At 70.4% G+C, this 57,671-nt stretch carries 47 protein-coding genes and 2 pseudogenes (1 of these 49 running past the window's edge); 27 read left to right on the forward strand and 22 right to left on the reverse strand.

What is annotated here, in order from left to right; translation table 11 throughout:
- From ACFO0C_RS06900 to ACFO0C_RS06910, 3 genes and pseudogenes are all read left to right on the forward strand, one after another.
- Positions 1–1,433: pseudogene (locus ACFO0C_RS06900) on the forward strand (FtsX-like permease family protein); the annotation flags it as partial.
- A complete protein-coding gene (locus ACFO0C_RS06905; RefSeq protein WP_378065696.1) occupies positions 1,430–4,426 on the forward strand; it encodes an FtsX-like permease family protein in 2,997 nt (998 codons plus the stop codon). The pseudogene ACFO0C_RS06900 and the gene ACFO0C_RS06905, both read left to right, overlap by 4 nt.
- A gap of 648 nt (positions 4,427–5,074) precedes the next feature.
- On the forward strand, positions 5,075–5,728 hold the full coding sequence (locus ACFO0C_RS06910) for an ABC transporter ATP-binding protein (protein ID WP_378065697.1): 654 nt from the start codon (positions 5,075–5,077) through the stop codon (positions 5,726–5,728).
- A 251-nt stretch (positions 5,729–5,979) separates the two neighbouring features.
- Here ACFO0C_RS06910 and ACFO0C_RS06915 read toward each other — a convergent pair whose 3' ends face one another.
- Positions 5,980–6,822 carry an ABC transporter ATP-binding protein gene (locus ACFO0C_RS06915; protein ID WP_378065698.1) on the reverse strand — a complete coding sequence of 281 codons (843 nt, stop codon included), beginning with the start codon at positions 6,820–6,822 and terminating at the stop codon, positions 5,980–5,982.
- A gap of 67 nt (positions 6,823–6,889) precedes the next feature.
- Here ACFO0C_RS06915 and ACFO0C_RS06920 point away from each other — a divergent pair, with 67 nt between their 5' ends.
- Genes ACFO0C_RS06920 through ACFO0C_RS06930 form a run of 3 tightly spaced genes read left to right on the forward strand, consistent with a single transcriptional unit; the run spans position 6,890 to position 10,850 of the window.
- Positions 6,890–7,828: a ribose-phosphate diphosphokinase gene (locus ACFO0C_RS06920; RefSeq protein ID WP_378065699.1), complete on the forward strand. Its 939-nt coding sequence runs from the start codon at positions 6,890–6,892 to the stop codon at positions 7,826–7,828.
- A 58-nt stretch (positions 7,829–7,886) separates the two neighbouring features.
- Entirely contained in the window at positions 7,887–9,908 is a 2,022-nt protein-coding gene (locus ACFO0C_RS06925) for a hybrid sensor histidine kinase/response regulator (protein ID WP_378065700.1), read from the forward strand.
- 51 nt (positions 9,909–9,959) lie between these two features.
- On the forward strand, positions 9,960–10,850 hold the full coding sequence (locus ACFO0C_RS06930) for a protein kinase domain-containing protein (protein WP_378065701.1): 891 nt from the start codon (positions 9,960–9,962) through the stop codon (positions 10,848–10,850).
- A 29-nt stretch (positions 10,851–10,879) separates the two neighbouring features.
- Here the strand turns inward: ACFO0C_RS06930 and ACFO0C_RS06935 are convergent, their stop codons facing one another.
- Together ACFO0C_RS06935 and ACFO0C_RS06940 are read right to left on the reverse strand one after the other, a co-directional pair.
- Positions 10,880–11,161: a PLDc N-terminal domain-containing protein gene (locus ACFO0C_RS06935; protein ID WP_378065702.1), complete on the reverse strand. Its 282-nt coding sequence runs from the start codon at positions 11,159–11,161 to the stop codon at positions 10,880–10,882.
- Positions 11,162–11,259: 98 nt separating this feature from the next.
- On the reverse strand, positions 11,260–12,033 hold the full coding sequence (locus ACFO0C_RS06940; protein WP_378065703.1) for an SGNH/GDSL hydrolase family protein: 774 nt from the start codon (positions 12,031–12,033) through the stop codon (positions 11,260–11,262).
- A gap of 252 nt (positions 12,034–12,285) precedes the next feature.
- Between ACFO0C_RS06940 and ACFO0C_RS06945 the strand changes: the two genes are divergently transcribed.
- The gene (locus ACFO0C_RS06945; protein ID WP_378065704.1) at positions 12,286–12,660 is read left to right on the forward strand and encodes a hypothetical protein; all 375 of its coding nucleotides are present in this window, start codon (positions 12,286–12,288) and stop codon (positions 12,658–12,660) included.
- Positions 12,661–12,793: 133 nt separating this feature from the next.
- On the opposite strand, the gene ACFO0C_RS06950 is transcribed toward ACFO0C_RS06945, so the two are convergent.
- A complete protein-coding gene (locus tag ACFO0C_RS06950) occupies positions 12,794–13,813 on the reverse strand; it encodes a LacI family DNA-binding transcriptional regulator (RefSeq protein ID WP_378065705.1) in 1,020 nt (339 codons plus the stop codon).
- A gap of 150 nt (positions 13,814–13,963) precedes the next feature.
- Between ACFO0C_RS06950 and ACFO0C_RS06955 the strand changes: the two genes are divergently transcribed.
- The 5 genes from ACFO0C_RS06955 to ACFO0C_RS06975 are packed head-to-tail and all read left to right on the forward strand — an operon-like array spanning position 13,964 to position 20,980.
- A complete protein-coding gene (locus tag ACFO0C_RS06955) occupies positions 13,964–15,922 on the forward strand; it encodes a beta-galactosidase (RefSeq protein ID WP_378066074.1) in 1,959 nt (652 codons plus the stop codon).
- Positions 15,919–16,782, forward strand: a complete 864-nt coding sequence (locus ACFO0C_RS06960) for a carbohydrate ABC transporter permease (protein WP_378065706.1) — start codon at positions 15,919–15,921, stop codon at positions 16,780–16,782. The genes ACFO0C_RS06955 and ACFO0C_RS06960 overlap by 4 nt, the downstream gene beginning before the upstream one ends.
- Positions 16,779–17,603: a carbohydrate ABC transporter permease gene (locus ACFO0C_RS06965; protein WP_378065707.1), complete on the forward strand. Its 825-nt coding sequence runs from the start codon at positions 16,779–16,781 to the stop codon at positions 17,601–17,603. Before ACFO0C_RS06960 ends, ACFO0C_RS06965 begins: the two co-directional genes overlap by 4 nt.
- Positions 17,604–17,627: 24 nt before the next feature.
- On the forward strand, positions 17,628–18,947 hold the full coding sequence (locus ACFO0C_RS06970; RefSeq protein WP_378065708.1) for an ABC transporter substrate-binding protein: 1,320 nt from the start codon (positions 17,628–17,630) through the stop codon (positions 18,945–18,947).
- Entirely contained in the window at positions 18,944–20,980 is a 2,037-nt protein-coding gene (locus ACFO0C_RS06975) for an alpha-galactosidase (RefSeq protein ID WP_378065709.1), read from the forward strand. Before ACFO0C_RS06970 ends, ACFO0C_RS06975 begins: the two co-directional genes overlap by 4 nt.
- 29 nt (positions 20,981–21,009) lie before the next feature.
- Here ACFO0C_RS06975 and ACFO0C_RS06980 read toward each other — a convergent pair whose 3' ends face one another.
- Genes ACFO0C_RS06980 through ACFO0C_RS06990 form a run of 3 tightly spaced genes read right to left on the reverse strand, consistent with a single transcriptional unit; the run spans position 21,010 to position 24,108 of the window.
- Positions 21,010–21,714 carry a ferredoxin reductase gene (locus ACFO0C_RS06980; protein WP_378065710.1) on the reverse strand — a complete coding sequence of 235 codons (705 nt, stop codon included), beginning with the start codon at positions 21,712–21,714 and terminating at the stop codon, positions 21,010–21,012.
- 8 nt (positions 21,715–21,722) lie between these two features.
- Complete coding sequence (locus ACFO0C_RS06985) at positions 21,723–22,322, reverse strand: sulfite oxidase-like oxidoreductase (protein WP_378065711.1); 600 nt, start codon at positions 22,320–22,322, stop codon at positions 21,723–21,725.
- A 46-nt stretch (positions 22,323–22,368) separates the two neighbouring features.
- On the reverse strand, positions 22,369–24,108 hold the full coding sequence (locus tag ACFO0C_RS06990; protein ID WP_378065712.1) for a S8 family peptidase: 1,740 nt from the start codon (positions 24,106–24,108) through the stop codon (positions 22,369–22,371).
- 123 nt (positions 24,109–24,231) lie between these two features.
- On the opposite strand from ACFO0C_RS06990, the gene ACFO0C_RS06995 reads away from it, so the two are divergent.
- The 8 genes from ACFO0C_RS06995 to ACFO0C_RS07030 all read left to right on the forward strand — a co-directional run bounded on the left by ACFO0C_RS06995 (position 24,232) and on the right by ACFO0C_RS07030 (position 29,971).
- Positions 24,232–24,666, forward strand: coding sequence for a nitroreductase family deazaflavin-dependent oxidoreductase (locus tag ACFO0C_RS06995; RefSeq protein WP_378065713.1), 435 nt, complete (start codon positions 24,232–24,234; stop codon positions 24,664–24,666).
- 325 nt (positions 24,667–24,991) lie between these two features.
- Entirely contained in the window at positions 24,992–25,462 is a 471-nt protein-coding gene (locus ACFO0C_RS07000) for a helix-turn-helix domain-containing protein (protein ID WP_378065714.1), read from the forward strand.
- 9 nt (positions 25,463–25,471) lie between these two features.
- Positions 25,472–26,038, forward strand: a complete 567-nt coding sequence (locus ACFO0C_RS07005; RefSeq protein WP_378065715.1) for a PIN domain-containing protein — start codon at positions 25,472–25,474, stop codon at positions 26,036–26,038.
- Between the two features lie 155 nt (positions 26,039–26,193).
- Positions 26,194–26,490 (forward strand): hypothetical protein, encoded by a 297-nt coding sequence (locus tag ACFO0C_RS07010; RefSeq protein ID WP_378065716.1) that lies wholly within the window; start codon positions 26,194–26,196, stop codon positions 26,488–26,490.
- A gap of 265 nt (positions 26,491–26,755) precedes the next feature.
- On the forward strand, positions 26,756–27,277 hold the full coding sequence (locus ACFO0C_RS07015) for a hypothetical protein (RefSeq protein ID WP_378066075.1): 522 nt from the start codon (positions 26,756–26,758) through the stop codon (positions 27,275–27,277).
- A gap of 88 nt (positions 27,278–27,365) precedes the next feature.
- Complete coding sequence (locus ACFO0C_RS07020) at positions 27,366–27,836, forward strand: hypothetical protein (protein WP_378065717.1); 471 nt, start codon at positions 27,366–27,368, stop codon at positions 27,834–27,836.
- A 9-nt stretch (positions 27,837–27,845) separates the two neighbouring features.
- Positions 27,846–29,060, forward strand: coding sequence for an MAB_1171c family putative transporter (locus tag ACFO0C_RS07025; protein ID WP_378065718.1), 1,215 nt, complete (start codon positions 27,846–27,848; stop codon positions 29,058–29,060).
- On the forward strand, positions 29,057–29,971 hold the full coding sequence (locus ACFO0C_RS07030) for an oxygenase MpaB family protein (protein WP_378065719.1): 915 nt from the start codon (positions 29,057–29,059) through the stop codon (positions 29,969–29,971). Before ACFO0C_RS07025 ends, ACFO0C_RS07030 begins: the two co-directional genes overlap by 4 nt.
- Before the next feature lie 69 nt (positions 29,972–30,040).
- Here the strand turns inward: ACFO0C_RS07030 and ACFO0C_RS07035 are convergent, their stop codons facing one another.
- The 5 genes from ACFO0C_RS07035 to ACFO0C_RS07055 all read right to left on the reverse strand — a co-directional run bounded on the left by ACFO0C_RS07035 (position 30,041) and on the right by ACFO0C_RS07055 (position 34,331).
- Positions 30,041–31,246: an adenylosuccinate synthetase gene (locus tag ACFO0C_RS07035; protein ID WP_378065720.1), complete on the reverse strand. Its 1,206-nt coding sequence runs from the start codon at positions 31,244–31,246 to the stop codon at positions 30,041–30,043.
- Entirely contained in the window at positions 31,243–32,199 is a 957-nt protein-coding gene (locus ACFO0C_RS07040) for a hypothetical protein (protein ID WP_378065721.1), read from the reverse strand. Before ACFO0C_RS07040 ends, ACFO0C_RS07035 begins: the two co-directional genes overlap by 4 nt.
- A gap of 10 nt (positions 32,200–32,209) precedes the next feature.
- Positions 32,210–33,109, reverse strand: coding sequence for a hypothetical protein (locus ACFO0C_RS07045; RefSeq protein ID WP_378065722.1), 900 nt, complete (start codon positions 33,107–33,109; stop codon positions 32,210–32,212).
- A complete protein-coding gene (locus ACFO0C_RS07050) occupies positions 33,106–33,885 on the reverse strand; it encodes an NUDIX hydrolase (protein ID WP_378065723.1) in 780 nt (259 codons plus the stop codon). The genes ACFO0C_RS07045 and ACFO0C_RS07050 overlap by 4 nt, the downstream gene beginning before the upstream one ends.
- A 155-nt stretch (positions 33,886–34,040) precedes the next feature.
- Positions 34,041–34,331 (reverse strand): DUF1540 domain-containing protein, encoded by a 291-nt coding sequence (locus ACFO0C_RS07055; RefSeq protein WP_378065724.1) that lies wholly within the window; start codon positions 34,329–34,331, stop codon positions 34,041–34,043.
- Positions 34,332–34,737: 406 nt separating this feature from the next.
- Between ACFO0C_RS07055 and ACFO0C_RS07060 the strand changes: the two genes are divergently transcribed.
- Positions 34,738–37,017 carry an IPT/TIG domain-containing protein gene (locus ACFO0C_RS07060; protein WP_378065725.1) on the forward strand — a complete coding sequence of 760 codons (2,280 nt, stop codon included), beginning with the start codon at positions 34,738–34,740 and terminating at the stop codon, positions 37,015–37,017.
- A 235-nt stretch (positions 37,018–37,252) separates the two neighbouring features.
- The gene (locus tag ACFO0C_RS07065) at positions 37,253–39,541 is read left to right on the forward strand and encodes an IPT/TIG domain-containing protein (protein ID WP_378065726.1); all 2,289 of its coding nucleotides are present in this window, start codon (positions 37,253–37,255) and stop codon (positions 39,539–39,541) included.
- Positions 39,542–39,652: 111 nt separating this feature from the next.
- Here ACFO0C_RS07065 and ACFO0C_RS07070 read toward each other — a convergent pair whose 3' ends face one another.
- A complete protein-coding gene (locus tag ACFO0C_RS07070) occupies positions 39,653–40,402 on the reverse strand; it encodes a hypothetical protein (protein ID WP_378065727.1) in 750 nt (249 codons plus the stop codon).
- 508 nt (positions 40,403–40,910) lie between these two features.
- On the opposite strand from ACFO0C_RS07070, the gene ACFO0C_RS07075 reads away from it, so the two are divergent.
- Complete coding sequence (locus ACFO0C_RS07075) at positions 40,911–42,524, forward strand: IPT/TIG domain-containing protein (protein ID WP_378065728.1); 1,614 nt, start codon at positions 40,911–40,913, stop codon at positions 42,522–42,524.
- A gap of 73 nt (positions 42,525–42,597) precedes the next feature.
- On the opposite strand, the gene ACFO0C_RS07080 is transcribed toward ACFO0C_RS07075, so the two are convergent.
- Positions 42,598–43,323, reverse strand: coding sequence for a hypothetical protein (locus ACFO0C_RS07080; RefSeq protein ID WP_378065729.1), 726 nt, complete (start codon positions 43,321–43,323; stop codon positions 42,598–42,600).
- 263 nt (positions 43,324–43,586) lie between these two features.
- Between ACFO0C_RS07080 and ACFO0C_RS07085 the strand changes: the two genes are divergently transcribed.
- Positions 43,587–45,479, forward strand: a complete 1,893-nt coding sequence (locus ACFO0C_RS07085; protein ID WP_378065730.1) for a S8 family peptidase — start codon at positions 43,587–43,589, stop codon at positions 45,477–45,479.
- A 66-nt stretch (positions 45,480–45,545) separates the two neighbouring features.
- Here ACFO0C_RS07085 and ACFO0C_RS07090 read toward each other — a convergent pair whose 3' ends face one another.
- The gene (locus ACFO0C_RS07090) at positions 45,546–46,280 is read right to left on the reverse strand and encodes a hypothetical protein (RefSeq protein ID WP_378065731.1); all 735 of its coding nucleotides are present in this window, start codon (positions 46,278–46,280) and stop codon (positions 45,546–45,548) included.
- 383 nt (positions 46,281–46,663) lie between these two features.
- Here ACFO0C_RS07090 and ACFO0C_RS07095 point away from each other — a divergent pair, with 383 nt between their 5' ends.
- On the forward strand, positions 46,664–46,906 hold the full coding sequence (locus ACFO0C_RS07095) for a hypothetical protein (RefSeq protein ID WP_378065732.1): 243 nt from the start codon (positions 46,664–46,666) through the stop codon (positions 46,904–46,906).
- A gap of 20 nt (positions 46,907–46,926) precedes the next feature.
- Here the strand turns inward: ACFO0C_RS07095 and ACFO0C_RS07100 are convergent, their stop codons facing one another.
- From ACFO0C_RS07100 to ACFO0C_RS07120, 5 genes are read right to left on the reverse strand one after another with little or no spacing between them, the layout of a single operon-like run.
- Positions 46,927–47,688, reverse strand: coding sequence for a class I SAM-dependent methyltransferase (locus ACFO0C_RS07100; protein WP_378065733.1), 762 nt, complete (start codon positions 47,686–47,688; stop codon positions 46,927–46,929).
- Between the two features lie 32 nt (positions 47,689–47,720).
- Positions 47,721–48,902 (reverse strand): VWA domain-containing protein, encoded by a 1,182-nt coding sequence (locus tag ACFO0C_RS07105; RefSeq protein ID WP_378065734.1) that lies wholly within the window; start codon positions 48,900–48,902, stop codon positions 47,721–47,723.
- On the reverse strand, positions 48,899–51,136 hold the full coding sequence (locus ACFO0C_RS07110) for a DUF5682 family protein (RefSeq protein ID WP_378065735.1): 2,238 nt from the start codon (positions 51,134–51,136) through the stop codon (positions 48,899–48,901). The genes ACFO0C_RS07105 and ACFO0C_RS07110 overlap by 4 nt, the downstream gene beginning before the upstream one ends.
- Positions 51,129–52,223 carry an ATP-binding protein gene (locus ACFO0C_RS07115; protein ID WP_378065736.1) on the reverse strand — a complete coding sequence of 365 codons (1,095 nt, stop codon included), beginning with the start codon at positions 52,221–52,223 and terminating at the stop codon, positions 51,129–51,131. The genes ACFO0C_RS07110 and ACFO0C_RS07115 overlap by 8 nt, the downstream gene beginning before the upstream one ends.
- A complete protein-coding gene (locus ACFO0C_RS07120; protein WP_378065737.1) occupies positions 52,220–55,141 on the reverse strand; it encodes a DUF5691 domain-containing protein in 2,922 nt (973 codons plus the stop codon). The genes ACFO0C_RS07115 and ACFO0C_RS07120 overlap by 4 nt, the downstream gene beginning before the upstream one ends.
- Before the next feature lie 61 nt (positions 55,142–55,202).
- Between ACFO0C_RS07120 and ACFO0C_RS07125 the strand changes: the two genes are divergently transcribed.
- Entirely contained in the window at positions 55,203–55,847 is a 645-nt protein-coding gene (locus tag ACFO0C_RS07125; protein ID WP_378065738.1) for an NAD-dependent epimerase/dehydratase family protein, read from the forward strand.
- Between the two features lie 21 nt (positions 55,848–55,868).
- Here the strand turns inward: ACFO0C_RS07125 and ACFO0C_RS07130 are convergent.
- A pseudogene (locus ACFO0C_RS07130) lies at positions 55,869–56,672 on the reverse strand (EamA family transporter); the annotation flags it as partial.
- Positions 56,673–56,747: 75 nt separating this feature from the next.
- Here ACFO0C_RS07130 and ACFO0C_RS07135 point away from each other — a divergent pair.
- Entirely contained in the window at positions 56,748–57,239 is a 492-nt protein-coding gene (locus ACFO0C_RS07135) for a MarR family winged helix-turn-helix transcriptional regulator (protein WP_378065739.1), read from the forward strand.
- Here the strand turns inward: ACFO0C_RS07135 and ACFO0C_RS07140 are convergent.
- Positions 57,210–57,671: the 3' portion of a glutathione S-transferase family protein gene (locus ACFO0C_RS07140; protein WP_378065740.1), read on the reverse strand. Its footprint extends 555 nt past the window's final position; only the last 462 of its 1,017 coding nucleotides appear in the window; its start codon lies beyond the right edge, outside the window — the gene reads right to left on this strand; the stop codon is at positions 57,210–57,212. The two genes, ACFO0C_RS07135 and ACFO0C_RS07140, sit on opposite strands and share 30 nt — an antisense overlap.

Below are 57,671 nucleotides of genomic sequence, written 5' to 3' on the forward strand. Positions count from 1 at the left end.
CCCGGGTGCTGACCGTCGGCGCCACCAACCGGACCGCCCTGCTGACCGCGGTCCGCGGCGCCGACCCGGAGGGCCGCGAGGCGATGGCCGTGGTGCGCAACCGGACCGACACCGCCCAGATCCTCGAGGTGGACACCGCACGGCTCGGCGCGGTCGCCGCCTGGCGCTCCGAGTACGGCCCGGTCACCACCCTCCCCGAAGCCGTGACCGCCTCCTCGCTGACCCCGCTGCCGCTGGTCACCGGCGACCGGCTGACCCTGACCGCGCGCCGCGAGGGCGACGCCGCCGTGGCGCTCACCCTCCACCTGCAGCACGAGGCGACCGGGCAGCCGGTGAAGGTGGCGTTCGGCACGCTGCGTGCCGGCGACCAGAGCCTCACCGCGCCGGTGACCGGCTGCACGGCGGCACCCGGCTGCCGGCTGGTCCGCTGGGAACTGACCGGCCCGCCCCGCCCGGACGGCGGGACACGGCCGGCCCCGGCCGGAGCCGCGGTCGTCCTGCGCGGGCTCGGCCAGGGCGGGGCAATTCTCGACGAGGCCGCGCTCGGCGACATCACCCGCTGGCGGGTCGGCACCACGGGGGCCGGCATCGACCTGGTCGCGACCGGTGGGACGCTGCGGCTGTCGGCCGACGACAACGCCACCGAGGTCGACCGGGTCGGCACCGAGGTGTGGGCGACCGACCGGCTGCTGCCGCTGCCGGCCCTGCTGGCCGGGCCGGTTCCGGACCGGTGGCGGGACGACGAGGCACTTCTGGTGGGGTACGGGGAGCTGGCGCCCGTACAGGTGATGGGTCAGGTGTCCGCACTGCCCGCCGTCGGCGGCTCCGGCCTGGTCGTCGACCTGGACAGCACCCGCCGCCTGGCAGCCGGAGCCGACCCCGGTGGTCAGTTCCAGGTGTGGCTCGCGCCGGACGCCCGGCCAGGCATCGTCGAGGCGCTCACCGCGGCCGGCCTGACCGTCACCGACGACACCGACGTGGCCCGTCTCGCCGACCGCCTCGGCACCCAGGGCCCGGCCGTCCTCGTCCGTTTCGAGCTGCTCGCCGGTGTCGCCGCCCTGCTGCTCGCGGCCGCCGCCGTCGCGGTCGCGGCCACCGTGGACCGTCGCTCGCTCGCCGAGCAGCTGGCCGCGCTGCGACTCCAGGGCCTGCCCCGCCGGGTCGCCGTGAGCACCGGCTGGGCCGGCACCGCGGCCCTGATCCTGGCCGGGCTCTCCGGCGGCGTGCTGGCCGCGCTGCTGGCCGTCGACGTGACCGGCCGGACGGTTCCGCCCTTCACCGACGGCTGGGCGGTGCTGGCGCCGCCCGGCCCGCTCGACCCGGTGGCGACGGTCCTGGCCGTGGCCACGGCGCTGGCGGTGCTCGGCCTGACCGGCCGGATCGCCCTGCAACCACTGACCAGAAGCCTGCGTGACCGGGAGGCCCGCCGATGATCTCCCTGGTCCTGGCGATGGTGTGGAACCGGCGCGGCCAGGCCGTCACCCTGGCCCTGCTGGCGATGCTCGCGGTCGCCTCGGCGGTCGCCGCCCCGGCCTACCTGATCGCGGCCGAGCGGGCCGTCGCCGAGGGCCAGATCGCCACCGCGCCGACCAGCGAGCTCACCCTGGTCGCTCGCCGCACCTCGGACAGCCTGCAGGAGGCGTCCTTCAGCGCCGGGATCAAGTTCCCCGACGTGGGCCGGGTGCTGCTGCTCGGGCTCGGCGGGTTCACCTACTACCACTCCGCCGAGGTGCCGACCGTCGGTCTCGAGGTGTCCAACGACTTCCCGACCCGGTTCGTCTTCCGGCAAGATCTCTGCGCTCATGTACGGGTGACCGCCGGCCGCTGCCTGGTCGGCGAGGGTGACGTGCTCATCGGCGAGGAGACCGCCCGCCGGCGCGAGCTGACCGCCGGTGACACGATCACGCTGACCGCCGCCCGGATGAACGGGCTGGTCCGCCCGCCGACCTGGGATCCCGACGGCGCGCCCAAGAAACTGACCGTGGCCGGGATCTACCGGGCCGTCGACCCCACTTCGGCGTACTGGGGACTCCACGGCTACTTCGTCTCCGGCGACGGCGTAAGCGCGGGCGAACCGGCCTTCACCACCGCCGGGACGCTCGACACGATGCAACGGACCACCACCTCGATGGCCATCGACGGCATCGCCCAGCCCGGCACCCTCGACGTCGACCGGCTCGACCAGCTGCGCGCCGACATGGACCGGCTGGACGCCACGGCCGCCGAGCTGGAGGACTCGCTCCAGTTCGACAGCGGGATCCCGCACCTGCTCGACCGGATCGACGAGGGCCGGGCCGCCGCCCGCCTGCTGGTCCCGGTGCTGGCCGTACCACTCGTGCTCCTCGCCTGCTTCACCATCTACCTGACCGTCGGCTACGGCGCCGAGGGACGGCAGAGCGAGCTCGCCGTGGTGGCGCTGCGCGGTTCCCGCTGGTGGACGCGATGGTGGCTGGCCACCGGCGAGAGCCTGGTCGCGGTGCTGGCCGGGGCCGTCGCCGGATGCCTGGCCGGGCAGCTGCTGGTCAACGGTGTGGCCGCGGTCCTGTTCCCCGGCGTCGGGACGGCGCCGGCCCTCACCTCCCTGCGGTTCGCGCCGCTGGCCGCGGCGGCCGCCCTCGTCGCCGCGGTGGCGGCCCAGCGGCGACAGCTGATCAGCCCGGTCTCCCGGCTGCTGCGCCGGACCCCGCCCGCCGACCGTCGCCGCCTTGCCGCCGCCGAAGCCGTCGTCGCGGTGCTGGCCGTCGCCGCCGGAGTGCAGTACTTCGTCTCCGACACCCCGCTCATCGGAGTCGGGCTGTTCGCTCCCGCGCTGATCGTGCTCGCGCTGGCCCTGCTCGCGGCCCGCCTGCTGCTGCCGCTGGTCAACCGGTACGCGGTCCGGGCCCTCGGCCGAGGCCGCGTCGGTGTCGCGCTCGCCGGGCTCCAACTGTCCCGCCGCCCCGGCGCAGGCCGGCTGTTCGCCCTGCTCGTCGCCTCCGTCGCCGTCGCCGGATACGCCGCCTGCACCGTCGACACCGCCGCCCGCGGCCGTGACGTCGAGGCATCACTGGGCACCGGCGCCGACCGGGTTCTCGTCGTCCAGTCCGTCACCCGGAACGACCTGCTCACCAAGGTCCGTGCCGTCGACCGGGACGGCCGGTTCGCGATGGCCGCCGTCCGCATCCCCGGCGGCTCCACGACACCCCCCGGCCTGGCCGTGGACACCCGGGCCCTGGCCGCGGTCCCCGCATGGGCGAGCGGCGCCCCGGCCCGGGCCAGCCTGAGCCGGACGCTCCACCCCGAGCAACCGCCACCACCGGTCGTCCTCGCCGACGAGGACGTCGCCATCGAGATCACCGCCACCACGACCGGGGTCATGCAGCTGGCGGTCTCGCTCTCGGCGATGGACGGGCCCGGCGTGCAGATCCTGGAGCTCGGCGACCTGAAACCCGGCACCCACACCTACCGCGAGAACGTGGTGATCTGCGAGAACGGGTGCCGGCTCAATGCCGTCCGGATCTCCGGCACCGGCACCACCGTCGCGGCCACCGGGGAGGTGGTGATCCGCGGCATCCGGACCGCCACGCCCGCGCCACTCACCGACCCGGCCCGCTGGCGTGCCACCCCGGCGGCCCGGCTGTCCGCGGCACCCGACGGTCTGCGGGCCGAGCTCCAGGTCACCGGGGCGGTCGCCGACACCGCCTGGATCCAGCCGGTCAGCACGCCCTATCCGCTGCCCGTCGCGTACGCCGGCAGTCCGCCCGCCTCCGGGACGATCGTCGACTCCGGTGCCACCACCATCCCGGTCACCGCCGCCGTTCCGCTGCCGGCGGTTCCCGCACTCGGCCGCCAGGGCGTCATCGTCGACCTCGAATACAGCGACCTGATCTCGGTCACCCCGAAACTCGTACCGCAACCCGAGGTGTGGCTGAACGCGCAGGCACCCGCCGACATCGTCGAGCGGCTCGCCGAGCAGGGTCTGCAGGTCGTCTCCGAGACGTCGTCGGCCCAGGTCAAGGCCGGACTCGACCGGCAGGGGCCGGCCGTCGGACTCTGGTTCCATCTGCTCGCCGCGATCCTCGCCGGGCTCCTCGGCGCGGGGGCACTCGCCCTCACCGTCGCCGTGGACCGGGCCCGCCGTACCGAGGACCTCACGGCACTGCGCACACAAGGGTTACGGCCGCGTCCGGCCGGGCTGGCGACCCTCTGGACCTATCCGGTGCTGGTCGTCATCGCGACCACTGTCGGCCTGCTGATCTCGGCGGCGGCGTGGCGGCTCACCGGGTGGGCGTTGCCGCTGGCCGGGCTCACACCACCGGACCTGCCGCTACCGTCCTGGCCCCGGCCGGCGGCGTTGCTGGCGGCGGCCGGGGCGGTCCTCGCGGTCCAGTTCCTGGTGGCCTGGTTCAGTGGCCGCGACCTACGCCGCAGGATCGAGCCCCGATGACCGCCCCAATCCGCCCACCGTCCGGCCTCGCCGTTCGCCGTTCACTGTTCGCCGTCCGACTCACCGTCGGCTGTCCGCCGCCTGACCTTGCTGTTCGCCGTCCGACCCGCCGTCTGACCCGCCGTCCGACCCGCCGTCTGACCCGCCGTCCGCCGCCCGGCCTCGCCGTTCGCCGTCCGCTGTCCGCCGCCTGGCCTTGCTGTTCGCCGTCCGGCTCGCCGCTTGTCGTCCGGCCCGCCGCTTGTCGTCCGGCCCGCCGTCCGCCGCCTGGCCTCGCCGCCAGCCGTCTGGCCTCGCCGCTCGTCGGCCGGCCCGCCGCTCGTCGGCCGGCCTTGCTGTTCGCCGTCCGGCTCGCCGCTTGTCGTCCGGCTCGCCGCTTGTCGTCCGGCCCGCCGCCCGGCCCCGCCGCCCGCGGCTTGCCGCCCGCCACCTTGCCCGCCGCTTGTGGCCGTCGTCCGGTTCGGCGTCCCGTTCGGTGCCGGTCGACAGATCTTGCGCGAGTGACCACCGATTCCGGTGGCAAACCGGCCAAGATCGCCGGTGCGGGGTGCGGGGTGCGGGGTGCGGGGTGCGGGGTGCGGGGTGCTGACGAGTGGGCGGTCCGGGTGAGCGATGTGGGTGGAAGATGTTGACGATGAGGAGGGCGGGATGGGGACGCTGACGGTCGAAGGTGCCGATTTCGGGTATGGCGACGCCGTCCCCGTGCTGACCGGTGTCACCGTGACCGCCCGGCCCGGCGAGCTGCTCGCGGTCACCGGTACCTCCGGCGCGGGCAAGACCACGCTGCTCAACGCCATGGCGGGCCTGATCCGCCCGCGCGCGGGGGCGATAGCGGTCGACGGGGCGGCATTGTCCGGCCGGGATCACGCGGTCTCGCTCGGCGTGGTGCTGATCCCGCAGGACAACGGCCTCGCGGCGATCCTGACCGCGGCCGAGAACGTGTCGGTTGCGGTTATCGCCACCGGGGGTACGCCCGCTGACGCCCGGCGGCGTACCGCGGACTCCCTGGAGGTGCTCGGCCTCTCCGGCCAGGCGAACCAGCTGATCGACGAACTCTCCGGCGGCCAGCAGCAGCGCACTGCCCTGGCCCGCGGCCTCGCCCTCCGTGGTGACATCGTGCTGGCCGACGAGGTGACCAGCGAACTCGACGCCGCCAACCGGCAGCGCGTCCTCGATCTGCTGCGCGCCGAGGCGACCCGGGGCGCGGCCGTCGTCTTCGCGACTCACGACCCGGAGGCGGCCGCTGCCTGCGACCGTGAACTCCACCTCGCCGACGGCGCGGCGACCTGGCCCCGCCCCTGATCGACCCGCTCCCACGGCGCCAGCAGCTCGAACCACGACGTCGCGGTCCGATTCGGACCGCAACGTCACCACGCGTGTGAGGTTGCGGTGTCGGGTGACGGGTGTGGCCCGGTTCGGACCGTAACGTCGGCACGTATGCGAGGCTGCGGCGTTGCGTGTCGAAGTGTGGTTGGGGTGGGCCCGCCGGGGGGCCGGTGTGCCACGCGAGTGGGGGCGGGACGCGGTCGGCCGTACCCCTGAAGGGTGAAGCGTCAGGCCGGGGTCTCGTGACCGGACGGGACCAGGGTGACCTCGCCGTCGATGTGCGCGACCGTGAACAGTGTCCCCGGTGGGTAGGAGCCCAGCACCTCCGGCGGTAGCTGGACCGTCCCGTCTCCGGCGACCACCGCGAAGTCCTGGCCGTCGCGGCCCTCGGCGCCGACCCGCCCGTCGCGGATGGTGACGGCCCGGCCGAGGCGGGCGCCGACCTCGTTGTCGTGGGTGACGACGACGATGGTGGTCTGGCGCTCGGTGTTGACCGTCTCCAGCGCGTCGAGGACCTCGTCGCGGCCGGCGGTGTCGAGGCGGCTGGTCGGTTCGTCGACGAGGAGCAGGCCGGGGCCGGTGGCGATGCCGACGGCGAGGGCGGCGCGCTGGCGGCCGCCGGGAGTGAGGTCGTCGAGCTTGCGGCGGCCCTGGCCGGGGAGCCCGACCAGGTCGAGGATGCGGTCGGGGTCGTCGAGCTCGATGCCCCGGGTGTGCGCGGCGCGGCGCTGGGCGAGCCAGATGTTGCGGTGCAGGGTCGCGTAGGGGAGCAGGTTGCGGGAGGCGCCCTGGAGGACCACGCCGATCTCGGTGCCGCGGAGCCGGGAGATCTCGCCGTCGGAGAGTTTGCCCATGTCGTAGGTGCCGATGTTGATGCGGCCGGCGGATGGGCGCATCAGGCCGGAGAGCAGGGCGATCAGAGTGGATTTTCCGGAGCCGGACGGGCCGACGAGGGCGAGCGTCTCACCGGGCGCGATGGACAGGTCGACGCCGGCCAGGGCGACCACGTCACCGGCCTCGGCGCGGTAGATGTGGACGACACGGCGGCAAGCTACGGCGAGCCCGTTCATGGTTGCCAAGCTAACCGAGGACGGACCACCGTTTCGACCCCGCCGGTGGGCCTTTTATCCTCGGGCCGTGCGCGACATCGCCGTTTTCACCGGATCTGCCCATCCTGACCTCGCTAAGGAGATCTGCGAGCACCTCGGTGTACCGCTGCTGCCCACCCGGATCGACCGTTTCGCCAACGACTGTATCGAGGTCCAGCTGCAGGGCAACTGCCGTGAGCGGGACGTCTTCCTGATTCAGCCGCTGGTCCCCCCGACCCAGGAGCATCTCGCCGAACTGCTTTTCATGCTGGACGCGGCACGGGGCGCGTCGGCTGCCCGGATCACCGTGGTGCTGCCGCACTACGCCTACGCCCGTAGTGACAAGAAGGACGCCCCGCGTATCTCGATCGGGGGACGTCTGGTCGCCGACCTGCTCACCACCGCCGGCGCCGACCGGGTGCTGGCCATGACCCTGCACTCGCCGCAGGTGCACGGCTTCTTCAGCATCCCGGTGGACCACCTGCACGCGCTGCGCGAGCTGGCCCACCACTTCCGTGGCTACGACCTGAGCAACACCGTGGTGGTCTCGCCGGACCTGGGCAACGCCAAGGAGGCCGCGGCTTTCGCCCGGATGCTGGGGATCGAGGTGGCGGCCGGCGCGAAGCAGCGGTTCGCCGACGACAAGGTGGTGATCAGCTCGGTGATCGGTGAGGTCGCCGACCGGGACGTGATCGTGCTGGACGACGAGATCGCCAAGGGCAGCACGGTGTTCGAGCTGCTGGCGCGGCTGCGCGAGCGCAACGTGCGCAGTGTCCGGGTGGCGTGTACGCACGGCCTGTTCACCAACGACGCGGTGCGGCGGCTGTCCGCGGAGAAGGAGATCGAGGAGATCGTCTGCACCAACACGGTGCCGATTCCGAAGCAGAAGTCCACCGACAAGCTGACCGTCATCTCGGTGGCACCGGCGCTGGCCGAGGCGATGCGGCGGATACACAACGGCGAGTCGGTGAGTGCGCTGTTCGCCTGATTCTGGCAAATCGGCCTCACGGGCCTCACGAAACGCGAATCATTACCGCATGGGTGTCATGGCTTACCCCCTCCGGTACGCGCTGGCCGATCTCGCCCTCGCACTCAGCCGAGCGGCGTCGGATCCGGCTGAGGTTCGGTCCACGGCCGCCCGCGCCGCCGCCGACATGATCGGTGACGGCGCGGGCGTGCAACTGCTCCGCGACGACGGGCATTACGAGGAGATCTCGTACCACCATCTCGACAACGAACGTTCGGCCCCGCTGGCCCGGGACCTCTCCCGGGCCGGCCAGACCCCGGACGACGAGTACTCGACCACCCTGGCGGCGAGCCGTCGCCCGATAGTGCTGGCGGGTGAGGCCGCGGCTGCTCTCGCCGCCCCCGAGCTGACGGTTTCGGCGGCCGTCCTGAGCCCGGTGATCGTCGACAACACGTACGCCGGATATCTGATTCTGACCAGGCACACCCCGGACGCCTTCTACTCCACCCCCGAGGTGGAACTGGCCCGGGACATCGCCGGGGAGCTGTCCCTGGCGGTCAGTTCGGCCCGTGCCCAGGAGCGGCTGCGCAACGCCGAGGAGCGGTACCGCCGGGTGCTGGAGACGATCCCGGAAGGGGTGCTCCAGCTGGACCCGAACGGGGTGGCCAACTACGCGAACGAGCCGATCGGCGTGGTCCTGGGTATGCCCCGGGCCGAGCTGATCGGGGTGTCGCTGCGCGGCTTCCTCGACAACGTCGGCCAGAAGGAACTGGACCGGCGGATCAACGAGTGCAAGACGGGCCGGTCCACGGTCGGGGCGACCCGGCTGATGCGGGCGGACGGGTCGCGGCGCAGCGTACGGATCAGCATGATGCCGGTCCAGGACGAGCACCACGAGTTCGCCGGCGTCCTCTGCATGATCACCGACACCACCGACCACATCGACGCCCGCGGCCTGAAGCGGCAGCTCGACCACCTGCGCCGGCTGGACAGCCTGGGTCATCTGATCGGCGGCCTGTCGCACGACTTCAACAACCTGATGACCGTGGTGGCCGGTTCGGCCGACATGATCCTGGGCACCGCCGAGGAGGGCAGCTCGCACCACCAGCTGGCCAAGGACATCCTGGACGCGGTGGGCACCGGCCGTACCCTCACCCACCAGCTGCTGGCGTTCGGCCGCAGCGAGGGGCACCGGCCCGAGGTGATCCCGATCCCGGACCTGCTCACCGACGTGCAGGCGCTGTTCAGCCGTACGCTCGGCGAGCGCATCGGCCTGGACCTGGCGTTCGGCCCGGACGTCTGGCCGGTGAAGGCCGAGCGCGGCCCGCTGGAACAGGCCCTGGTCAATCTGGCGGCGAACGCCCGCGACGCGATGCTGCACGGCGGCATGGTGCGGGTGACCGCGACCAACGAGACCGTGGAACCGGGCCAGCTGGCCGAGGGCGCGCCGACCGGCAAGCTGGTGCACCTGGTGGTCACCGACACCGGCACCGGCATGGACGACGAGGTGCGCCGGCGCGCGCTGGAGCCGTTCTTCACCACCCGGCCGACGGCGGCCGGCCTGGGGCTGGCCACGACCGCCGGGATCGTGCACAACCTGGGCGGCCACATCGAGCTGGAGTCGAAGCCCCGGATCGGCACGACCGTCCACATCTACCTGCCGGCGGCCGAGCAGAAGACCGGACCGGCGGGGGAGCGGCAGCAGAAGACCGCGGTGATCGGCCGGGTGCTGATCGTCGAGGACCAGCCGGACGTGGCGCAGCTGGTGCGCCGGCTGATCGAGCCGGCCGGTTACGAGATCGCGGTCGCCACCGACGCGCTGATGGCGGTCACCCAGGTCGCCTCGGGCGCCCGGCCGGACCTGCTGATCACCGACGTGGTGATGCCGACGATGACCGGGCCGGAACTGGCCGGGGCGCTGCGTACCCACCAGCCGGATCTGCCGGTGCTGTACATGTCCGGTTACACGGCGGCCTCGCTCGGCCCGCAGCTGCATCTGGACGACAACAGCATGCTGCTGGAGAAACCGTTCACCCGGTCGACGCTGCTGGGGGCGATCAGGTCGCTCTGCGGTCCGCAGCCACCGGTGTCGCAGGGCTGAACGACAGCCGCGACGGCGAAGTGACGGCGGGCCTGGGACTCCACCCGAAGGGTGCGATTCCAGGCCCTGCTCCGGCAGCCCCGCCTGGTCACCCGGTTCGTCCAGGAACGGACCATCCTGTTGATGCTGCGGCACCCCAACGTGGTCCGGGTCCGTGACCTGTTCAGCGTCGGGGAGACGCTCGGCCTGGTGATGGACCTGGTCGACGGCGGCAACCTGCGCGACCACCTGCACCGCGGCGGCACCGTCGCACCCGGCGAGGCGGCCCGGCTCGGCGCCCAGATCGCCGCCGCCCTGGCCGAGGCCCCCGGTGCCATGATCGCCTCCGGCGTCGCAACGACCGCCTGGCATCTGGGTCGTGCAGGCGGCGATTCCACTCCGGACCCCATGATCATCGTGGCACCGAGCGTCCCGGAGCTCACCGCGGCCCGAGGCGCTTCGCGCCCTCCGGTCGACCACCAGGCGAAACACTCCCGCAAACCGGTGCGAGCGGTTGCCATTCCCACCGCGGATGTACGGTCGACGCGCTCTGCCGCGGCCAGGAGGGCCACCCGGTCCCCCGTACCGGAGGCGAAGCCCCACGGCCCGTGGCAGTGCTCCCAGAACTTCGTCATCGACCTGCCCGGCCACAGCGCCCTCGGCCCGCGTCCCTGCCACTCGGTGGGCCGGGAGGTCCGTTTCCAGGGTTCCCTGACCGGCCCCGCCGGAGGCCGTGCCCGCATCGAGGTGACCTTGCGGGACAGTCGCACCGGCCGCACCGTCGCCGGCCCCGCCACCTGTGAAGACCTGAACTTCACCAGGCACGCGGTCACCCGCGGGTGCGGCCCGGCCGGAGCCAGCCCACGCCGGGGCCGCACCTACACCGTCGTCATGTCGGTCCGTTACGTCCGCGACGGCAGGATCACCACCAACACCACGAGGGGCATCCCGTTCACGTGGTGACACCCTCCGCATCGCCCTGCCGGGTCGGCCTAGCGGTTGCGCAGGGACTCGGCGAGCCGGGCGAGGAACTCCGGGTCGTCGTCCGGGCCCGCCGGGGCGGCCGTGGCCGGGTCCGGTGCGACGGCCCGGGCGGTGCGGCCGGAGCGGAACCAGGTGACCGGCCCGAGGATCGGGCACATCAGGATGAGCACCACCCAGGCGCCGCGCGGGAACGACTGCAGCCGGGACCGTTCGGTGAGCAGGCAGTCGATCAGTGCCACCACGGCGAGCGCGACGACGACGAGGAAGAGCAGCGTGTTCAGGCGGGCCATGACGACTACGGTGGCAACCGTGGGCGGCGGTGCCGGTCCGCCCACGGTGCCGATGGGTTGCTTCAGCCGCCCGGCTCCGCGGCCGGAGGGTTGACCGGTCAGGAGGCCGAGCCGGTCAGGGCCGGGAGATATCCGCTGGTGTAACCGCTGCCGTTCGGGTGGTAGGAGTTCTGCGGCGGGATGATGGTGAGGCCGTTGATCCAGGTTCGCGAGGAGCAGACGCCGTGACCGGTGAACTCGTCGCGGACGTCGGAGAAGACGAAGCCGGCCGCCTCGGCACGCTGTTTGATCATCTCGTTGAGGACCCGGGCGCCGTCGTTTATCGAGCGGCGCTTGGCGGTGCTCATCTCGCAGAGCACCGACGAGGTGTCGAAGATCAGTGGGTAGCCGAGGACCACCACCCGGGCGTCGGGGGCCTTCGCCCGGATGGCGGCGTACGTGGCGTCCAGTTTGGCCGGGAGGGTGTTGGCGACGTACGTCTTGCCCTCGTTGACCTTGTTGGCGCAGGCCGAGTCACTGGACGTCAGGCAGGTGACGATGGTCGGCGCGAACCCGGCGTCGTTGCCGCCGATCGTGATGCTGATCAGGTCGGCCCCCGCGTTCATGGCCGGTATCTGGCTGCCGCGGACGTCATCGGTGGTGGCGCCGCTGCAGGCGAGGAACTGGAAGGACGCGGGACTGTTGGCCGCTGCCCATTTCGGCCCGTAGGCGTTGTTGCTGCGCAGGCAGGTGCCGGACTGTCCGGACGCGCCGACACCTGAGGAGTAGGAGTCGCCGAGGGCGACGTAGTCGATGCTGCTCGCCGCCTGGGCGGGTGCGGCGAGGACGAGGCTCAGGACGGACGAAGTGACGAGAACACTGGCGATTCTCATCGATGGCCTCCGATGCTCCACGTGGGGATCCGGGGACCGAAGCGCTTCGGTTACCGCACAGTAGGCCGAGCGTCCGAGAAAAGGAATCCGGTGAAATTCCTGTTAAGAAGTAGTAACATGCATCGATGTGACCTGGGAGTATCACACAAGGTCATGTTTCATGTACGCGAGTCGGCGCCGCTGTCCGGAACCGGTCAGGCGCGTCAAGCGGATCTTCAGCGTGCTTCCAGGGATGCGAGCTAGCGTCGGATCATGCACGAGAGCCGGGCCCGCCGATTGGTCGAGACACTGCGGGCGCGCAATGTGTTCGCCCATCTGAAACTGCCGAGTGCCGGTCGCTCCGGCTATGCCGTCCGGATCATGCTGCCCGACGGCCGCGAGGCGCTCTGGGGTGACGACGGCAGCGCGGCCCTCAAGGCGCAGGTCATGCGGGACGGCGTGCTCGTCGGTTTCGTCGACTCCATTCCGGGCTCCGAGGACTTCACCGACGACCAGGCCGTCGAGGCCATCGCGACGGCAGACTACGACCGCCCGATCGGCCGCTCCGAGCCCCCACGGGTTCACCGCCCCGTCCCGCCACCGCCGCCCCCGAGTCTGACCCAGCGCTTCCGCGGCATGCGGAGCTGATCCCGGCCCGCCGGTCAGGCGGAGTCGCGGGGCAGCTGGAGTCGCGGGGCAGGCGGAGTCTCGGCTCGGGCGGAGTCGCGGGGCAGGTGGAGTCGCGGCTCGGGCGGAGTCGCGGGTCAGGCGGAGTCGCGGGTCAGGCGGAGTCGCGGATCACCAGCGGCGTGGGCAGGAGCTGGCCGCCCGGATCCGGGTGCTCGCCGCGCAGCTGGCGCAGGATCAGCTGCGCCGCGCAGGAACCGATCTCCTTGGCCGGCTGGTGGACCGTGGTGAGCTGCGGCTGGCAGCGGACCGCCCACGTGCTGTCGTCGAAGCCGACGACGCCGACGTCGCCGGGGACGCTGCGCCCGGCCTCGCGCAGTGACTCCAGGGCGCCGGCCGCTATGGCGTCGGAAGCCGCGAAGACGCCGTCGATGGTCGGGTCGCGCTCGAGCAGGTCGCGCATGCCCTTGACGCCGGAGCCGTAGTCGTAGTGCGGCACGTCGGCGACCAGGCCCTCGTCGAAGAGCGGCCCGAGGGCGGCGCGGAAACCGGCCAGGCGGTCTATGCCGGAGTCGCGGTCCAGGGCGGCGGCGATCATGCCGATCCGGCGGCGGCCGCTGGTGACCAGATGATCGGTGATGGCACGGGCCGAGCCGACGTTGTCTATCCCGACGAAGGGGATGTTCTGATCGAGGTCGGGCGGGTGGCCGACGAATGCGGCCGGCAGTGCCAGGTCGCTGATGACCCGGATGATCGGATCTTTGGTCCGAGCCGAGACGACGATGGCGCCGTCGACGAAACCGCCGCTCAGGTAGCGGGAGACGCGCTCGGTGTCGCGGGCCGACTCGACGACGAGGCTCACCATCTGGTGGTCGGCGAGCGACAGGGCGGCGTTGGCGCCGAGCATGATCGAGCCGATGTTGGGGTCGTCGAGGAAGAGCGAATGCGGCTCCAGCGCGACGAACGCGACCGCCTGTGACCTGCGCATCTTCAGCGCCCGGGCGGCATTGTTGGGCACATAGCCGAGGTCGCTCATCGCGGTCTCGATGGCCGCTCGTGCCTCGGCGGAGACATATCCACCGTTCAGCACGCGGCTCACGGTGCCCCGGGACACGCCGGCCGCGGCCGCGATGTCGTGCACCGTGGCGCGTTTCTGAGGCTGAGGCCGGGACATGTGGTCAACAGTAGCCGCCGGGCTCTTGACCTCGTCGCAGGCCAGCCCTACTGTGTGCACGTTCACACATCCGTAACCGCCGTTTAGGCTCACGGAAATGTGTGCACGTGCACACATTCCTTGACCAGGAGTTCTATGAAAAGCGTGCGCATGCCGGTCCCGGGCGTCAGCCTGGGCTGCGACTACAACCCCGAACAGTGGTCGCCGGACGTCTGGCGCGAGGATGCCGCCCTGATGCGGCGGGCCGGGGTCGACCTGGTCGCCGTCAACATCTTCGGCTGGTCCAACCTCGAGCCGAGCCCGGGCGAGTACCGGTTCGACGACCTCGACGAGGTCATCGAGCTGCTGCACGCACACGGCATCAAGATCAACCTGGGCACCGGCACCTCGTCCCCGCCACCGTGGCTGAGCAGCCGCTACCCGGAGACGCTGCCGGTCGCCGCGGACGGCACGGCCCGCTTCCCGGGTGGCCGGCAGGCCTGGTGCCCGAGCTCGACGGTCTTCCGGGACCGCGCGCTCGACCTGGTCGGACGGGTCGCCCGCCGGTACGGCAACCACCCGGCCCTGGCGCTCTGGCACGTCTCCAACGAGCTGGGCTGTCACAACGCGCTCTGCTACTGCGAGGCCAGCACCGACGCGTTCCGGTCCTGGCTGCGTGCCCGATACCGCAAGATCGAGACGCTGAACGAGGCGTGGGGCACGTCCTTCTGGAGTCAGCGCTACTCCGACTGGTCGGAGATCCAGACGCCCCGGCTCGCGCTCTCGCTGCGCAATCCGGCCCAGCTGGTCGACTTCCAGCGGTTCAGCTCCGACGAACTGCTCGGCTACTACCGCGCCGAGGCGGATCTGCTGCGGAAGCACTCGACGGTCCCGGTCACCACGAACTTCATGGTCACCGCCCACATCCGCAACCTGGACTACTGGTCCTGGGCGCCGGAGATGGACGTGATCGCCAACGACCACTACCTGGACCACCGCCTGGGCGACCCGGTGGCCGAGCTGTCCTTCGCCGCCGACCTGACCCGAGGCCTGGCCGGTGGCCGCCCGTGGATGCTGATGGAGCAGGCGGCCGGCGCGGTCAACTGGCAGCCGCACAACGTCACCAAGGCGCCCGGCGAGATGATCCGCAACTCGCTGACGCACGTCGCCCGTGGCGCCGACTCGGTGTGCTTCTTCCAGTGGCGTGCCTCGGCCCAGGGCGCCGAGAAGTTCCACTCGGCGCTGCTGCCGCACGCCGGCACCGACACGGTCGCCTGGCGTGAGGTGCTGAAACTGTCGGAGACGCTGGACCGGATCGGCGAGGTGGCCGGCACCGAGGTCGAATCCGACGTCGCCCTGCTCTTCAGCTGGGAGTCGTGGTGGTCGTCCGAGGGGGAGGCCCGGCCGTCGCAGGCGGTCACCTACCTCGACCAGGTGCACTCGGCCCACGGGACGCTGCGGGAGCTGGGGGTGACCACCGACGTGGTCGCTCCGGGCGCGGATCTCAGCCGCTACAAGCTGGTCGTGGTGCCCGGTCTCTACATGATCAGTGACACCGACGCGCAGGCGATCACCGATTACGTGTCCGGCGGCGGCCGGCTGGTGGTCACCTACTTCAGCGGGATCGTCGACGAGCGGGACCGGATCCGGCTCGGCGGTTACCCGGGGGCGTTCCGGGACGTGCTCGGGGTGCTGGCCGAGGAGTTCGGCCCGCTGCTGCCCGGGGCCGAGGTGGCACTGAGCAACGGTGCGACCGGGACGCTCTGGACCGAGCGGCTGCGCACCACGACCGCGTCGGTGGTAGCGACCTTCCAGGACGGCCCGATGGCCGGAATTCCGGCGATAACCCGGAATCAGCACGGCGCGGGAACAGCTTGGTACGTCGCCACAAAAACCGATATGTCCGAAATACTTCGCGAAGCCGCTGACGTCGTGTCCGATAAATCGGGCAAAACGGAGATCGTGCGGCGCCGCGGTGACGGCCGCAGCTACCTCTTCGTCATCAACCACGGCACGGAACCCGTCGACCATCCCACCCGAGGCTGCGACCTGGTCACCGGGGAAAGGGTCGATGGCGTGCTGACAGTCCAGGGCGGCGGCGTCGCGGTCGTCCGGGAGGAGGACTCATGAGGGGCAAATGGAAGGCGCTGACCTTCTTCATCCTCCCCTTCGCCCTGCTGTTCGCAGCGTTCTACCTGGCCCCGATCCTGTACGCGATCAAGCAGTCGCTGTACAAGGTCGAGCGCCAGGGCACGTTCGGCAAGGCCACGGAGGTGTTCGGCGGCCTCGCCCAGTATCAGCGGGTCTTCTCCGACGGCCCGTTCTGGGAGTCGATCGGCCGGGTGCTGCTGTTCGGTGTCGTGCAGGTTCCGGTCATGCTCGGCCTGGCCCTGGTCTTCGCCCTGCTGCTGGACTCCGGCCTGGTCAAGGGGCGGCGCTTCTTCCGGCTGGCGTTCTTCGTGCCGTACGCCGTACCCGGTGTGGTCGCCGCGATCATGTGGGGCTTCCTCTACTCCCCGAACCTGTCCCCGTTCACCGCGGTCACCAGCAACTTCGACCTGCTCTCGGCCGACCTCGTGCTCTGGGCCATGGCGAACGTGGTGACCTGGGTCTACGTCGGCTACAACATGCTGATCATCTACTCCTCGCTGCTGGCCATCCCGCAGGAGGTCTACGAGGCAGCGAAGATCGACGGCGCCGGGGCGATCCGTACCGCCTGGTCCATCAAGATCCCGCTGGTGATGCCGGCGATCGTGCTGACCACCGTCTTCTCGATCATCGGCACCCTGCAGCTGCTCGCCGAGCCGGCCGTGTTCCGCAGCTTCAGTTCCGCGGTGACCAGCACGTACACACCGAACCTGACCGTCTATTCGACGTCGGCCATCCCGAACTTCAACCTGGCCGCGGCGTTCTCCGTGGTTCTGGCCCTGGCGACGTGCGTCCTGTCCTTCGCCTTCCTGAAGGTGACCCAGCGAGGAGGGGACAAGTGAAGCGCCTGGCGCCGATGGCCGTCATGGGGGCGGCGACGCTCTACTTCCTGACTCCCATCTGGTGGCTGCTGGTCGCGGCCTCCAAGAGCCGGAGTCAGTTCACCAACACGGACCCGCTGTGGTTCGCCGACTTCTCGCTCGGCGACAACATGAGCGAGCTGTTCGCCTACCGCGACGGTGTCTTCCTGCGCTGGATGCTGAACAGCGTCGTCTACACCGGCGGTGCCGCGCTGCTCGGCACGCTGCTGGCCGCCATGTGTGGATATGCCCTGGCCAAGTACCGTTTCCCGGGCCGGGAGGCGATCTTCAACATCGTTCTCAGCGGGGTACTTGTGCCGGCCACGGCCCTCGCCCTACCGTTGTTCCTGATCTTCAGCCAGTTCGAGGCGACGAACACCTTCTGGTCGGTCTTCCTGCCCAGCCTGGTGAACCCGTTCGGTGTCTACCTGGCCCGGATCTACGCCACCGCGAGTGTCCCGGACGAGCTCCTCGAAGCCGCCCGCCTGGACGGCTCGGGCGAGATCCGTACGTTCTTCACGATCTCCACCAAGCTGATGTTCCCGGCCCTGGTGACGATCTTCCTCTTCCACTTCGTGGCCGTCTGGAACAACTTCCTGCTCCCGCTGATCATGCTCGGCGAGGAGAAGCTGTTCCCGGTCACGCTCGGCCTCTACTCCTGGAACACCCAGGTGAACCAGATCCCCGAGCTGCGGATGCTCGTGCTCACCGGCGCTCTCGTCTCGATCGTCCCGCTGGTGATCGCTTTCCTGCTCCTGCAGCGCTTCTGGCGCAACGGCCTCGGCTCCGGCGCCATCAAGTAATCCCTCCCAAAGAAAAGGATCATCATGCGAGCAGCACTCGGCCTCGTGTTGGTTTCCGCACTGGCACTCGGCGCCTGTTCCTCGGGCGGCGACTCCGAGGAGACCACGACCGGAGCGGCGGCGTGTGCCCCGTCCTCCGGCCCGGTCACCCTCACCTACACCACCTGGATCCCCGGGATCGAGAACGTGGTGAAGCTCTGGAACGACAAGAACCCGAACATCCAGGTCAAGGTCCAGACCGGCCCGAACGGCAACGGCGGCACCTACGCCAACTTCTTCAACCAGCTCAAGGCCGGCAACGCCCCCGACCTGGGCCACATCGAGTACGACGCGCTGCCCAGCTTCCGCGTCCAGGACGGCCTGACCAACCTGGCCGACTGCGCCGAGGTCACCGCGGCCAAGGACCAGTTCGTCGACTGGACCTGGGGCCAGGTCAGCTTCGGTGAGCAGAACGCGGTCTACGGCATCCCGCAGGACACCGGCCCCATGGCGCTGTTCTACCGCAAGGACCTGTTCGAGAAGAACAACATCCCGGTCCCGACGACCTGGGAGGAGTACGCGGCGGCGGCCGAGAAGGTGAAGGCCGCGGGCGGCTACATCACCAACTTCTCGCAGAGCGACATCAGCCAGTTCGCGGGTCTGTCGTGGCAGGCCGGCGGCCGCTGGTTCGCCAACGACGGCAGCAAGTGGACCGTCAACCTGCAGGACGAGAACACCACCAAGGTCGCCAACTACTGGCAGGACCTGATCAGCAAGAAGCTCGTCTCGGCCGTTCCGCCGTGGACCACCGAGTGGGACAACGCCTACAACACCGGCCAGGCGTGGACCTGGGTCTCCGCGGTGTGGGGCGCCAACTCCATCAAGTCCGGCGCGCCGGACACCTCCGGCAAGTGGGCGGTCGCCCCGATGCCGCAGTGGACCGCCGGTGGCACCGTCGCCGGTAACTGGGGTGGCTCGTCCACCGCTGTCTTCAAGGGCTCGAAGCACCCGTACGAGGCCGCGAAGTTCGCTCTCTGGCTGAACACCTCGGAGGAGGCGCTGACCGCGCTCAACAAGGAGGCGCAGCTCTACCCGGCGACCAAGGCCGGCGCGGCGCTCCCGGCGCTGTCCGAGGGAGTCGAGTTCTACGGCGGCCAGAAGATCTACGATGTCTTCGCGACGGCCTCCACCCAGGTCTCGCCCGACTTCGTCTGGGGACCGACCATGACCAGCACCTACGCCACCGCTTCGGACGGCTTCAAGGGCGTCGTCTCCGGCACCGGCACGCTGCTCGACGCGCTCAAGACCACCCAGACCAAGACCATCGCGGACCTGAAGGCCCAGTCCATCCCGGTCGCCGAGTGACCGTGTTCCACCTGCGCGCCGCGGGTGTCAGCCTCGTGCTCGACACCCGCGGCACCGCCGCGTCAGTCCTCCACTGGGGGTCTGACCTGGGCGAATTCGCCTTCTCGGAGGATGCTTTCACGCCGGCGGTGCCACCGAGCTCGATCGACGTACCCCTGCGGTTGTCGTTGTTGCCCTCCCTCGCCGAGGGATGGAGCGGGCGTCCGGCGATCGAGACCGGTCACGGTTTCCGGACCGTCGAAACCCAAGTTCAAGATCAAATCTTGCGGATACGGTCGTCGAGCCCCGATGCCACGCAAGAGGTCGTCACGGAGCTGGAGCTGACCACGCAGGGCGTCCTGCGGGTGCGGCACCGGTTCACCAACCGTGGCGACGACGAGTTCGTCCTGCCGAACCTGGACGTGCTCCTGCCGATCCCGGCCGAGGCGACCGAGCTGCTCGACTTCACCGGCCTCTGGTCGCACGAGCGCAGCCCGCAACGCGCCCCGCTCCGGCACGGCGTCTGGAGCCGGGAGAGCCGCCACGGCCGCCCCGGCCACGACGACGCGTTCCTGATGGTCGCCGGCACGCCCGGTCTCGGCTTCCGGTCCGGCCGGGTGTGGGCCGTCCACCTGGCCTGGAGCGGTGACAAGCGGGTCTGGGCCGAACGCTCCGCCCTCGGCTACAGCGTCCTCGGTGCGGGCGAACTGCTGGCCCCCGGCGAGATCCGTCTCGCGCCCGGCGAGTCGTACGAGACGCCGTGGCTGGTCGCGGTCTTCTCGGACACCGGCCTCGACGGGCTCTCCGACCGCCTGCACCCCTGGATCCGCAGCACGTCCACGCTGCGAAAACCGCGCCCGGTCGTGTTGAACACCTGGGAGGCCGTCTACTTCGACCACGACCTGGCCGTCCTCAACGAACTGGCCGACGCGGCCGCCGAGGTCGGCGTGGAACGGTTCGTCCTGGACGACGGCTGGTTCACCGGCCGCCGCGACGACAGACGGGCCCTCGGCGACTGGTTCGTCGACGACACCGTCTGGCCCGACGGCCTGCACCCGCTGATCTCCCGCGTCCACGAGCGCGGCATGGAGTTCGGCCTGTGGGTCGAACCGGAGATGATCAGCCCCGACTCCGTCCTGGCCCGGGAACACCCCGACTGGATCCTCGGCGGAACCATCGGCCCGACCTGGCGCTGGCAGCGGGTCCTCGACGTCGAGAAGGCCTACCACTACCTGCTCGACCGCCTGACCGCCCTGCTCACCGAGTACCCGATCGCGTTCCTCAAGTGGGACCACAACCGGGACCTGCTCACCCCGGGCGTCGCGCACCGGCAGACCCGCGCCCTCTACCGGCTGCTCGCCGCCCTCAAGGAGGCGTTCCCGCACGTCGAGATCGAGAGCTGCGCCTCCGGCGGGGCCCGCATCGACCTGGGCATCCTCCCGCTCGTCGACCGGTTCTGGACGTCCGACACCAACGACCCGCTGGACCGGCAGTCGATCCAGCGCTGGACCGGTCTCCTGATCCCGCCGGAATACCTCGGCGGTCATCTCGGTGACGGGGTCGCGCACGTCACCGGCCGTACCTCGGCCCTGGGTTTCCGCCTGGCCACAGCCCTGTTCGGCAGCGCCGGCATCGAGTGGAACCTGACCGGGGCGTCGCCCGCCGAGAAGGCCGACATCGCCGCGTGGATCGCCGAACACCAGCGCCTGCGCCCGCTGCTGCACTCGGGCCGCGTGGTCCGTGCCGATTCGCCCGACCCGGCGCACCTGGTGCACGGGGTGGTCGCCCAGGACCGCAGCCACGCGGTGTACGCCCTGGTCACCCTGGGCACGCCGGCCGCGGCCCTGCCCCCGCCGATCCGGTTCCCGGGTCTGGACCCGGACCGCCTCTACACGGTCCGCCCGATCGGCGTCCCGCCCCGCACGATGCAGGACGCCCCACCCCCATGGCTGGCCGCCGGCGCGGTCACGCTCCCCGGACGGGTCCTCTCCGAGCTGGGCCTGCCGGCCCCGCTGCTGACCCCCGAACAGGCCCTCCTGCTCGAACTCGCCTGACTCCTGACCCGCCAGCCGTCGCCGGCGGGTCAGGAGCCGCCGAAGCGTTCGGTGCGGATGCGTTTCGGGTCGTGGCCCAGGGCGACCAGGATGTCGGCGGCCACCTCGACGAACGAGGTCGGGCCGCAGACGAAACAGTCCGGTTCGAAGTCGGGCGGCCAGCCGTGCGTGTTCAGGGTGGCGACCGAGATGCGCGCCGGGGGCTCCGGCCACCCGTCGGGAACCGCGCGCGTGTAGACGAACCGCACGTCGAGGCCCTGGTCCGACAGGGCACGGCGACGGAGTTCGTCCGCGTAGAGAACGTCGCCCGGAGTCCGTACCGAATAGATCAACCGGAAGGGCTGGCGGCCCGCCGCCAGACCGCGGGCCCGGATCATCGCCATCAGCGGCACTATCCCGGACCCGCCCGCCACCAGCGTCACCGGAGCCGTCGACTCGGCACGCCAGACGAACCAGCCGCCGACCGGCCCGCGGACCTCGATCTGGTCGCCGGCCTCGACGACGTCGGCGAGATAGGGCGACACCTCACCGTCCTCGAGGCGCTGCACGCTGATCTCGACCGGACCCGGCCCGGCCGACGCGATCGAATAGCTGCGCTGGGCCTGATAGCCGTCCTCGGCCGTCAGGCGGATGTCGATGTGCTGACCCGGAAGGTGACCCGGCCAGTCCGGGATGTCCAGCGCCAGGGTGCGGGCCGAACCCGTCTCCCACCGCGCCGACCGGACCGTGGCCACCCGCCAGGTCAGTCGCCGTGATACCGCTGCTCGCGCCACGGGTCCCCATACATGTGATAGCCGGCGTCCTCCCAGAACCCGGGCTCGTCCTCGTGCATCATCCGCAGCCCGTCCACCCATTTCGCGGACTTCCAGAAGTACAGATGCGGGATGAGGAGACGGGCCGGGCCGCCGTGCTCCGGGTGCAGGGGCTCGCCGTCGTACTCGTAGGCGATCCACGCCTTGCCGTCGAGCAGGTCCTCGAGTGGGACGTTCGTCGTGTAGCCGCCGTAGCTGTGCGCCATCACGAAGTCGCCGGCGGTCTCCACGTCCTCGAAGAGGGTGTCGAGGGCGACACCCTTCCACGAGGTGCCGAGCTTGGACCACTTGGTGACGCAGTGGATGTCGACCGTGATCTCCTCGGCCGGCAGGGCGGTGAACTCCGCCCAGTCCCACGTGTGCTTCTCACCGATCTCGGTGACGATCGTGAACTTCCACCGGTCCTGCGGGATCCGTGGGGTCGGGCCGGCGGAGAGGACCGGGAAGTCGTGCGCAAGGTACTGACCGGGCGGCAGAGCGGGCGACGGCTCTCGCCGCCGCCCGCCGAAACCCCGGGAGATGATGCTCATGAGGTACGAGTAAACCCCACCCGGGTGACCGCCGTGTGTCGGAAGGTCAGAGCTTGACCGTGCCGCTGGTCACGCCCTCGACCGCCTTGGTGCCGGCCACCACGACGCGGTAGGTGCCACCGGCCAGACCGGTGATCTTGGTGCTGGACTTGACCGAGTAGGACTTGACGTTCTTCCAGCCGCTGCCGGACTTCCGCTGCAGGGCCATCTTCTGCCCGGAGGCGCCACCGGCCTTCACCGTGATCGTGCCGCGCGCCGTCTTCTTGGCCGACACGGTCGCCCGGACCCGGTAGCCGACGCTCTCCGACACCGACTCGACGGTGTCGGTCTCCCGCACGGTCAGCCGCACCTGGTATCCGGCCTTCGCGACATGCTCGATGACGTACGCGCCGTCCTCGTCGGTCTCGTCGTCCTCGCACTGCCACTGTCCGCCGGTGACCGCGACGCACGCCTCGACGGCCGCGCTGCCCAGGCCCTCCCCATCGGCCGTGACGAGGAACTCGGTGGCGTTCTCGCTGCCGAACGGCACGGTCCGGCCCTCGTCGGCGGTGATCTCCGGGGTGATGCGCTCCTCGCCACCGCCGCCCTCGCCGACCGCCTCGATCGCGGCCGCGGCGTCGATCCGGCCCCAGCCGTAGTCCTCGTCGAAGCCGTCGGCACCGAGGTCGACGGCCGAACGCTCCAGCGCGTTCTGGATGTCGTCCGGGCCGAGGTCCGGCGAGTACCCCTTGAGCAGCGCGGCCACCGCGGCGACGTGCGGCGCCGCCATCGAGGTGCCGCTGAGCTCGGCGTACTCGCTGCCGTCATCGGTCAGGTCGGCCGGATAGGTGCTGAGGATGTCGCTGCCGGGCGCCGCCACGTCGACGTAGTCGCCCTGGTTGGAGTACTCGGCGACCTCGTCGTCGGAGTCGGTCGCGGCGACCGCGATGACCCCGTCGTAGGCGGCCGGGTAGCTGACCGGGCTGCCCTCCTCGCGCTCGTTGCCGGCGGCCGCGACGACGGTGACGCCGTTCTCGATCGCGTAGGCGACGGCGGCCTCCTCCGCGTCGGTCGACTCGCTCGCGCCGAGCGACATGTTGATCACCTGGGCGCCGTTGTCGACGGCCCAGACGATGCCCTCGGCGGTGTCCGAGCTCCAGCCGCTGCCGTCCGCGTCGAGCACCTTGACCGGCAGGACCTTGGCGTCCGGGGCGAAACCGGCGATGCCCTCGCCGTTGCCGGCGACCGCGGCGACGGTGCCGGCCACGTGGGTGCCGTGCCCGTTGCCGTCGGAGTCGCCGCCCTCGGTGTCGTCGATCGCGTCGTATCCGGTCAGGACGTTGCCGGCGAGGTCCGGGTGGTCACCGTCCACACCGGTGTCGATGACCGCGACCACCACGTCGGCGCCGGTGCTCTGCTCCCACGCGTCCGGGGTGCTGATCTTGTCGAGGTCCCACTGGTACTCGCGGTAGGTGTCGTCACCCTCCGGCATCCCGAGGGCGTGCACCTTGTGGTCGACCTCGACGCTGACCGTGCCGGTGGTCTTGCGGGCGGCCGAGATGATCCGCTCGGCCGACACCTTGTCGGTGGCCACCTTGACCGAGAAGACCGGGCGGCCGGTCGCGTCCAGGGAGGTCGTCACGATCCGGACCGGCTGGGTCGCGGAGACGGTCGCCGGGAGGGCGAGGCCGTACGAGACCGGGCTGAACGCCTGGCTCCCGGCGGGCAGCGCGAACGCGCCCAGTGCTGCGGCGGTGACCGCCGCGATTCCACCAGCAAGTACGTTCCGCCGCGCCGTCTTCCGCATCTGGTAGCACCCTTCGGTAGGTGGGCCTACCCATCCGTGGCCGGCCCTGGCGATAAAGGTGCGGGTGATGAAGTGCGTTCCGGGGTCCGGTCGGGTGCGGTTGGGGTGCGTAGGATCGGAATCATGCCGTTGACAGGTGAGTACGCCCCCAGCACTTCGGACTGGGCGCGCAATCAGGCAGAGAAGTACGAGGCCACCGGCGGTGCCGAGGCCAACGACATCATGGGAAAGCCGATCATCGTGCTGACCTCGGTCGGCGCGAAGAGCGGCCTGCTGCGCAAGACCGCATTGATGCGCGTCGAGCACGGCGGCGAGTATGCGGTCGTCGGTTCGCTCGGTGGCGCCCCGAAGAACCCGGTCTGGGTCCACAACCTGCGGAAGAATCCGCTGGTCGAGCTCCAGGACGGTGAGGTGAAGCAGGACTACACTGCCCGCGAGCTCTCCGGCGAGGAGCGGGAGCAGTGGTGGGAGCGGGCTGCGGCCGCTTTCCCGCAGTACAACGAGTACACGAAGAAGACCGACCGTCTCATCCCGGTCTTCCTGCTGACCCGCACCTGATCCAGGCGACCGAGTCCCGCAGATTCCATGCCTTGTCGACCTGCGGATCCTCGCAGGTCGACTGAGGCATCGCACGTACCGGCAGATCGCCGGAGGCTCTGTCCGGCTTGAGTTCGAGCGCCCGATCGGGGGCCAGCAGGCCGCCGTCAGCGCTCACGCCGAACTTCGACTGGCGCGTGAGCTGGTCAAACGTCCCGGCAATGGTTACCGGTGACGATGGCCGGGTGGTTTCCGCCGCCAGTGCCGCCCTCCCGGCTATCGGGCGCTGGGCTTCGTCAGACCGTAGCGGGTTTTCGTATTTTTCGAATAGCGGTAGGCTGGCTTCATGTCGAGCACCCTGCGTGAACGGACCGTTCTGCCCCCTGAAAACCCCGCCGACCTGGTGCGCTTCGCGCGCGGTCTGGCCGAGGCTCAGGCTCCCGCCCGAGCGAAGCTGGTGGGCCCGGACGGTTCGCAGCTCGACATCCCGGCCGAACTCTACGAACTGCTGCGTGACGTCGTCGGCGCCCTGTCCCAGGGCATGGCCATCTCGATCGCCCCGCATAACACCATGCTGACCACCCAGGAAGCCGCTGACCTGCTCAACATCTCACGACCCACGCTGGTCCGTCTGCTCACCGACGGCGAGATCCCGCACAGCCTGCGCGGCCGGCATCGACGAGTTCTACTGCGTGACATCCTCGACTACTCCGAACGTACCCGCACCGAACGCCGCCGCGCCCTTGACCAGATGGCAGCCGACGCCGAGGGCGACGACCTGTACGAGATCACACTCGACCCGCCGCCATCGAGGTGACAGCCGGTCATGGTGGCGTTCCCCGCGTTCCTTGACACGTGCGTGCTCTACCCCGCCTACCTGTGCGACACGCTGCTTCGTCTCGCCGAAGCCTCCGTGTACCGGCCAATCTGGTCGGCCGATGTCTTCGTCGAACTGCGTCGCAACCTAATCGCCCGCGGGTTGCCGCCGGATCGGGTCGATCGGCGGCTCGGCCAGATGCGCCGGTCATTCCCCGATGCCCTGGTCACCGGGTACGAGTCAATTGTCGACGGTATGACGAACCATCCCAAGGACCGGCACGTTCTGGCTGCCGCTGTACGCGCCCACGCCGAAGTCATCGTCGCCTTCAACCTCAGCGACTTCCCTGAGCCCGCCCTCAAGCCCTATGACGTCGCCGCCATCCACCCCGACGACTTCTTACTTGACCAACTCGATCTCTACCCCGGCTTGACCATGGACGTGCTCCGTCACCAAGTCACGTCCTACCAACGAGCGCCGAACACCGTGCCGGAGGTCCTCGTCCTTCTGCAGCGCACCGGCGTGCCCAGATTCGCGGCTGAAGTGCGACGCCATCTTGGTCCGCTGGGCTGGTAGCGCAGGCGTCCGAGGCGGCTGAAGGCGAATACAGATCAGGCCAACGTGCTGCCCGAATACGAGGATGGCCGGATCACGACCATGACCGGACCGCTGGAGGACGAGGCATACGGAGCCGAGGAAGGCTTCGTCGAGACATGGAGGAGGAACCGCGCATGACCCGGCTCACCATCGAGCGAGTGCACCGCTTGTCGAGCCGCCCTTGGCTGTTCGTCACCGGGCACCTGGAGGGTGACGCTTTACGCATCGGCGATGAACTCACGGTCCTGGACGGTGGCGCACCTTCCGGTCGTGCGGTGGTGAGGTCCATCGAACTGCATGTCGCGCCGTTCAAGACCACGGTTGCCGTCGATGTAGATGTCGGTGGCTCTGTTCGGGAAGGTGCGGTACTGGCCCGGACGCACGGCCACGATGGCCCGGAGCCGGATACGAATCAGAGATCCGGCCGGTGAACCAGTGCACCCCGGACTGGTGGGGTGAAACCCGTCGACCGCTCATGCCGCATGGCGCGGGCCGGCCCCCGTGAACCGGCCCGCGCCATGCGGATTGAACACTGAACCTGCAAACGCCTGTTTAGTGAAGTGATGCTCCTCTAAACAGACGTTTCTGCGCATGGGGGAGCATACCTCCGCCCTGAGTAAGGGTGTCAACTATGCTTGTGAATGTGTTGCGGAGGGCGGCGATGGTGTGCGGCGCCGGCGCGGGAGGGGGCAGGTAATGGTCTCGGATGGGCCGGGTGAGCACGATCTACCGCCGCTCGACACGCTCGCTGCCAGGCTGGAGTACCTGTTCGACCACATCCGGCCGACGCCGCAGGAGCTCGGCGACGGCGACGAGCCGGGCCGGAGATACACCAACAAGGAGATCGCTGACAAGATCAACATCTTGTCGGTGCGGACCGGTGTCTCGATCAGTGCCGCCTACATCGGCGAGCTGCGTCGCGGTGTGGCCAGCGATCCCCGTACCTCTCATGTACGCGCTCTCGCGCGGGCGTTCGATGTCAATACCGGATATTTCGTGGAGGACGACGCCGCGAGCCGGGTGATGGAGCAGATCGCCCTCCTGAGTGAGCTTCGCCGCATCGATGTCAAACAGGTCGCGCTGCGCCAGATCCTCACCGACACCGGCTTGTCCGCCACCGACACCCAACTCGTGGAGCAGATGGTTCTCCGGCTGCGCGAGGCGACCGAGTCGACGGCCCGTGAGGAAGCGGGAACGCCGCCGCGCGGTCTCGTCTAGAGATGGCGGCGGTATGCAGGACGGGGGCTACGGCGTGCCTGATGATCAATTGCGGCGACGGTGTGAGCAGCTCGTTGCCGAGATCGACGTGCCTGAGCCGTTCGACATCCATGAGCTGTGCCGGGTCCTCGGTGACGAGCGCCAGGGCCGTCCCATCGTGCTGATCCCGATCGCGCTGCCGGCCCGGACGGTGTGCGGGATGTATGTGCCGACCGGGAAATTCGACGCGATCTTCTACGAGCAGGACACGTCACCCCTGCACCAGATGCTGATCATCGGGCACGAGATCGGTCACCTGCTCGCCGGCCACCGGGCCTCCGCACCGCTCGACCCGGACACGTTCCGGCTGTTGCTGCCGGACCTGGACCCACGACTGGTGCAGCGTTTCCTCGGCCGCAGCAACTACGACGCGGCCGAGGAGCGCGAGGCGGAGATGATCGGCTCGTTGCTGCTGCGCCGTGCCCGTCGTGGCGGTGAGGAGCGGACCGTGCCCTTCGACGACCGCCAGGCGGCGCTGCACCAGCGGCTGCGGCTGGCGCTCGAAGATCCCACCAGCTGAAGGCCTTCGGTGGATACGGTCCTTTATGTAGCGTGCGCGGTCACCGGCTGGCTGACCTTCGGGTACATTCTGCGCCTGCAGCGCCTTCGTCCCAGCCCGGCCCGTCGCGCGGTCACGGTGACCTTCGGGGCGTTCGCCGTCGGCATCACGCTCGCCATCCCGCCGCTGGCGGCCGCAGTCGACGGCCTGACCGGCATGCCCAACCTGGCGAAAGTCTTCTCCCACGGCTGCGTGATGGCCATCGTCGTCGGCTCCGAGAGCTGGCTCCTGTTCCTCGCGCTACCGCCGGAACAGGCGGCCCGGCGGACCCTTCGATGGATCCTGGCCACCGCCGGGGCATACCTGGCGATGCTGGGATTGTTCGGCTACACCCTGCTCGGCGAGTCGCCGGTGCAGCTGACCGTGGAGTACGCCCGTAATCCGGCGGTGACCGCCTACCTGCTGTTCTTCCTGGTGGTCGGCTTCTTCGCGTCCTTCATCGACATCGCTCGCCTCTGCTGGCAGTACGCCAGGGCATGCGGCCGCACCTGGCTACGGCGAGGGCTGCGCACCACGGCTGTCGGTGCGGTCTTCGCTCTGCTCTATGCCCTCGACAAGGTCATCTACCTGTTGGCGTACTGGTCCGGATCGCGGCCGGCGGGCGAGCGCCAGATCGCCGCGGTTCTGGTGACCCTCAGCGCGTTGCTCATGTCGATCGGCCTGACCATGCCGGCGTGGGGCCCTCGGCTACCACGCTGGAGCGACCTGCGCTCCTACCGGCGTCTCGCGCCGCTGTGGCACGACCTCGTCACCGAGTTGCCGTATGTCGAGCTCGATCCGACACTGCGCCGCTCCCGGACCGCGATCCGCGACATCGACTACGCCCTGATCCGGCGACTGGCCGAGATCCGGGACGCACGCCTCGCGTTGCGACCTTTCATGGATGCCCGGGTGACCGCCGTCGCCGAGCATCACGCCGACCTGGCCGGCCTGACCGGCGAGGCCCGCCAGGCCGCCGTCGAAGCTGCCCAGCTGGCATACGCCGTCCGCATGCACCGCGCGGGGAACGTCGCCGACAACCCGCAGCTGGCCGACACTCTGCACCTGCCCGGCGACGGCTACGGCGGCGAAGTCGCCTGGCTGGTGGAGGTCGCCGGTGCCTACGCCAAGTCGGAGGTGGTGGTCCGCACTCTCGCCTCCGTCATGATGTCCGCCATCCCCGACCCCGGGAGAAACCGTCGATGACCGCCCGATACGACAACCTCGTCCGGACCCGTTCGCTGGACCCGGAGCACGACTACCTGTCCATCTACCAGACGATGTTGCGGTACGAGTTCCCGTGGGACATGAAACTCGGCCTGAACCTGGCGTTCAACAGGTCCTTCTCGCTGCCGGAGATCGCCGCCGTGCACACCGCGACCGGCGAGCTGACCGAGCGCACCCAGAAGCGCATCGACGACACCGGCCTGCTGATGTACGAGATGGTGCTCAACGGCTTCGACCAGTTCCGCGGCCGTGAGGCGCTGCGGCGGATCAACCAGATCCACCGGCCCTACGGCATCTCCAACGACCACTATCTGTACGTGCTGGCCTGTCTCGTGATCATTCCGATCCGATGGCTGGACCAGTACGCCTGGCGGCGGCCCTGCTGCCACGAGCGCCGCGCCACCTACCTGTTCTACCGGGAGCTGGGCCAGCGCATGGCCATCACCGACATCCCCGGCTCGTACGACGAGATCGAGGCCTGGTTCGACGCCTACGACGCCACTCACCTGCAGCCCAATGACGACGCCGCGGCCATCGAACGCGCCACCCGCCAGCTGATGCTCAAACGCATCCCACCCATGCTCGCCCCGCTGGGGAACACGCTCGTCAGTGCCATGTACGACGACCGGCTCAGGGCCGCGACCCGGGTGACCACGGCGGCGTGGCCGGTTCGCGCCGGACTGCACGCCGGGCTCCGGGCGAGAGCCCTCCTCCTGCGCCGGTTCGGTAAACCCAGGGCCACCGCGATGTTCAGCGACGGGCTCAAGGCCACGACCTATCCCGACGGCTACGAGATCGGCAAGCTCGGCCCGGCGCCGGACGACGCGCCCGGTCGCCCGGCCCCGGACACCGTCTCGCCCGACTCCCGTTCCGCGAGTGACAGCCGCTGAGCGCGTCGACTCGGTCTGGGCGGTGTCGCACGGCCGAGGTGAAGTCGCACCGCACTGAGGGCGCGGTGCCTAGCGGAGCTTCTTGTCCGAGGAGAGCGGTCCCCACGACTCCAGCATCACCGGAGCGCCCAGGCGGGCCGAGATCGCGTCGCACCAGTCGGCCGGCCGTGTCATCCGGCCGGGGCGGGCCGCGGCCAGGCGGGCACCCAGGGCCTCCTGGTGTTCCAGGTCGCGGAACGGGCCCGGCTCGATCCGGTCCCAGATCTCGTAGCCGGCCCGGTGGGAGCCGACCCGGTAGGAGTCGACGATCCGCAGGCCGGGGCAGCGTTCCGGGACGTCCAGGTGGGTGATCGCCAGGGCGTCGACACCGCCGGCGACCTCCACGGCATACCGGTGGGCGACCGCGTCGAAGTGGCCGGTCCGGAACGGGCCCTGCCACGGGTCACGGCCGTTGTGCCGCTCGGGCAGGTCCAGCTCGTCCGACTCGGTGACGAACGGCCCGGCACCGTGCCGGGTGGTGTAGGTGCGGACCACGCCGAGCCTGGTCAGCGACGGGCAGAGGGCCAGCGCGTTGTCGAACGTCGTCGTCGACCACGTCGTGTGCGGATGCCAGCCCCGCCACTCGTCCAGCAGCACACCCTGCGCGCCCTCGAACACGCACCGGCCCTCGGCGAGGATCCGGTCGGTGTGCTCGGAGCCGACGATCCGCACCGTCTCCCCGAAAGCGGTGAACGCGTCCACGACGTCGTCGACCGGGACGCCGCAGTCACCCAGAACGTCCCTCACCGCCGCGAGCCGTTGCCGCAGCCGCGACGGCGAGAGCACGTCCCCCACCCGGGGAGCATCGGGATGCCGTTCGGCGTACGCCATCGTCTCGCCCACGCCCATGCCGCACGAACCGTGCCGTTCCGCGCCTCGCCCGGCCTCCCGCCGCCGGTTCGCGGCGCGATGCCACGGAGTGGCGAGCAGAGCGTCCGCATCCACTGTGAGCAGGTGATACGGATCGCCGAGCGCCGCCGCCTCGCCCGCCAGCGCCAGCGGATCGACCACCATGAACCGGGTCAGATGGGTCGGCACGCCCCGCAGCGTGCCCGACCCGAACTGGGCGAACGTGTGATGCCGCCCGTCCTCGGTGATCACGTTGTGCGCGGCCTGCGCACCCCCGTTGAAACGCAGGACGGCTCGCACGTCGCCGAGGGAGCACAGGTGGTCGACGACGGTGCCCTTGCCCGCGTCGCCGTACCCGAGGTCGACGACCGCGACGTGCCCGGTCACAGCCGCTGGTTCCCACCCGGGCCGCCGGCGATCTCCAGCGCCGAGCGCACCACCGCGGTCCGCTGCAACGGCGCCAGCGCCCGGCCCACCGAACCGCCCGCCCGCGACCCGACGTCGGTCAGGTCCGCGATGCCCTCGTCCAGGTCGATCGCGTCCTCGCCGAGGCCGACCGTCAGCGCGATCGTCTCGCACACCGCGTCCAGGTCGTCGAGCTCCAGCACGTTCTGACCGAGCAGCTTGCGCCAGCGCGACAGCACCTCCTTGTCGCCGCTGTGGTGCGCCGCCGTCGGCAGGATGTAGTAGACCTCGTACTTGCGCTTCAGCTCGGTCAGGATGTCCTCGGTCGTGATCGGCTCCGGCAGGTCGTCACCGATCACCGCCTTCACCTCGCGCGGCTTCACCCGGGGGTACGGCATCTCGTCCCCGATGATGAACAGGTAGCCCTTCCGTCCCCGGTTCACCATCGAGTCGATGATCGTGTGCCGGGCCATGAAGTAGAACGCCAGCTCGTACGACTCGTGTTTCTGGCCTCCGCCGCCGCCCTCCAGGACGAACCGCACCAGGTCCTCGTCCATCCGGTTGTCCGACTCGAACTGACCGATCTGCAGCGGCGCCCGGTCACACGTGGCGTCCCCGACCGCACCGAACATGATCTGTGGATCGACCGCGTAGTTCTTCCGGGTCAGCAGGCCCAGCAGCTGCGGCAGTTTCGTCTGCAGCACCCGAGGCACACTGCCCATCGAACCCGTCACGTCGAACAGCACCGCGATCGGCGTGCTGAACGGGTGCTCCCCGCTGTCCCGGCTCTCCCGCATGAACACCCCGTGCGGGTCCAGGTCGGGGTGGACCGTCCGCGCACCGGAGTCGCTGTAGTCGAACGTGCTCTTCCCGGACGCCGCACGGTAGCTCGCCGCCGCCGTGTAGACATCGGTGGACCAGTGTCCGCTTCCCATGATCTGCTCCTCAGTTCCGGTACTGCGATCCGATGATGTCGTCGAGTTCGCCCAACAGGGCCCAGGCGTCCTGCGGCCGCATCCGCGGCGCGTCATAGGTGCATCCGGCGGCGAACCGCCGCAGCGAGACGGGCATCCGCGGCCCCATGAGCCGTGTCATCAGCACCGTCGCCATGTAGATGTCGGTGGCGGATCCAGCGGTCCGGTCGTGCAGCACCTCCGGCGGATAGTGGTCCTCCCTCGCCTTCACTATCGCCGCAGGTCGATGTCCCGCATAGCACCAGTCGACGAGAACCAGTCCGCGCCGGCCCGGATGGATCAGCACGTGCTCCGGCAGGACCGCCCCGTGGATCACTCCGGCCCGATGTGCCCAGCCGAGCGCGATCAGTAGCCGGCGCCAGATCCAGGCCGCTTCCCGTACCCCCAGATCGCCTTTGATCTCGGCCAGGCTGCCCATGCCGCGCTGGCGCTCCAGAACGTTGACCCACCGCCTGCGCCGCTGCGCGTCCTCGTGGATGTAGGTCTCGACCAGGCGCGGCGCGTAGGGCCGGAACCTCGGGTCGCCGTCGGCCCACAGCTTGCGCAGCGCGGTCGCCTCGGCCTCCATCAGGTCGTTGTCCGCGGGGGAGCGCGGGACCTTCAGCAGGCGGTCGCCCTCGGCGAAGAGCTCGGCGACGTCGCCGCTGCCCCAGGGCTCCCGCCTCTCACCGCGTCGCTCATAGAGCGCCGAGAGCTTCGCGAAGGCGTCGGTCGCGGTCGCGCGCCGTTGCGCGCCCACCGTGTCCGGGTGGATCAACTTCGCCCATCTGCGGTACGCCCGACCCGCGCCGTTCTCGGTGCCGGCCAGATCCTGGAAACTCCGTGCGGCGACGATCTTCGTGACCGCCTCCTCGAACGTCATGGTGGTCATCGCACCCCGTCCTCCCTGGTCGGCCGTAGCAGAGCCGGGTGCAGCAGGCGGGCGTCACCGGCCCGGTAGAGCTTCGCCCTGGGCCCGCCCCGCTCACCGCCCTTGCTCGTCGTGCCGCCGGTGCTCTCCACGAACCCCGGGACCGACAGCACCTTGCGGTGGAAGTTGCCCGCGTGCAGCTCCTCGCCCCACACCGCGGTGTAGACCTGCCGCAGCTCGCCGATCGTGAACTCGGGGCCCACGAACGCGGTCGCCAGCGGCGTGTACTCCAGCTTCGACCGGGCCCGCTCCAGGCCGTCGGCGAGCACCTCGTCGTGGTCGAAGGCGAGATCCTTGGCGTCGTCGACCGGCACCCAGTAGGCGCGGGCGGCGTCACTGCCGGCCGTCGGCTCGGGAAGACTCGGCGCGAACGCCAGGTAGGCGACGGAGACGACGCGCATCCGGGGGTCGCGGCCGGGATTCCCATACGTCTTGAGCTGCTCGAGATGGACCCGGTCCAGGTCGCCCTCCCGGTGGCCTTCCTGGCCACCTTCCCGGTCGCCCGGTGTCAGGCCGGTCTCCTCTGCCAGCTCCCGCAACGCCGCGTCGTGGAGCGGTTCGTCGCGGGCGAAGCCACCCGGGAGGGCCCGCCGCCCGGCGAAGGGCTGCGCGCCACGCTCGACCAGGAGCACACAGAGCCGGCCGTCGCGGATGGTCAGCGCCACCACATCCACGGTCACCGCGACCGCCGGGTAGGCCCGCGGGTCATACCCCGCGAGGTAGGTCGCCTCATCCATCGCCGCGCCGTCCTTCTCGGTTTGAGTGTTTCTCAATCTGAGTCTTACTCGATCTGAGATGAACCTAGCGCAGGGGTCGCCCGCTGTCAACCGGGAAGTCCGGACGCAAAAATCCCGCCCCCATTTGCGGGGGCGGGATTAATGGCCGGAAACGGTCAGGCGTGCTGGTAGGTGAGGCAGTCCGCCTTGTCGGCGGAAGCCCCCACGGTAATAGCGGGAGCCTGACACTCGAGATCCTTGTTGTACGTACAGTCGGACCGCTTGCAGGCGCCCACCTGAGCGGTGGCGACACCCATCCCACCGGAGAGCCCGGCACCCGCGAACGTGTCACAGGCCGAGTTCATCTCACTGATAGTGATGGCGAACGCCGTGCAGCCGTCGTGGTTGTACCCACAGTCGGTGACGGTGCAGGTCTGCACGCGGGGCATGCCCATCATCTGAGTCACGACACATCTCCTTCGGCCGCCAGGTAGCTGCAACTCGCCTCGAATATAACCATTAATTCGAGCCCATACACTTTTCTGGCGGCGCATTCTGAGAAATCAAGAATGCTAAGGCAAGGCTTACTTTCGTCGATTTAGGTAAGGCATGCCTGAGTCTTGTGCTATTTCCTGACGGCATGGCCGGGCGTGGCTCGGTCTTGCCGTGGGTGCCTTGCCTGAGGGTAGTGGAGTTGGCGCAGCCGCACTCTGCGGTTGATAAGTCCGACATATGAGTATGTTTCGTTCTCTGGGTTACTGAACCGCTACGAATCGTTACGCTTCCGGCGAGACGGCCCGCGACGGTTCATCCGGACGCCTGGGCCCAGCAATCCAGCGACGCGGTCCATGGGGACCCGTAGGAGGACCTCGCATGCGCAAGTCCAAGTCACGCTCGAAAGCCCGGCTGGCGGCGTCCGCCGGGTTGACTACCGGAGCGGTAGGTGCCGCCCTGCTGGTGGCTCCGGCGGCGGCGTTCGCTGCCGTTTCGGTGACCCCTCCGGTGGCGGCCCCCGGTGACTCCGTCACCATCGTCGACACCGACGCCACCTTTGTCACCGGCTCGACAACCGCGGCGTCCCGGGTACAGATCCTCACCTCGCCCGGTACCACCACCCCCGTCTGCGCCTCGGCGATCGCGACGGCGTCGACCACGATCCTGGCCACAGATCAGACACAGACGAGCTCGAGCAACACCACCAAGTCGGTAACGTTCAAGCTTCCCGCCGGTGTCACCGCGGGCACCAACGGGCAGGTCAAGAAGTACGTCGCCTGCGTCTACGACTATGCGGCCGGCACCACGGCCCGGCAGGGTAACCAGAACGGTTACACGATCAACGTGGGTACACCCACCACGCTGAACCCGCCGATCGGCTTCACCGGTGGTGGCAACGTCGTCAACATCACGGCGACGACGAACGTGTTCACCAACGTGTCCACCATCGGCGCACAGTTCTCGTCGGCCGGTGAGTGTCCGACCACCTATGGTGCGCCGGTCGCCAACCTGGCCACCACGGTCAACAAGACAGGTGACAACGCCGCGAACCTGACGGTGCCGGCGGGTGTGGTGACGACTGCCAACCCGACCAAGTACGCCGTGTGCTTCTACAACGGTGCCGCCAGTAGCTCCGCGCTGATCACCGGTGGCCAGTACACCGCCAGCCAGCTGGCGCTGAGCCAGAACATCGGTCCCTGGCAGGGCGGTAACGGCCTGAACATCACCTCGCAGAACGAGTTCCTGGCCGGCATCGACGACCCGGGCGTCCTCGTCCGGACCGCGGCCTGCCCGAACACCTACGCGGCCGCCAACGTCGCCAACGCTAACAAGATCATCGCTGCCGACAAGGTCCGCAAGCTGTCGACCACGCGTCTCGCAGTCACCGTCCCGCAGGTCTACGACGACCAGAGTGCCGCCACCACCGCGTTCGCCGTCAACCCGGTCCGCGACTGGAACATCTGCGTCTACACCGGAACCACGGACACGGTGTCGACCCTGGTTGCCGGCACGCCGTACAAGGTGACGACGATCCAGACCTCGACCGGAATCACCCCGAAGGCTGGCCCGGCCCTGGGCGGCAGCATGGTCACGGTGACCGGCACCGCCTTCCCGACCGAGCCCGGCGCTCTCACCGCCACGCTCGGTGGTGTGCCGCTGGTCGACATCACGCCGTTGAGCGCTACCGCGTTCACCGCGAGGACCACGCGCCGTGCGCCGGCCAACAACGTCTCGCTGGTGGTCACCACGGCCAGCGGCTCGCACACCCTGAGCAACGCGTTCTCCTACAACAGTGCTCTGCTGGTCGGCCCCAACACGGCGCCCAACAACCGCGCTGTCGAGGTCGTCGTCAACGGTGTCGGGTTCGAGAACGCCCCGTTCACCAACACGCTGTCGAGCGGTGCGCACATCTTCCTCGTCAAGGGCAGCTACAACTCCGCCGACATCGGTTCCACCACCCGGGCGAACTCGCCGGTCGCGGACTGCAGCAACGTGCTGGTGCTCAGCGACACCGAGCTGATCTGCAAGCTGGACCTGACCAGTCGGCTGGACGCTGCCGGCGCGGCAGTTCTCGCGGCGACGCCGACCGCCGGCAACGCCGTCGTCACGGCTGCCGGCAGCCGTGTGATCACCGGTACCGCCTTCGCTTCCACGGACATCGGTAAGGCTGTCATCGACCCCGTCGACAGCGACTCGAAGATTCCGGCCGGGACGGTGATTACCGACGTGGTCAGTGCCACCAAGGCGGTCATGTCGAACGCCGCCACGGGAGTGGCGACCGCTTCCACCGTGACGCTCGCGTCGCCGATCACGCAGACCGCTACGGCGACGACCTCCAACGGGTCGACGGCGCTTTCCGCAATTTCGCCGGCGCTCACCAGTGCCGATGTCGGAAAGTTCATCATCGGCGCCGGCATCCCGGCGGGGCGCAGCATCGCCACCCAGAGCGGTGCAACCGGCACGCTGAACGACGGCACCTCGGTGACGAGCGGTGGGGCACACCCGGTGATCCTGTCCGGCACCAAGATCCCGGTTCCGGACGGCGCCTACAACCTGCAGTACGTGAGCAACGCCGCGGTCAACGCTGTGGTCACCGACCCCGCCTATGTGCAGAGTCAGGTCTCCAGCACCTCGACCTTTACCGTTGCGTCTTTCTGACGCCCGAATAGCAATACAAAGCGGTGGCTCGGAGCGCATGCTCCGGGCCGCCGCGTGTTCATTTTTGGGCATTTCAAAAGGTTCTGTCTGACATATAAGTATGTTCGCTACTTTGCCAAATCGAATACCCACTAATAGGTACGCTTCCGGCGAGACGGCCCGCGACGGTTCATCCGGACGCCTGGGCCCAGCAATCCAGCGACGCGGTCCATGGGGACCCGTAGGAGGACCTCGCATGCGCAAGTCCAAGTCACGCTCGAAAGCCCGGCTGGCGGCGTCCGCCGGGTTGACTACCGGAGCGGTAGGTGCCGCCCTGCTGGTGGCTCCGGCGGCGGCGTTCGCCGCCGTCACGGTGACCCCTCCGGTGGTAGCCCCCGGTGACTCCGTCACCATCGTCGACACCGACGCCACCTTCGCCAACGGCACGAACACCACAGCGGCCCGGGTACAGATCCTCACTTCGCCCGGAACTACTACCCCGGTCTGTGCGGCGACAATCTCGACGGCGTCAGCCACCATTCTGGCGACCGATCAGACACAATCCGCTTCCAGCAGTTCCGCGAAGTCGGTGACGTTCAAACTGCCCGCCGGTGCTACCGCGGGAACCAACGGGCAGGCCAAGAAGTACGTCGCCTGTGTTTATGACTACGCCGGTGGCACCACGGCCCGGCAGGGTAACCAGAACGGTTACACGATCAACGTCGGATCGCCCGCTGTGCTGAATACACCCATCGGGTTGACCGGTGGCGGGAACACGCTGAATGTCACGACGTCTACGAATGTGTTCACCAACGTGGCCACGATCGGCGCCCAGTTCGTCGCCGGCGGCGAGTGCGCCAGCACTTACGGTACGCCGGTCGCCAACCTGGCCACCACGGTCAACAAGACCGCTGACAACGCCGTGAACCTGGTCGTGCCCGCCGGTGTGGTGAGCACGAGTGCCGCGCCGGCCAAGTACTCGCTGTGCTTCTACAACGGCGCTGCCAGCAGCTCTGCGCTGATCACCGGTAGCGGCTACTCGGCCGGTTATCTCTCGCTGAGCCAGGGAACCGGTCCTTGGCAGGGCGGTAACGCCATCAACATCACCTCACCGAACCCGTTCCTGGCTGGCATCGACGACCCAGGCGTGACGTTCGAGGCGGCCGAGTGTGCGGCGACCTACACCTCAGCCCGCAACGCCAGCGTGATCGAGCCGGTCAGCGCGCCCCGGAAGGTGACGAACTCGCGTCTCGCCGTCACGGTTCCGGCGCCGCTCTACGCCGACCAGAACACGTTCAACACGGCGCTGGGCTCCGCACTCAGCATGCCCTGGAACCTGTGTGTCTACGGTGGCGTCGCGAACGGCCAGTCCGCGCTGATCGCGAGCCACCCGTACCGGGTGACCACCGTCCAGACCTCGTCCGGCGTCACGCCCAAGGCCGGTCCGGCTCTGGGTGGCAGCCTGATCACGGTCACCGGCACGGCGTTCCCGACTACGGCCGGCGCCCTCAGCGCGACCCTGGGCGGTACGCCGCTCACCGAGATCACGCCGATCAGCACCACCGCCTTCACCGCCCGCACGCCGCGGCACGCGCCGGCCAGCAACGTCTCGCTGGTGGTCACCACGGCCGCCGGTTCGCACACGCTGAACAGCGCCTTCTCGTACACCAGCGCTGTCGTCGCGAACCCGAAGACCGCGCCCAACACCCGGCCGATCGACGTGATCGTCAATGGTGTCGGGTTCGAAGGTGCGCCGTGGAGCAACACCGTGACCACTGGCGCACACATCTTCCTGAGCCAGGGCAGCTACAGCAACGCGACCGTTACCAGCGGCGGGCGCGCGACCCCACCGGTCGCCGACTGCAACAACGTGCTCGTTCTCAGCGACACCGAACTGGTCTGCCGGGTCGACCTGACCAAGCGGCTCAACGCCACCGGTACCGCGGTGCTCACCGGGACGCCGAAGGTCGCCGCGGCCATCAACACCACCACTGGTAGCCGTGTCGTCACCGGCGACGGCACCCCGGCCTTCACTCAGGAGGACGTCGGCAAGGCGATTATCGACTCCGCCGCCACTCCGAAGATCCCGTCGGGGACGGTGATCACCGCCGTGATCAGCAGCACCGAGGCCGTCATGTCCAACCCGGCCTCCGGCGCACTGGTCGGCGACGACACTGTCGCGATCGTGTCCGCGAACAGCCGGGTCGTCGCCGGTGTGGTCACCACGAACGGCGACGATGACATCACGGGTCCTGCGAGCACCTACGCGGCCGGCGATGTCGGTAGCTTCCTCATTGCCGCCGGCGTCCCGGACGCCACGACCCTGCTGTCGGTGGGCAGTGGCACCGCCGCTGTCCTGTCGGCGAACGCGACCGCGGGCGCGACGGTGCGGGCGGTCATCGCCAGCCCGAACATCGCGGTTCCGGAGGGCTCCTACAACCTCCAGTACGTGAGCAACGCCGCGCTCAACGCGGTGCACACGGACACCTCCTACGTCCAGAGTGCGGTCTCCAGCGCGTCGACCTTCACGGTCTCCGCGTTCTGATCGCCAGCGCTACGAAGTCGGTGGCCCGGAGCAACAGCTCCGGGCCACCGGCCTTTCCGCGAACAGAAGCGCCGGCCACCGATGTGGCCGGCGCTTCTGTGGTACTCGACCTCAGCCGAGCTTGCGCCACTCGCGGTCGATGATCGCGAGGCTCTCGCCGACCGGAGGCCGCCCGCCGATCTTCGTGTCGACGACGACGACGCTGCGCTTCTCGCTGGTGCGCCAGCACACCAGAAGGTTCGGCCGGGTCCTGGGCTCCTGTTCGTTGAAGAGCTTGAAGCGCTGGGAACACGCGGCCGGTCCGTGCTTCTCGACGCCTCCGGCGACCCACGCCAGCTCGCGCTGACCGGTCAGGTCGCCGCGCACCGTGACGATGCGCATGGTTCCGCCCTCCTTGGCCGACCCGACGGTGACCTCCTTCGCGGCAGCTGCGGCAGCCGCGCCGGCCGGATTGTCCTCTCTGACCGGTAGCGGGCGGGTGATCTTCACGCCCTCCTTGGCGGCCGCCTCACGGGCCTTCCTGACGCGCTCGGCAGGTTCCTCGAAGGACGGCTCCGCCTTCACCGTCTGATTGCCGCCGGTGGTCGTGCTCTTCGGGTTTGCTCCTGATTCGCCGGGTGCGGCCGGTGTCGCCGGTTGGGACCCGGGTGCGTCGAGGGCGCCCACCGCGGTCACGTCACGGTTCTCAGTGTCCTTGTGGCCGGTGACGGAGAGCGTGGTCAGGTAAGCGCCGGATCCGAGGAGTGCTGCCAGGCCGACCACACCCGCTGTTCGCTTGATGCGGGAGTGCTCGGAACGCGAGGGTGCCGCCGGCGTGGTCGGTGAGCCGTTGTCGCCGGGCTGGTCGTCTTGTGTGCTCATGTCGTCTGTGCCCCTTGGGTTTCGGCCATAGGTCCGCCGGTTCATGAGGCGAACTCCGAAACCCATGCTTCCAACGGCACTGACAAAACGGGCTGAATCCCTCAATCCTTACCTGAGAGTTGCCCGACAGCCGCAGGTCGGCATGTATTTGCGAACTACAATAAGTACATCTGACACGTAACTTCGCTAATATTACTAAATCTACTTTTCTGAGCTAAATTAGCGTTCCAGGCTTTTCGCCAGAAATGCCACGTTAGGCTCCTCCGAGACGGCCCGCCGTCACGTCACGTGCGGGCTCACCCAATCCACATCGCGGTTCGTAGAAACCGTAGGAGGACCTCGCATGCGCAAGTCCGCATCAAGAACTGGCAGCCGGCCGTTCCGGGCTGGTGTCGCTGTGGTGGCTACGGCCGCAGCGGTTGTAGCCGGTACCGCAGCGCCCGCCTATGCGGTGGCGGGCACCATCGATCCCGATGTCGGGCCGATCGGTGGTGGGAGCACCACGATCATGACCTCGGTTGGAGCCTTCACCTCGATCACCGCCGCTTCCGGTCGGTTCGTTGCCAACAGCGGCACTTGCCCGACGACGTTCGGCACGACCTCCGGCACGAACCTGGCAGCGACCGTTGTCGTCAACGACGCCGACACCGCGACCCTGACCGTTCCCGCACTGGCTGCGGGTACCTACCGGGCCTGCATCTACGGCGTCACGTCCGGTGCGGTCGCCGGCACCACCCCGCTGTCGGTCAACTCGACCGACACACTGGTTCTTAGCGGTGCCAACACCGCGCCGACCCTGAACCCGTCGGTCGGCCCGATCACGTCCGGCGCCACTATCACCGCGACCGGGCTCGGGCCGTACCTCGCCTCCGCGACGACCCCCGCCGCCACCTTCAAGCTGGCGTCGGTCGGCGCGTGTGCGACGACCTACACCACGACGTCGGCCACCGCTGCGACGACGGTGACGAAGAACGTGGCCAACACGGTCGCCACGATCACGGCTCCAGCTCTGACCGCGGGTACCTACAACCTGTGCGTCTACGCGGGGTCGGGCACCAGCAGCGCTCTGCTGGCCACCACCTCGTACACCGCGATGGCCGCACCGACGCTGAGCCCCAAGGCAGGCAACTCGGCCGGTGGCAACACCATCACCGTCACCACGCCCACGGCGGTCATCACGGGTGGGTCTCCGGCGGTGACCTTCACCAAGGGCAACTGCCCGACGACGTACGCGGGCGTCAACTCCGACCACGTGGCGGCTGTCACGGTCACCAAGATCTCTACCAGCAAGGTGGCGGTCCTGGTCCCGGTCGGAGTCGTGGTCGACAGCGGCGCGTCCACGACGGCGTGGAACACCTGTCTGTTCATGAGCAATGCCGGCAACCTGATCGCGGCTCCGGCTGTCTACACCGTGGCGCCGGCGCTGGGTGCTGCCAACCCGGCCATCTCGCCCAGTGGCGGTCCGGCTCAGGGTGGCACCAGCATCGTCATCACGGGTCTGACGGGTATTCCGACGGCGGACGGCGCCACGCTGAGCGCGTCGCTCGGGGGCAGCCCGCTGGAGAACCTCGCCGTTGTCGACGCCACGTCGATCAGTGGCAAGACCACCGCGCACGCGGCCGGTGACGTCAAGCTGAGCGTGACGACTGCTGCCGGTACCCAGACCAGCACGGCGAACGAGTTCACCTACTCATACGGCATCACCATCTCGCCGACAGCGTCGGCGACGAACACCACGCCGACCATCGACGTGATGGGCGCGGGCTTCAGCAGCATCACCGGCTGGGGCACCGCGGCGACCGCGGGCGTTGCGCCGGCCACTGGCGCCTATGTGTTCCTGGTCAACAACTCGTGGTTCACCTCCGCGAGCAATGGATCCGGGCTCAACGCGGGACTGGTCACCCAGTGCACCTCGCCGACCGTGATCAGCGACAACGAGCTGATCTGCACGCTGGACCTCGCCAACACGCTGGGCGCTACCGGTTTGGTCCTGGCCGCCGACGTACCGGACGGTGCCTACAGCCTGGTCGTCGTGAACGACATCTCGGACACGTCCCTCGACGCAGCGACGCAGTACTCGCGGGTCTCGAGTGGTGCGACCCTCACGGTGTCGGAGTACTGATCCACTGAGTAGTCCCAAGATGAACGGCCCGGAGCTCAGCGCTCCGGGCCGTTTCTTTTTCCTGAGCCGAACGTCAACCCATGGTGTTCCACTGCTTCTCCAGCTTGCCCACCGTCGACTCCGCGTCGGGCCGTCCCTTGGGCTCCACCGCGATGGTGATGACGCTCCGGTCGGACGACGTCCGCCAGCACATCAGCATGGTGGGCCGCTCTCTCGGCGCGGAGTTGTTGCTGAAGCGGAACTTCTGGCTGCACTGTGCGTCGCCGACCTTCTCGCCGCTGTCGGTGACCCATAGCAGTTCCCGCTGTCCGGTGAGGTCGTAGCGCGCGGAGATCGTACGCAGGGTGCCGCCGTCCTCCTGCGGGCCCTCGTTGGTGACCGTGACCTCGCCGACCTGCGGCGCGGCACCGGGGGCAGCGGTGAGCGCCCGCTGGAGGGGGAAGCCGTCCTTGGCGGCCTTCTCCCGCGCCTCTTTGATCTGCTGCTCAACCGGTTTGCTTTTCGTAGGTGAAGCCGTGGTCTTGTGCTCCGGCGACTCCATTGGTTCGGCGGACTCTCCCGTGGAGCTGGTGTCCGCCGGAGCCGAGGCGAACGGAGCGGGAGCCGGCTGACCGATCGCGGTCACGTCGCGTGTTGCGGGTTCGTCTTCGCTGACCAGCGCGGTCGTGATGGCGAAAGCACCGGCGCCCAAGGCGACGGCCAGGCCGGCCACGCCCGCCACCGCCTTCGCGCGGTTCCGTCTCGGGCGTACCAGGGCCATCGGTGCCGTGTGGTGGCGGTCGTCGTCGTGCATGGTCATCGTCTGTCCCTTTCGTGAGGCGGACTCCGAAACCCCATGCTCCCCAACCGAACCGACAAATCAGGCTAAAACCAGCAACCCGTAGCTGAGAGTTGTCCGAGAACGGCGACTGCTCAAGCCCGTCCGCCGCCGACCGATCGAACCCATCAGGAGCGGCCCCGGATCGCCGCTCCCGTCGTGCAACACGTCGTCAACCGTCCTCACAACCTGCGCTGACGAATCTGATTCCCGTAGCCAGCCAGCTAAACGGGAGGACGTTGTACATGAAGGTTCAGCTCGGAAAGTACGCTGCCGGTGCCGTCGCCGCGGGGGCGCTCGCCGCCGTCGGTGTTCTCGCTCTTCCGAACGGGAGTGCGGAGTGGGCGCCGGTCACCTACGGGCTGACCACGGCTCCCGAGCAGATCGTTCCGGCCACGGTGACCGAGGCGCAGCCGGCCCGGGTCGTCTCCACGACGCTCGACAGTGAGGGCCGGCCGGTCGTCACCGTCAAGGAGGCGACCGACAAGGCGTCCGCGATCAAGCTGGTCGAGGAGGCGCAGGGGGCGGACAACGCCGTCGGTGTCGAGATGGACGCCCCGGTGTACGCGCTTGGCATACCCACCGGCTCGGACACCTACCGGGCCCAGCAGTGGGACTTCACCAAGATCCGTACGGCCGACGCCTGGCAGAAGTCGACCGGCGCCGGTGTGACCGTCGCGGTGATCGACAGCGGTGTCGACGCCACGCACCCGGACCTGGCCGCGAACGTGATCAGTGGCTACGACGCCACCACCGACCGGGCCGGCTCCACCACCGACCGGCACGGGCACGGCACCCATGTGGCCGGCACGATCGCCGCCGTCACCGGCAACGCGACCGGTGTCTCCGGCTTCGCCCCGGACGTCAAGATCATGCCGGTGAAGGTGCTGGGCGACAACGGCAGCGGCAACATGTCGGACACCGCCGAGGGCATCACGTGGGCCGCCGACCACGGCGCCCAGGTGATCAACATGTCGCTGGGCGGCACGCAGAAGGTCACCGCGGTCAGCAACGCGATCACCTACGCCCGCAGCAAGGGCGTCACCGTCGTCGCCGCCGTCGGCAACAGCCGTCAGCAGGGCAGCCCCACCTCGTACCCGGCCGCGGACGCCGGTGTCATCGGTGTGGCCGCGACCGACACGAACGACCGGATCGGCGTCTACTCGAACGCGGGCAGCTACGTCGACGTCGCCGCGCCCGGCACCGACATCCTGAGCACCTCCCCGGGCGGTCAGTACAAGACGATGAGCGGCACCTCGATGGCGTCGCCGCACGTCGCCGCCGTGGCCGCGCTGCTCAAGAGCTACCAGAGCTCGCTGACCCCGGACCAGATCGAGGCCACCCTGGAGAAGTCGGCCGTCGACCTGGGCGGTGCCGGGTTCGACAACGACTTCGGCAACGGCCGCATCGACGCGCTGTCCGCCCTGAACGCGCTCGCCCCGGCGACGACGGCCCCGACCACCCCGCCGACCAAGGCGCCGACGACGCCGCCGGCGACCACCCCGACGACCCCGCCCACCAAGGCGCCGACGACCCCGCCGGCGACGACCGCGCCGACCACCCCGCCGACCAAGGCTCCGACGACCGCGCCGACCACTCCGCCGGTTGCCGGTGCCCCTGTCAAGATCACCGCGAACACCATCGGTGGCGAGGTCGTCTACGGTACGGCGACGAGCACCACCTTCACCGTCACCGCCGGTGGCCAGGCGTTGTCGCGTCAGCCCGTCTCGGTCTGCGTGACCGAGGCCGGCGCCGCGCAGCAGTGCACCGACGCCACCACCAGTGACCTCGGCGTCGTTCAGGTCGACCGTGCCGGCAAGGCGTCCTACCAGGTCGTCCTCAAGGCCTCGAACGGGGGCGTGACCTCGGCGGCGGTCAGCTACAAGGTCCGTGCCGCGGTCACCGTGGTGCCCACCGGCCGCGGCCAGGCGCAGATCACCCTGACCGGCGCGATCGGCCGGGCCACCGAGATCCAGCAGTGGGCCGGCAACGGCTGGCGCCGGGTCGCCTCCTACACGGCCCCGGCCTCGCCGGCGAAGGCCGCGCTGTCCGGCCTGATGCCCGGCCAGACCTACCGCGTGGTCATCCCGGAGAGCACCACCGTCCTGGGCGCCACCAGCGGCGAGTTCGTCGCCTGACCGATCCGCACCAGCAGCCGCGGCGGGACCCGAGGGGTCCCGTCGCGGCTGGCGTTCATGCGGGTGTCAGTCCGGCTTCGGCCACTCGGTGTCGATCAGCAGCACGCAGTCGGCGATGGCCGCCGCGCCCTTCGTCGCGGACGTCACGACGACCACGCTCCGGAACGTCGAGGTGCGCCAGCACATCAGCGTCGGCGGCCGGCCCAGCGCCAGGTCGGGCTCGTTGCGGATCTCGGTGGTGCAGCGGGCGCCGTTGCCGGCCGGCGTTCCGGCGTCCTTCGCCCGCCGCAACAGGGACTCGTCGCTGGTGTCGCGCCACGCGGCGACGATGCGGGTGGTGCCGTCCTCGTAGGTCTGCTCGGTGACCTTGGTCCGTTCGCTGAGGCGCAGACGTTCGCGCAACTCGTCGAGGGCGGCCGAGGCGGCGGCCTCGGCCGCATCAGGGCTCGCCTGGCGGCTCGCGTCGAGCGACGGCACCGGGCTGAGTTCGACGGGCGCGGCATGCCGCATTCTGGGGGTACGGGAGACCGGCACCGTCTCCTCCGGAGTGGACACGGCCGTCACCGGTGTCGTCTGTGGCGCGAGCGCGGCCGGTTCGGGCAGGCTCGGCTGCTGCTCGTTCATCAGCTGGGTGACCACGAACCCGGCGCCGGCCACCACCGCGACCCCACCGGTGATCGCGGCGACCAGTTGTCTGCGTCGTCGCGCCGCCAGGTGTGTGCCGGCCGCGGACGTGGACGCGTACAGGCCGCCCTCAGGCGTCGGGTACTCGTCGTGCTCGTGGTGCTCGTCGTAGGCCATGTCACCGTCCCGGGCCGGTCGTCTCGCCCCATGCTCCCAAAGAAAGGTACATATCGGGCGGGATTCGGGTCATCGGCAGGCGCTGTCGGCATCTCGTCACCGGTGCGCCAGGGGACCGCGCTCCGCCCGTACCCCCGATCGGAAGTCGCCCCTTGCCGCAGCATGCGGCCGAGGCCCGCGCGCGGGACCCTGCGTGACCAGGCCGGAACGATCGGTGCCGATGCCTCTGCCGGGCGTCACCCGGACCGGCGAGGGGCGGGCCCGGGCGGTTGACCGTCGCTCGATGCGCGCGCACTGTGTGGGACACGCGGGTGCGAGGGCGGGCGGACCCGGCGCGTTTGCCGTGCCCCGCCGGCGGATCCGCGGCTGGGGAGGTGTGGCACGTGACCGGCGACCAGGCGGACCACGATCCGGCCCGGCCGTCCTGGGACTGCCGGGCCTGCGGGCGGCCCTGGCCGTGCGACCCGGCCCGTGAGCAGCTGGCCGGCGCCAACGGGCGGGTCGAACTGGCCGTTCTCATGTGGGACCACCTGGAGGAGGCCGCCCGGGACATGCCCCAGGCGCCCGCCTCCGAACTCTTCGAACGCTTCCTCCGCTGGACCGACCGGCCGACCGGCGCCACGTGACCCCCCGCCGGCCGGCTTTCTCAGCGGAGACCGGCGACCGCGGCGTCCGTGCCGCCCCTCCAGATGACGCCCGCCTCCCGGAAACCGGCCGCCCGCAGCGCCTCGACGTGCCACGACGCCGGCGGCAGCCACTCCTCGCCGTGCCGGTCGGACGGGTAGATCCGCTCCCGCTCGACCGCCTTGGGCGCCAGCTGCTCGTCGGCGGCGGCCAGCGCCCACCACTGTGGCCAGGAGGTCGCCGCTCCGGACGCATACCGCGCCTCGCGCCTGGCCCGCCCGTGATCGCGCAGCTGCCGGGACAGCTCCGGCAGGCCCTCGTCCTCCATGTGGTCCGCGTTCACGAACAGGCCGCCCGGGCGCAGCACCTCCCGGACCTCCGCATACAGCGCGGCGACCCGCTCGGCCGGCAGCCAGTGCAGCGCCGTCGCGGTCAGCACCGCGTCGAACGGCTCGGCCGGCAGCTTGGCCCGCCAGCCCGGGTCGCCCAGGTCGGCGTCGACCACGGCGGCCCGGTCCCGCAGCGAGGAGCCGGCGATCGTCAGCAGCACCGGGTCCTGGTCCAGGACGGTCGGCCGGGCCCCGGGGAACCGGGCCAGCGCGCGCAACGAGATCGTGCCCGTGCCGCCGGCCAGGTCGAGGATCCGCGGCGCGTCGCCCTCGGCGATCGCGGCGACCGCCTCCAGCATCGCCGCGAACCGCTCCTCCCGGTCCGGCATGAACGCCGCCTGCTGCCTGTCCCAGCTCTCCTGCCACACGCGATGGTTCGTCAGGTAAGCACTCATAGCCCCTACGGTAGTTACATCGGGAGCTTCGCTCAAGCGTTTCCCGGGTCGGTCCGGCGCCCGGCGAAAGCCCGCAGGTCACGGCGCTCGATCGCCGCCGCCATCAGATCCGGGAAGGCGTCCGGGGTGCACGCGAAAGCCGGCACACCCAGCTCGGCCAGAGCCGCCGCGTTCTCGTGGTCGTAGGCCGGCGCGCCCTCGTCGGAGAGCGCCAGCAACGCCACCACCTGCACGCCCGCGGTCGTCATCTCGGCCACCCGGCGCAGCATCTCCTCCCGCACGCCGCCCTCGTACAGGTCGCTGATCAGCACGAAGATGCTGTCCCGTGGTCGCGTGATCAGCTGCTGCGAGTAGGCGATCGCCCGGTTGATGTCGGTCCCGCCGCCCAGCTGCGTGCCGAACAGCACCTCCACCGGATCGGCCAGCTGATCGGTCAGATCCACCACCGCCATGTCGAACACCACGAGCGACGTGCGCAGCGACCGCATCGACGCCAGCACCGCCGCGAACACCCCGGAGAACACCACCGACGAGGCCATCGAACCGGACTGGTCGACACAGAGCACCACGTCCCGCCGCACCGCGGAGCCCCGCCGGCCGAACCCGACCATGCGCTCCGGAATCACCGTCCGGTGCTCGGGCACGTAGTGCCGCAGGTTCGCGCGGATCGTCCGGTCCCAGTCGATGTCCGCATGCCGGGGCCGGCTGACCCGGGCGGCCCGGTTCAGAGCCCCGGTCACCGCGGCGCGGGTCGGTTGCGCGACGCGGCGCTCCAACTCCTCCACGACGGTACGGACCACCTGTCGCGCCGTCTCCCGGGCGGCGTCCGGCATGACCCGGTTCAACGAGAGCAACGTGCCCACGAGATGCACGTCCGGCTCGACGGCGGCCAGCATCTCCGGCTCCAGCAGCAGCCGGGTCAGATCCAGCCGCTCGATGGCGTCGGCCTGCATCACCTGCACCACCGTGCTCGGGAAGTACTCCCGGATGTCACCGAGCCAGCGCGCCACCTTCGGTGCCGAGCCGCCCAGCCCCGCCGACCGCTTCGACGCCCGCCCGTCGGCCGTCCCGTCCGGAGTGTCGTACAACGCGGCCATCGCCGAGTCCATCGCCCCGTCCCGGCCCTCGGCCGCACCGAGCGACTCGTCCGCGGCCCCGCCGAGCACCAGCCGCCACCGCCGGCGCCGCTCCGCGGCCTGTTCCCCGTCGCTCACGCCCGCCCTCCGGTCGTCGTCAGGCTCCGGCCGAGCAGGGCGCCCAGCGTCGCCAGTGGAGCGGCTGCCCGGGCCCCGTCGACAGCGGCCTCCGGGCCGGCACCGGACGATCGGTCACCGGCGATCCGCTCACCGATGGCCCGCCGCTCGCCGGCGTCGAAACCGCCGAACGCACGCCGCAGCAACGGCAGCACACCGTCGAACGACTCCGCCGGGATGTCCGCCAGCCAGTCGTCCACCAGCGACAACAGCGCCTCGTCGTGCACCAGCAGCAGCCCGCCGCCGGACAGGAACCCCTCCACCCAGGCCGCCGCGTGCGCCGGTGGCGTGCCGGCCGTCAGCGTCAGCCGCAGCCGCCGGCGGACCTCGGTGCCGTCCAGCCGGCTCGCGTCCAGCAGCAGCCGGGTCAGCCGCCCCGCCGGGAGCCCGTGCAGCCCCGGCCGTGCCGCCAGCGCCCCGATCGTGGTGAGCCAGCGGTCCCGCAGCGACGCGTCGGCGAGCAGCCCGGCCGCCCGGTGCACCCCGTCCATCCCGTCGCGCAGCCGCCGGGCCGCCTCGTCGGAGAGCGAGGCCGCCGCCGACGGCAGTGCCGCGCACACCCGGACCAGCAGACTCGCGGTCACCGTGGCCAGCCCGGCGACGTCGGTCCGGCGGACGTCGCCGTACCGCAGGGTCCGGGCCAGCGCCGGGATCGCCGACATCAGATGGTGCACGTCGGCGTCGAGCGCGGCCCGGGCGTCCAGAGCGGCGAGCACCGCGGGGTACGCCTCGGACAGATCCGCGAGCAGACACGTCTCCACCAGCTCGGTGACCTCGGCCAGGGTCGCCGCGTCCCGGGCACGCCGGACGACCCGGGCGGTCGCCGCCGCCACCACGGTCGTGCCCCACATGCTGCCCTCGACCAGCCGCACCGCGAACTCCGGCTGCCACTCCAGCCGCCACTCCTCCCGAAACGTCCCCGTCCCGCGCCGGGCCGTCGCCCGCCGCCCCCACGGGACGTCCAGCACCGACAGCCGGTGCAGCAGCCGGCTCCGCCGCAGATCGTTGGCCTGCCGCAGATCCAGATCGAGGGCACGCCCGGTGGCCTCCGGTTTGAGCCGCAGCGCCCGCTGCTGCGCGGTCAGGTCCCGGACTAGAGGCACGGCCGGCATGTCGTCCGGCACCGAACCCAGACGCTCGCCGACGACCAGCCGGCGGGCGATCAGCTCGGACCGCAGCGGCTCACCGTCACACATCACCGCCTCGGCGGCCTCGGTCACCTCGGCCAGCCCGGCGAGCGGCCGCCCGCGCAGCGTGGCCAGAGCCTCCGCGAGCCGGACGGCCTCGATGACGTGCGCCGACGACGTGGGCACCCCCTCGGCCCGCAGCACCCCGGCCGCGTCCACCAGCCAGCGCGTGACCACGTCGTCCCCGGTCGTGAACAGGTGGTGATACCACCCCGGGGACCGGACCCCGGCCCCGTAGCCGGACCACGACGCCAGCCGCCCGTAGGTCCACGGCACCCAGGTGAACGCCACCTTCCCCCGGCGCCGTCCCTTGATCAGCGCGGTGTCGTCCCTGACCGCCACCTTGCGGGTCAGCGCCGGGACGTGCCACGCCCCGCACACCACGGCGATGTCCTCGTGCCGCCGCCGCTCCTCCCGCAGCACCGACCGCATCCACGCCTCGCGGAGCAGGTCGTCCGGGTTCTCCGGCGCGTGTTCCCGGATCGCGGTCATGGCCTCGGCGATCGCCGCGAACACCGGAATCCCCCGATGCTCGACGACGTCCTCCCACCACCGCTCCGGATCGTCGTAGCCGGCCGCGGCCGCCAGCTCCCCGATCGGATCCACCGGCCGCACCGGCCCGTCATCTGGCGGCGATGCGTGGGCGGCACTCCCGGTCGCGGCCTCCGGCGACGTCGAGGTGTCCGCCTCGGACGCGACACGACAGCCGTACGGAAGATCGAAGAAGCGGACGCGGACGCCGCGCCGGACCGCCCACCGGATGGCCTGCCATTCCGGGGAGAAGACCGCGAACGGCCAGAACGCCGCCCGTCCCGGATCGGCGGTCGCGTAGCCGAGCAGCGCGACCGGCGGTTCCACACCGCCGTCGGCCGCCCATCGGACCAGGTCGTCGGCCTCCGGTGGCCCCTCGATCAGCAGGACCTCCGGCGGATGCGCGTCCAGCTCGCGCACCACCGCCCGGGCCGAACCGGGCCCGTGATGCCGGATCCCGTAGATCCGCTCAGGCATCGCGGGCGGCCCGGTAGAAGTCGAGCCAGCCGGACCGCTCCCGGACGACGGTCTCCAGGTACTCCCGCCAGACGACACCGTCGGACACCGGATCCTTGATCACCGCGCCGACGATGCCGGCGGCCACGTCACCCGGATGCAGCGTGCCGTCACCGAAGTGGGCGGCGAGCGCCATCCCGCTGGTCACCACCGAGATGGCCTCGGCCGTCGAAAGACTCCCGGTCGGAGACTTCAATCTGGTACGCCCATCCTCGGTCACCCCCGACCGGAGCTCACGGAAGACCGTCACCACCCGCCGGATCTCCTCCATCGCGGCCGGCACCTCCGGCAGCTCCAGGGCCCGCCCGAGCTGGGCGACCCGCCGCGCCACGATCTCCACCTCGTCGTCGGCGCTCGCCGGAACCGGCAGCACGACCGTGTTGAACCGGCGGCGCAGCGCGCTGGACAGCTCGTTGACCCCGCGGTCCCGGTCGTTGGCGGTGGCGATCAGGTTGAACCCGCGCCGCGCCTGGACCTCGGTGTTCAGCTCGGGAACCGGCAGGGCCTTCTCGGACAGGACCGTGATCAGGGCGTCCTGCACGTCGGACGGCACCCGGGTCAGCTCCTCGACCCGGGCGATCGACCCGGTCCGCATGGCCCGCATGATCGGGCTCGGCACCAGTGCCGCGTCGGTCGGGCCCTCGGCGAGCAACCGGGCGTAGTTCCACCCATACCGGATCGCCTCCTCGGCCGTCCCGGCGGTGCCCTGCACGAGCAGTGTCGAATCGCCGGAGATCGCCGCCGCCAGATGCTCCGACACCCACGTCTTCGCGGTGCCGGGAACGCCGAGCAGCAGCAACGCCCGGTCGGTGGCCAGCGTCGAGACCGCGACCTCCATCAGCCGGCGGGGCCCCACGTACTTCGGGGTGATCTTCGCGCCGTCGCCGAGCAGATAGGTGACCACGGCCTGTGGTGACAGACGCCAGCCCGGCGGCCGGGGCCGGTCGTCGGCCGCGGCGAGCAGGGTCAGCTCCTCGGAATACTGCTCCTCGGCGTGCGGCCGCAGCGCCCCGGTCGCACCGGCCGTCGGGATCGTGCCGTCGTTCACTGCAGCTCCTGAAGCATCTCGTGGCGGAAGATGAGAGTGCGGGCGAGCTCGGCGACCGGGCGCACCCGGGCCGGGTCGACGACCCGATCGAGCTGTGCGGCCAGGCGCCCGGCCAGGTCGGCGTAGCCCGGAGGCATGGCCAGTGCGGCCGCCCGGCAGAGCTCGCCGAGCTGCCAGGTGTGCCGGTCGTTGCGGGCGCGCTGATCCACGGTCTCCAGAACGGCCACCGACAGCCCGTCCGGCCAGGGCCCCGGATGCAGGCCGAGCAGACGCTGGGCCGAGCCGTCCTCGGAACGCAGTGCCGCGGTGGCCAGGCGCGCCAGCTCATCCGGAGGTAGCACCAGATGCAGATCCCACCGGACGGCCTCACGCAAGGTCCCGTGATCGGCGGCGAGCAGAGCGGTCGCCCATCGCGGGTCACGTTGAACGACGGCGGCCTTGGCCCACCCGTGCACCAGCGGATTCGCCCAGTCATGCCCGCGAGCGGCCGCGATCCACCCGCTCGGGCCGAGCCCCGCAGTGGACAAAGGACCAGCGCCGGTCGAGGGAGGCGGGACGGTCCAGGTGGAGAGGGGTGTCCCGGCGAGAACCTCCTCGAGGAGCCAGGCACCGACGCCGATGCCGCGCACCGGGGTCGCGCTGACACCGTCGCGCCGCAGGTCACGGTCGAGCTCGGTGGGTGGCTCGACGGTCAGCCGGCCGGACCCGTCGAGCCGGACCGCGGCCCGGGCGCGCGCGGTCATCCGCCGGCCGAGCGCCGCCCCGGGCAACTGCCGCAGCAGGTCGAGCGCGGCCTCGCGGACCTCTTTGCGGCGGTCGTCCAGGGCCCTTTCGAGCAGGGGCTCGTCGTCGAGCGACAGGCCCGTGCCCAACGTCGCCAGGAACCGGGCCCGATTGTCCGAGGACTCCTCGCCCCAGGTGCTCTCCAGCAGCTCACGGGCCCGGCCGGGGTCGCTGCGGCGCAGCTCCACGAGGAGACCGAGGCGCTCGGCGGTGGCCGAGGTCGTCCAGTCGCGGGTGCGGGCGGCCGTGGCCGTCCAGTCGCCGGTGCGGGTGGGGGCCGCCTCGGTCAGCAGCCAGTGCCAGTCGGCACGCTGCGCGGCCAGCCAGGCGCCGCGGCGGCCGGCGACACCGGCCACATCGGCCCGCAGCAGGGCGTTGCGACGGCCCGCCTCCAGCAGATCGGGAAGGATCACCGGCGGGACGATGCCGCCCCGGCCCACGGCGGCGGCCAGCCACTGGATCAGCAGCGCCTGCTCGTGGTGGCCACCGCCGGGAGCCCCGCCGTCGAGGATCCGGGCCAGCCGCGCCGCGGCGGCCGGTGGCAGCGGGACATCGGTCTCCGGGGGAGCGGCGTCCACCGGGACCCGCCCGATCTCCGGCTCCACCCCGGCCCGGCGGCAGGTGAGCGCGACAGCCGCCGCCTCCAGAAGCGCGGCCGCCGGCCCCGCGGAGAGGCTTTCCGGGGAACCGGTGGCATCCGGGAGACGCCCGGCGGACGACGGCGCGCCGGGGGAGCGGCCGGCCTCGGCGGAAACCGGTGCACCGGCGAGGGAGCCGCCGGCAACGGCTGAAGGTGGCGCGCCGGCGGGGGAGCCGTCGGCAACGGCTGAAGGTGGCGCGCCGGCGGGGGAGCCGTCGGCAACGGCTGAAGGTGGCGCGCTGGCGGGGGAGCCGTCGGCAACGGCTGAAGGTGGCGCGCCGGCGGGGGAGCCCAGGTCGACCGTCAGCGGGTCGACCCGCACCGAGCGGCCCGCCCACGGGCGTCGGCCGGTGCCGACCAGGGCCGCGGTCAGCAACTCCGGCGGCAACTCGGCCGGCCGCCGGGAGGAGGAATCCGGCACCGGTGGTGCGGTGGGCACGAATCGCCCGTCGACCCAGGCCGCGAGGGGACGCAGGCCGGCCGGAGACCACTCGGCCGCGACCGTCGCCGGGGACCCGCCGGCCGCCGCGAGCAACCACCAGGGCTCCCGGTGACCGGGAGCGAGGGGCAGCGCCCAGCCCTCCGCGTCGACCAGATGACCGTCGGACGTGGGTCGCGCCGAGGAGACGAGCATCGGAGCGTCATGCCTCCACGGCTCGGCGGCGACCAGGGACGCCCACCCGGCCAGACCAGCCCGGATGGTGCCCGCGCCGTCGGGCGAGGCGAACGGCTCGGCCGCCGAGACGCGCTCGGCGACGAGTGCCCGCAGCGGTGCCGAGCCCGGATAGAAGCACAGGTCAGCACGGAACTCGGTGCCCGGGATCAGATCGGCCGGCAGCGGCTGGCCGGGCGCCGCGAACGACAGGACCAGCGCGAACCGCCCGCCCGACCCGCGCAACCAGGTGCGCCGGCTGGTGAGCGCACCCTCATCGGTCTCCACCTGGCCGAGGACCTGCCAGCGGTCGGTGACCCGCGGCCCGGCCAGCACCTCCTCGGTCGCGGTCGGGAACCCGATGCGGGCACGGACGGTGGCCGCGAGCGCCGGATCGAGGTCGCCGAGCCGGGCGTGGCCGGTGACGAGGAGCCGCAGCAGGGCCAGCTCGCCGAGCAGCCGGTCGGCCCACTGCGGGCCGGCCCCGGCGAACCCGCCCAGCCTGCGGACCATGCCGGCGGCACCGGGCGCCTGCGCGTCGACCAGCCGGGCCGCCATCATCTCGAACGGCTGCGGCCCGGCCCGCCCGGCCACGGCCAGACCCTGCTCGATCTGGTCGTCGAGCCACCGCTGCAGCTCCGCCATGCCGCCGGCGACACGGTCGGAGCGACCCCGGGCACGCTTGGCCGCGGCCGCCGGATCAGGGGGCACCGTCCTTTTCGACCGGTCACCGGCCGGACCGCCGGCGGAGAACGGGCCGGCGACACCACGCGCGTCGCGCAGCGAGGCGGGATCGGGCGTGAGCGCCTCGACCTGGGCGGCGGACCATCGTTCAACGGGCACACGACGACCCTAGGCCCGGGGTACGACGTTTTTCCGCCCCCGCACCCGGCACACTGGAGGCATGCGGGTGATCGTGTTCGGGGCGACCGGGATGGTGGGTCAGGGTGTGCTGCGGGAGTGCCTGCTCGCGCCCGACGTGACCGAGGTGCTGGTGGTGACGAGGGGCGCGACCGGTGTCGAGCATCCGAAACTGCGGGAGGTCACCCTCGCGGATTTCGCCGATCTGAGCCCGATCGCCGGTGAGCTGACCGGTTACGACGCCTGTTTCTACTGCCTGGGCGTGTCATCGGTGGGGATGGACGAGGCCGCCTACACCCGGGTCTCCTACGACTTCCCGATGGCCGCGGCCCGTGCCCTGGCCCCGCTCGGTGACGATCTGACCTTCGTCTACGTCTCGGGTGAGGGCACCGACGCGGACAGCCGGCTGATGTGGTCGCGGGTCAAGGCGCGCACCGAGCGGGAGATCATGGAGACGTTCCGCAACGGCTACGCCTTCCGTCCGGGGTTCATCCAGCCCACGCACGGTGTCCGGTCCAAGACGGGGTGGTACAACACGGCCTACACGGTCATCGCGCCGCTGGTCCCGCTGATCCGTCGGGTCGCGCCGCGTTTCGTCACGACCACCGACGAGGTCGGCCGGGCCATGCTGCGCGCGGCCCGCGGCGGTTACACCAGGCGCATCGTCACGACGGCGGACATGCACTGACTGGCCCCACACGACGGCGCCGAAGGCGAGCGTCATCCCGGCCAGTTGCACCGGCGTCAGCGTCTGGCCGAGCGCGGCCCAGCCGACGACCGTCGCGGTGAGTGGTGCGAAGAGGCTGAGCAGCGACACCCGCGACGCCGGCAGGAGTTCCAGCCCGCGGAACCAGAGCGTGTAGGCCAGCGCCGTCCCGATCAGGCTCAGGTAGGCGTACCCCGAAAGGTTTGTCACGGACAGTGCGGGAATCGGGCCCTCCGCCAGGAGGGTGACCGGGACCAGCAGCAAGCCTCCCATGGTGAGCTGCCAGCCGGTCACCGTGAGCAACGAGACGCCGGGGCGGCCCCACCGTTTGGTGAGGACGAGGCCGAGCGCCATCGATCCGGCGCCGGCGAGGCCGGCGGCGATCCCCACCGGGTCGAGGTGGGCGGAAGCGGTCAGCACCGCGAGGGAGACGCCCGCAACCCCGATCAAACCCGCAGCGACGGTACGCCCGGAGACGCGCTCACCCAGCAGGAGCACGCTGAGGCCGGCCACGACCAGCGGCTGCACCGCCCCGAGGACCGCAGCCATCCCGCCGGGCAGCCGGTACGCGGTGACGAAGAGCAGCGCGAAGAAGATGCCGATGTTGAGCGCCCCGAGCACCGCCGACTTCCACCACCAGGCGCCGCGGGGCAGCTCGCGGGTGAGGGCGAGGAGCACGAGACCGGCCGGCAGTGCTCGCAGCATGCCGCTGAGCAGTGGACGGCCGGGCGGCAGGAACTCGGTGGTGACCGCGTAGGTCGTCCCCCACAGCACCGGCGTGAGGGCCGTGACCAGCAGAACCCGCATCGGACCCCAACTCCCTCGACGTAAAGTATCTCGACATCAAGATAACTCTGTTCGAGAAGCTCGTCATCAAGGAAAATGGCGAACGTGACCGACGACATCGACCGGATCCTGGGCCAGTGGGCCCGCGAGCGCCCCGACCTGGACACCGAGGCCATGGGCGTTTTCGGACGCATCTACCGGCTGTCCCGCCTGGCCGGCGACGCCACCGAGAAGGCTTACGCCCGTTTCGGGATCGCCCGCGCCGACTTCGACGTGCTGGCCACGCTCCGCCGCTCCGGCGCACCGTTCCAGCTGTCGCCGGGCGTCCTCGCGGCGTCGATGATGCTCAGCACCGGCGGCACCACGGCCCGCCTCGACCGCCTGGAGAAGGCGGGCCTGGTCGCGCGCTCACCCGATCCGGACGACCGCCGCGGCATCCTGGTCCGCCTCACCCCCGAGGGCCACACCATCGCCGACGAGGCGGTCACCGCCGGCCTTACCGAGCAGCAGCGCCTCCTGGCCCACCTGCCCCCGGAGAAGAGCGCCCAGCTCAGCACCCTACTGCGGGACCTGCTGGGCGGAGTGTGACGGCGGGACCGTTTCGGCGGGAAGGGGTGGGGCCGGCGGAGTGCCGTCGCCGAAGGGACGGCCGCCCAGTGCCTCACGCCCGTGCGGGGTCAGCCAGCCTCGCGGGTCCGGGCCGGCCGGGACGATGCCGCGCGGGTTCAGGTCGCGGTGCACCTCGTAGTAGTGGCGCTTGATGTGCACGAAGTCGATCGTGTCCCCGAAGCCGGGCGTCTGGAACAGATCCCGCGCGTACGCCCAAAGCACCGGCATCTCGGTCAGCTTGGCGCGGTTGCACTTGAAATGGCCGTGGTAGACGGCGTCGAACCGGGCCAGCGTGGTGAACAGCCGGACATCGGCCTCGGTGATCGTGTCGCCGACCAGGTAGCGCTGACCGGAAAGACGCTCGGAGAGCTGGTCGAGACGGGCGAACAACCGTGTGAAAGCCTTGTCGTA

The sequence above is a fragment of the Actinoplanes subglobosus genome, from assembly GCF_042650585.1.
Taxonomy (GTDB): domain Bacteria; phylum Actinomycetota; class Actinomycetes; order Mycobacteriales; family Micromonosporaceae; genus Actinoplanes; species Actinoplanes subglobosus.

What these genes read in the sequence shown, in the direction of transcription:
- ACFO0C_RS06955 (WP_378066074.1), top strand. Translation starts at nt 13,964, where the DNA reads ATGCCGGTCCCGGGCGTCAGCCTGGGCTGCGACTACAACCCCGAACAG.
- ACFO0C_RS07045 (WP_378065722.1), bottom strand. Translation starts at nt 33,109, where the DNA reads ATGACCACCATGACGTTCGAGGAGGCGGTCACGAAGATCGTCGCCGCA.
- ACFO0C_RS07060 (WP_378065725.1), top strand. Translation starts at nt 34,738, where the DNA reads ATGCGCAAGTCCAAGTCACGCTCGAAAGCCCGGCTGGCGGCGTCCGCC.
- ACFO0C_RS07000 (WP_378065714.1), top strand. Translation starts at nt 24,992, where the DNA reads ATGTCGAGCACCCTGCGTGAACGGACCGTTCTGCCCCCTGAAAACCCC.
- ACFO0C_RS07135 (WP_378065739.1), top strand. Translation starts at nt 56,748, where the DNA reads ATGGCGAACGTGACCGACGACATCGACCGGATCCTGGGCCAGTGGGCC.
- ACFO0C_RS06925 (WP_378065700.1), top strand. Translation starts at nt 7,887, where the DNA reads ATGGCTTACCCCCTCCGGTACGCGCTGGCCGATCTCGCCCTCGCACTC.
- ACFO0C_RS06915 (WP_378065698.1), bottom strand. Translation starts at nt 6,822, where the DNA reads ATGAACGGGCTCGCCGTAGCTTGCCGCCGTGTCGTCCACATCTACCGC.
- ACFO0C_RS06940 (WP_378065703.1), bottom strand. Translation starts at nt 12,033, where the DNA reads ATGAGAATCGCCAGTGTTCTCGTCACTTCGTCCGTCCTGAGCCTCGTC.
- ACFO0C_RS07015 (WP_378066075.1), top strand. Translation starts at nt 26,756, where the DNA reads ATGGTCTCGGATGGGCCGGGTGAGCACGATCTACCGCCGCTCGACACG.
- ACFO0C_RS07125 (WP_378065738.1), top strand. Translation starts at nt 55,203, where the DNA reads ATGCGGGTGATCGTGTTCGGGGCGACCGGGATGGTGGGTCAGGGTGTG.
- ACFO0C_RS07030 (WP_378065719.1), top strand. Translation starts at nt 29,057, where the DNA reads ATGACCGCCCGATACGACAACCTCGTCCGGACCCGTTCGCTGGACCCG.
- ACFO0C_RS06945 (WP_378065704.1), top strand. Translation starts at nt 12,286, where the DNA reads ATGCACGAGAGCCGGGCCCGCCGATTGGTCGAGACACTGCGGGCGCGC.
- ACFO0C_RS07010 (WP_378065716.1), top strand. Translation starts at nt 26,194, where the DNA reads ATGACCCGGCTCACCATCGAGCGAGTGCACCGCTTGTCGAGCCGCCCT.
- ACFO0C_RS07085 (WP_378065730.1), top strand. Translation starts at nt 43,587, where the DNA reads ATGAAGGTTCAGCTCGGAAAGTACGCTGCCGGTGCCGTCGCCGCGGGG.
- ACFO0C_RS07080 (WP_378065729.1), bottom strand. Translation starts at nt 43,323, where the DNA reads ATGACCATGCACGACGACGACCGCCACCACACGGCACCGATGGCCCTG.
- ACFO0C_RS06970 (WP_378065708.1), top strand. Translation starts at nt 17,628, where the DNA reads ATGCGAGCAGCACTCGGCCTCGTGTTGGTTTCCGCACTGGCACTCGGC.
- ACFO0C_RS07110 (WP_378065735.1), bottom strand. Translation starts at nt 51,136, where the DNA reads ATGCCTGAGCGGATCTACGGGATCCGGCATCACGGGCCCGGTTCGGCC.
- ACFO0C_RS06990 (WP_378065712.1), bottom strand. Translation starts at nt 24,108, where the DNA reads ATGCGGAAGACGGCGCGGCGGAACGTACTTGCTGGTGGAATCGCGGCG.
- ACFO0C_RS07090 (WP_378065731.1), bottom strand. Translation starts at nt 46,280, where the DNA reads ATGGCCTACGACGAGCACCACGAGCACGACGAGTACCCGACGCCTGAG.
- ACFO0C_RS06995 (WP_378065713.1), top strand. Translation starts at nt 24,232, where the DNA reads ATGCCGTTGACAGGTGAGTACGCCCCCAGCACTTCGGACTGGGCGCGC.
- ACFO0C_RS07100 (WP_378065733.1), bottom strand. Translation starts at nt 47,688, where the DNA reads ATGAGTGCTTACCTGACGAACCATCGCGTGTGGCAGGAGAGCTGGGAC.
- ACFO0C_RS07005 (WP_378065715.1), top strand. Translation starts at nt 25,472, where the DNA reads ATGGTGGCGTTCCCCGCGTTCCTTGACACGTGCGTGCTCTACCCCGCC.
- ACFO0C_RS07075 (WP_378065728.1), top strand. Translation starts at nt 40,911, where the DNA reads ATGACCTCGGTTGGAGCCTTCACCTCGATCACCGCCGCTTCCGGTCGG.
- ACFO0C_RS06960 (WP_378065706.1), top strand. Translation starts at nt 15,919, where the DNA reads ATGAGGGGCAAATGGAAGGCGCTGACCTTCTTCATCCTCCCCTTCGCC.
- ACFO0C_RS06935 (WP_378065702.1), bottom strand. Translation starts at nt 11,161, where the DNA reads ATGGCCCGCCTGAACACGCTGCTCTTCCTCGTCGTCGTCGCGCTCGCC.
- ACFO0C_RS07040 (WP_378065721.1), bottom strand. Translation starts at nt 32,199, where the DNA reads ATGGGAAGCGGACACTGGTCCACCGATGTCTACACGGCGGCGGCGAGC.
- ACFO0C_RS07065 (WP_378065726.1), top strand. Translation starts at nt 37,253, where the DNA reads ATGCGCAAGTCCAAGTCACGCTCGAAAGCCCGGCTGGCGGCGTCCGCC.
- ACFO0C_RS06910 (WP_378065697.1), top strand. Translation starts at nt 5,075, where the DNA reads ATGGGGACGCTGACGGTCGAAGGTGCCGATTTCGGGTATGGCGACGCC.
- ACFO0C_RS07070 (WP_378065727.1), bottom strand. Translation starts at nt 40,402, where the DNA reads ATGAGCACACAAGACGACCAGCCCGGCGACAACGGCTCACCGACCACG.
- ACFO0C_RS06905 (WP_378065696.1), top strand. Translation starts at nt 1,430, where the DNA reads ATGATCTCCCTGGTCCTGGCGATGGTGTGGAACCGGCGCGGCCAGGCC.
- ACFO0C_RS06985 (WP_378065711.1), bottom strand. Translation starts at nt 22,322, where the DNA reads ATGAGCATCATCTCCCGGGGTTTCGGCGGGCGGCGGCGAGAGCCGTCG.
- ACFO0C_RS07050 (WP_378065723.1), bottom strand. Translation starts at nt 33,885, where the DNA reads ATGGATGAGGCGACCTACCTCGCGGGGTATGACCCGCGGGCCTACCCG.
- ACFO0C_RS06950 (WP_378065705.1), bottom strand. Translation starts at nt 13,813, where the DNA reads ATGTCCCGGCCTCAGCCTCAGAAACGCGCCACGGTGCACGACATCGCG.